Annotated in this window: 42 protein-coding genes (1 of these 42 cut by a window edge); 29 read left to right on the forward strand and 13 right to left on the reverse strand. The window is 38.8% G+C overall.

Features of this window, described 5'->3' with window-relative positions; all coding sequences use genetic code 11:
- From Q4534_RS04485 to Q4534_RS04535, 11 genes are all read left to right on the forward strand, one after another.
- On the forward strand, positions 1–1,997 hold the 3' portion of the coding sequence (locus Q4534_RS04485; RefSeq protein WP_303611972.1) for a helix-turn-helix domain-containing protein. It extends 19 nt beyond the left edge of the window; the window shows 1,997 of its 2,016 coding nt (coding positions 20–2,016); its start codon lies off the left edge, out of view; its stop codon occupies positions 1,995–1,997.
- Between the two features lie 406 nt (positions 1,998–2,403).
- Complete coding sequence (locus tag Q4534_RS04490) at positions 2,404–2,781, forward strand: hypothetical protein (RefSeq protein ID WP_303611973.1); 378 nt, start codon at positions 2,404–2,406, stop codon at positions 2,779–2,781.
- 257 nt (positions 2,782–3,038) lie between these two features.
- Positions 3,039–3,899, forward strand: a complete 861-nt coding sequence (locus Q4534_RS04495; protein WP_303611974.1) for a helix-turn-helix domain-containing protein — start codon at positions 3,039–3,041, stop codon at positions 3,897–3,899.
- Positions 3,900–3,995: 96 nt separating this feature from the next.
- A complete protein-coding gene (locus Q4534_RS04500; RefSeq protein ID WP_303611975.1) occupies positions 3,996–5,360 on the forward strand; it encodes an FAD-binding oxidoreductase in 1,365 nt (454 codons plus the stop codon).
- A 305-nt stretch (positions 5,361–5,665) separates the two neighbouring features.
- The gene (locus tag Q4534_RS04505; RefSeq protein ID WP_303611976.1) at positions 5,666–8,083 is read left to right on the forward strand and encodes a TonB-dependent receptor; all 2,418 of its coding nucleotides are present in this window, start codon (positions 5,666–5,668) and stop codon (positions 8,081–8,083) included.
- Positions 8,084–8,118: 35 nt separating this feature from the next.
- Positions 8,119–8,922, forward strand: a complete 804-nt coding sequence (locus tag Q4534_RS04510; RefSeq protein WP_303611977.1) for a trans-aconitate 2-methyltransferase — start codon at positions 8,119–8,121, stop codon at positions 8,920–8,922.
- A gap of 138 nt (positions 8,923–9,060) precedes the next feature.
- Positions 9,061–9,702 (forward strand): hexitol phosphatase HxpB, encoded by a 642-nt coding sequence (gene hxpB / locus Q4534_RS04515; RefSeq protein ID WP_303611978.1) that lies wholly within the window; start codon positions 9,061–9,063, stop codon positions 9,700–9,702.
- A gap of 443 nt (positions 9,703–10,145) precedes the next feature.
- The gene (locus Q4534_RS04520) at positions 10,146–11,147 is read left to right on the forward strand and encodes an alpha/beta fold hydrolase (protein ID WP_303611979.1); all 1,002 of its coding nucleotides are present in this window, start codon (positions 10,146–10,148) and stop codon (positions 11,145–11,147) included.
- 395 nt (positions 11,148–11,542) lie between these two features.
- Positions 11,543–12,025 (forward strand): hemerythrin domain-containing protein, encoded by a 483-nt coding sequence (locus Q4534_RS04525; RefSeq protein WP_303611980.1) that lies wholly within the window; start codon positions 11,543–11,545, stop codon positions 12,023–12,025.
- A 9-nt stretch (positions 12,026–12,034) separates the two neighbouring features.
- Positions 12,035–12,475: an Rrf2 family transcriptional regulator gene (locus Q4534_RS04530; protein ID WP_303611981.1), complete on the forward strand. Its 441-nt coding sequence runs from the start codon at positions 12,035–12,037 to the stop codon at positions 12,473–12,475.
- Between the two features lie 19 nt (positions 12,476–12,494).
- Positions 12,495–12,893: a group III truncated hemoglobin gene (locus tag Q4534_RS04535; RefSeq protein ID WP_303611982.1), complete on the forward strand. Its 399-nt coding sequence runs from the start codon at positions 12,495–12,497 to the stop codon at positions 12,891–12,893.
- A 102-nt stretch (positions 12,894–12,995) separates the two neighbouring features.
- On the opposite strand, the gene Q4534_RS04540 is transcribed toward Q4534_RS04535, so the two are convergent.
- The 5 genes from Q4534_RS04540 to Q4534_RS04560 all read right to left on the reverse strand — a co-directional run bounded on the left by Q4534_RS04540 (position 12,996) and on the right by Q4534_RS04560 (position 18,205).
- Positions 12,996–13,595: an SCO family protein gene (locus tag Q4534_RS04540; protein ID WP_303611983.1), complete on the reverse strand. Its 600-nt coding sequence runs from the start codon at positions 13,593–13,595 to the stop codon at positions 12,996–12,998.
- A gap of 42 nt (positions 13,596–13,637) precedes the next feature.
- Positions 13,638–14,399, reverse strand: a complete 762-nt coding sequence (locus tag Q4534_RS04545) for an SUMF1/EgtB/PvdO family nonheme iron enzyme (RefSeq protein ID WP_303611984.1) — start codon at positions 14,397–14,399, stop codon at positions 13,638–13,640.
- Positions 14,396–15,871: a copper-containing nitrite reductase gene (nirK, locus tag Q4534_RS04550; protein ID WP_303611985.1), complete on the reverse strand. Its 1,476-nt coding sequence runs from the start codon at positions 15,869–15,871 to the stop codon at positions 14,396–14,398. The genes Q4534_RS04545 and nirK overlap by 4 nt, the downstream gene beginning before the upstream one ends.
- 424 nt (positions 15,872–16,295) lie before the next feature.
- A complete protein-coding gene (locus tag Q4534_RS04555) occupies positions 16,296–17,834 on the reverse strand; it encodes a M56 family metallopeptidase (protein WP_303611986.1) in 1,539 nt (512 codons plus the stop codon).
- Positions 17,834–18,205, reverse strand: a complete 372-nt coding sequence (locus Q4534_RS04560) for a BlaI/MecI/CopY family transcriptional regulator (protein WP_303611987.1) — start codon at positions 18,203–18,205, stop codon at positions 17,834–17,836. Before Q4534_RS04560 ends, Q4534_RS04555 begins: the two co-directional genes overlap by 1 nt.
- A 312-nt stretch (positions 18,206–18,517) precedes the next feature.
- On the opposite strand from Q4534_RS04560, the gene Q4534_RS04565 reads away from it, so the two are divergent.
- Positions 18,518–19,732, forward strand: coding sequence for a hypothetical protein (locus Q4534_RS04565; protein WP_303611988.1), 1,215 nt, complete (start codon positions 18,518–18,520; stop codon positions 19,730–19,732).
- A gap of 43 nt (positions 19,733–19,775) precedes the next feature.
- Here Q4534_RS04565 and chrA read toward each other — a convergent pair whose 3' ends face one another.
- Together chrA and Q4534_RS04575 are read right to left on the reverse strand one after the other, a co-directional pair.
- On the reverse strand, positions 19,776–20,984 hold the full coding sequence (chrA, locus tag Q4534_RS04570; RefSeq protein ID WP_303611989.1) for a chromate efflux transporter: 1,209 nt from the start codon (positions 20,982–20,984) through the stop codon (positions 19,776–19,778).
- A gap of 9 nt (positions 20,985–20,993) precedes the next feature.
- Positions 20,994–21,974, reverse strand: a complete 981-nt coding sequence (locus Q4534_RS04575) for an isopenicillin N synthase family oxygenase (protein ID WP_303611990.1) — start codon at positions 21,972–21,974, stop codon at positions 20,994–20,996.
- A 227-nt stretch (positions 21,975–22,201) separates the two neighbouring features.
- Between Q4534_RS04575 and Q4534_RS04580 the strand changes: the two genes are divergently transcribed.
- Complete coding sequence (locus Q4534_RS04580; RefSeq protein WP_303611991.1) at positions 22,202–22,969, forward strand: hypothetical protein; 768 nt, start codon at positions 22,202–22,204, stop codon at positions 22,967–22,969.
- A 19-nt stretch (positions 22,970–22,988) separates the two neighbouring features.
- Here the strand turns inward: Q4534_RS04580 and recO are convergent, their stop codons facing one another.
- Together recO and Q4534_RS04590 are read right to left on the reverse strand one after the other, a co-directional pair.
- Entirely contained in the window at positions 22,989–23,675 is a 687-nt protein-coding gene (gene recO / locus Q4534_RS04585) for a DNA repair protein RecO (RefSeq protein WP_303611992.1), read from the reverse strand.
- 11 nt (positions 23,676–23,686) lie between these two features.
- Positions 23,687–24,265 (reverse strand): thymidine kinase, encoded by a 579-nt coding sequence (locus Q4534_RS04590; RefSeq protein ID WP_303611993.1) that lies wholly within the window; start codon positions 24,263–24,265, stop codon positions 23,687–23,689.
- A 446-nt stretch (positions 24,266–24,711) separates the two neighbouring features.
- On the opposite strand from Q4534_RS04590, the gene Q4534_RS04595 reads away from it, so the two are divergent.
- Positions 24,712–25,770, forward strand: coding sequence for a hypothetical protein (locus tag Q4534_RS04595; protein WP_303611994.1), 1,059 nt, complete (start codon positions 24,712–24,714; stop codon positions 25,768–25,770).
- Positions 25,770–26,453 (forward strand): 2'-5' RNA ligase family protein, encoded by a 684-nt coding sequence (locus Q4534_RS04600; RefSeq protein ID WP_303611995.1) that lies wholly within the window; start codon positions 25,770–25,772, stop codon positions 26,451–26,453. Before Q4534_RS04595 ends, Q4534_RS04600 begins: the two co-directional genes overlap by 1 nt.
- Positions 26,454–26,486: 33 nt before the next feature.
- Here the strand turns inward: Q4534_RS04600 and Q4534_RS04605 are convergent, their stop codons facing one another.
- Both Q4534_RS04605 and Q4534_RS04610 read right to left on the reverse strand, forming a co-directional pair.
- Positions 26,487–28,352 carry a hypothetical protein gene (locus tag Q4534_RS04605; RefSeq protein ID WP_303611996.1) on the reverse strand — a complete coding sequence of 622 codons (1,866 nt, stop codon included), beginning with the start codon at positions 28,350–28,352 and terminating at the stop codon, positions 26,487–26,489.
- A gap of 4 nt (positions 28,353–28,356) precedes the next feature.
- Entirely contained in the window at positions 28,357–29,454 is a 1,098-nt protein-coding gene (locus Q4534_RS04610; RefSeq protein WP_303611997.1) for an acyltransferase family protein, read from the reverse strand.
- A gap of 76 nt (positions 29,455–29,530) precedes the next feature.
- On the opposite strand from Q4534_RS04610, the gene Q4534_RS04615 reads away from it, so the two are divergent.
- The 9 genes from Q4534_RS04615 (at position 29,531) to Q4534_RS04655 (ending at position 45,349) form a co-directional block, all read left to right on the forward strand.
- Complete coding sequence (locus Q4534_RS04615; RefSeq protein WP_303611998.1) at positions 29,531–32,143, forward strand: family 20 glycosylhydrolase; 2,613 nt, start codon at positions 29,531–29,533, stop codon at positions 32,141–32,143.
- 470 nt (positions 32,144–32,613) lie between these two features.
- Positions 32,614–33,141: an RNA polymerase sigma factor gene (locus Q4534_RS04620; RefSeq protein ID WP_303611999.1), complete on the forward strand. Its 528-nt coding sequence runs from the start codon at positions 32,614–32,616 to the stop codon at positions 33,139–33,141.
- Positions 33,142–33,569: 428 nt separating this feature from the next.
- Positions 33,570–34,991, forward strand: a complete 1,422-nt coding sequence (locus tag Q4534_RS04625; RefSeq protein WP_303612000.1) for a hypothetical protein — start codon at positions 33,570–33,572, stop codon at positions 34,989–34,991.
- A 1-nt stretch (position 34,992) separates the two neighbouring features.
- Positions 34,993–36,435: a hypothetical protein gene (locus Q4534_RS04630; protein WP_303612001.1), complete on the forward strand. Its 1,443-nt coding sequence runs from the start codon at positions 34,993–34,995 to the stop codon at positions 36,433–36,435.
- 325 nt (positions 36,436–36,760) lie between these two features.
- Entirely contained in the window at positions 36,761–39,955 is a 3,195-nt protein-coding gene (locus Q4534_RS04635) for a TonB-dependent receptor (protein WP_303612002.1), read from the forward strand.
- 17 nt (positions 39,956–39,972) lie between these two features.
- On the forward strand, positions 39,973–41,454 hold the full coding sequence (locus Q4534_RS04640; protein ID WP_303612003.1) for a RagB/SusD family nutrient uptake outer membrane protein: 1,482 nt from the start codon (positions 39,973–39,975) through the stop codon (positions 41,452–41,454).
- A gap of 96 nt (positions 41,455–41,550) precedes the next feature.
- Positions 41,551–43,053: a sulfatase gene (locus Q4534_RS04645; protein WP_303612004.1), complete on the forward strand. Its 1,503-nt coding sequence runs from the start codon at positions 41,551–41,553 to the stop codon at positions 43,051–43,053.
- A gap of 53 nt (positions 43,054–43,106) precedes the next feature.
- Positions 43,107–44,117, forward strand: a complete 1,011-nt coding sequence (locus Q4534_RS04650) for a hypothetical protein (protein WP_303612005.1) — start codon at positions 43,107–43,109, stop codon at positions 44,115–44,117.
- A 44-nt stretch (positions 44,118–44,161) separates the two neighbouring features.
- A complete protein-coding gene (locus Q4534_RS04655; RefSeq protein WP_303612006.1) occupies positions 44,162–45,349 on the forward strand; it encodes a sialidase family protein in 1,188 nt (395 codons plus the stop codon).
- A 308-nt stretch (positions 45,350–45,657) separates the two neighbouring features.
- On the opposite strand, the gene Q4534_RS04660 is transcribed toward Q4534_RS04655, so the two are convergent.
- Complete coding sequence (locus tag Q4534_RS04660) at positions 45,658–46,533, reverse strand: AraC family transcriptional regulator (RefSeq protein ID WP_303612007.1); 876 nt, start codon at positions 46,531–46,533, stop codon at positions 45,658–45,660.
- 106 nt (positions 46,534–46,639) lie between these two features.
- Entirely contained in the window at positions 46,640–47,080 is a 441-nt protein-coding gene (locus Q4534_RS04665) for a c-type cytochrome (RefSeq protein ID WP_303612008.1), read from the reverse strand.
- A gap of 99 nt (positions 47,081–47,179) precedes the next feature.
- On the opposite strand from Q4534_RS04665, the gene Q4534_RS04670 reads away from it, so the two are divergent.
- The 5 genes from Q4534_RS04670 to Q4534_RS04690 all read left to right on the forward strand — a co-directional run bounded on the left by Q4534_RS04670 (position 47,180) and on the right by Q4534_RS04690 (position 55,057).
- A complete protein-coding gene (locus Q4534_RS04670) occupies positions 47,180–48,496 on the forward strand; it encodes an amidohydrolase (RefSeq protein ID WP_407933567.1) in 1,317 nt (438 codons plus the stop codon).
- A 476-nt stretch (positions 48,497–48,972) separates the two neighbouring features.
- Positions 48,973–50,472 carry a hypothetical protein gene (locus tag Q4534_RS04675; RefSeq protein WP_303612009.1) on the forward strand — a complete coding sequence of 500 codons (1,500 nt, stop codon included), beginning with the start codon at positions 48,973–48,975 and terminating at the stop codon, positions 50,470–50,472.
- A 56-nt stretch (positions 50,473–50,528) separates the two neighbouring features.
- Positions 50,529–52,070 (forward strand): N,N-dimethylformamidase beta subunit family domain-containing protein, encoded by a 1,542-nt coding sequence (locus Q4534_RS04680; RefSeq protein ID WP_303612010.1) that lies wholly within the window; start codon positions 50,529–50,531, stop codon positions 52,068–52,070.
- Positions 52,067–53,557: a neutral/alkaline non-lysosomal ceramidase N-terminal domain-containing protein gene (locus tag Q4534_RS04685; protein ID WP_303612011.1), complete on the forward strand. Its 1,491-nt coding sequence runs from the start codon at positions 52,067–52,069 to the stop codon at positions 53,555–53,557. The genes Q4534_RS04680 and Q4534_RS04685 overlap by 4 nt, the downstream gene beginning before the upstream one ends.
- 39 nt (positions 53,558–53,596) lie before the next feature.
- A complete protein-coding gene (locus tag Q4534_RS04690) occupies positions 53,597–55,057 on the forward strand; it encodes a neutral/alkaline non-lysosomal ceramidase N-terminal domain-containing protein (protein ID WP_303612012.1) in 1,461 nt (486 codons plus the stop codon).
- The last annotated feature ends 419 nt before the right edge of the window (positions 55,058–55,476 follow it).

The raw sequence follows: 55,476 nt of genomic DNA on the forward strand, positions 1-55,476 counted from the left end.
AAGAGCCATGGAAAAAATCACCAGGTGACGGTCTTGTCAATAGGTTGATCGCGGAAATTGAAACCAATATTACCAATGATCAATTCGGTGTTGATAGTCTTGCCCATGCTGTGGGAATGAGCCGGTCAAGTCTACATCGTAAACTGCATAAATTAAGAGGCGTTTCAACCAGTCAGTTTATAAGAGAATACCGATTGGGTAGGGCAATGGAAATGTTGAAAGAAGAGGACCTTTCTGTTTCTGAGGTTGCTTACCTTGTTGGCTTCAGTAGCGCCACTTATTTTAATACTTGTTTTAACAAATTATATGGATTTCCTCCCGGTGAGGTTAAATCTGGAAAGGTAATGGCTGGACCTAAGGAGGGTGAATCGAAAAATTCTTCCTCAGCGGATCTTTTCCTGAGTTCAGGAAATACAATTGGGAAAAAAGTATTGTTTAAAAAAAACTTATTGGGGATGGTTTTTTTTATACTTATGCTCCTATCCGTACTTTTTTTTTATTTAGGCTTTTCAAATAAAAAAAGGAATGCTACAGCTATTGAAGACACAATAAATTTAAAATCGATAGCTGTATTGCCCCTAAAGAATTGGACAGGTGATGAAGATTTGGAGTATGTAAGTTACGGCATGACAGATGCTGTTATTTCTGGTCTTTCAAAAATTAGTGAATTTGACAAGGTGACGCCTTTTTCATCCACGATTAAATACCAGAGAACTGAAAAATCCACTGATGAAATTAGTGAGGAATTAGCAGTGGCGAATTTATTGACAGGAAGTGTGCAGATTTCAGGGGATCAAATAAAAATTAACCTGCAATTATTGGATTCGGGCTCAGATAAGCTTTTGTGGTCTGAAGAATTTACCAGGATTTGGAACATTGATGAAATTTTTAAAATTCAATCCGAGGTTGTAGAAGGAGTTGCTGCCAAATTGAATGTTTTTATCTCAGAAAGTGAGTTGGAGGACATTCAAAAAATACCCACCAAAAATAAGGAGGCCTACACCTATTTTTTACAAGGGGAATTTCAAAGGAACAAGGCCAATAAATTAACCTATTCAAATGCCATATCCCATTATGAAAATGCCATCGGTCTTGACTCAAATTTCGTGGAGGCCTATGTTGGCTTGGCCAATATTTGGTGTTTTGGCGGCTTGGTATGGGGTATTTATGATCAACAATATGCTTGGGAAAATGCAAAAAAATTATTGCTAAAAGCCCTTACAATTGATCCTACGCATGAGGGAGTGGAGGAAGAATTATATACAGGTTTTTATTATTATGATTGGGACTTTAAATTAGTGGAAGAGTACTACCAGCTAAAATTGAAGAACTTGTTTTTTGACAAAACTCCTGCAGTTATGGTTGATTATCCCATAAAAACAGGAAGATACAAGGAGGCCATCTTGGCGGCAGATAAACATATCTCCATTGATCCAACTGTGGGTATTTATTTTTTGTTTAAAGCAGAAGCATTAATGTTGTTAAACAAACGAACCGATGCTAAAAATTTAATAGGCTATGCCGATTCATTGTTCAGTGACAATTGGTTCTATTTAAGGGAATCTACAAAATTGCATTACTATCTGGAGGGGTATGAAAGCTCAAAAATACAATTGCATAAATTATTGACCCAATTTCCTGACTATCCCCCTATATTGGTTTGGTTCAATGCCATTTATGCTCAGATGGATGGGGAAGACCAAGAGGCAGAGCAATTTTTAAGCGAGTTGCTAAAACGTTATAATGACGGTTCCTCAGGAAGTCCTGCCTGGTTTATCGCCTTGTACTACTGTGTAATGGAGGATAATAAACAGGCTTTGGACTGGCTTGAGAAGTCATTTAATAGGCATGAAGTAGAATTGACCTGGCTTAGGGAAGAGCCACTTCTGTCTCCGTTAAGAAATGAACCACGCTACATGGATTTGTACGATAAAGTTGGATTTTCAGGTATTGGCTTGCCCATTAAAGAGGCTTCTAAAATAAATAATAAAAAGTAATTTTTTTCATCTACTTTAAGCTATTCTGCACCATGATTTAAAGTCTGGTTAAAAATTTAACAACCCTGCAACATACCTGTTAGTTAGTTTTTTCTTCGCTTTATATCTTTGATGATATGAAATTTATGGCTGGTTACAAAAGACCAATATTCATAACCTGATTTTAACCCAATATCATAAAAAGATGGTTGTTTTGAGGCTTAGGGTAGACTTTGAGTTAAGAAAGTCGTGACAACCTGCAAATTGGGGAGACTGCCGCATCCTTTTCTATTTCAGTAATCCTCCCCCCGAAAAATAAGGGCTCGCAGTGACGTTTTAGATGTCTTTTAGGGTGAATTACATTGAGCTCAGGTTGTATAGTGTAATAAACTTAAATATTAAACGCGAACCAATAAACCAAATCAATATGAAAATCAATAAGAAGGATATTCCTACAACCATGCAAACTCCGGACTCAACACTACGAGCACAAGCCAATTATGGGGGCATGACTGTATGTTTTAATGAGCTTCCAAAAGGTACAGATTTCACTCCACTGCTTAATGGCCTAAGCAATGACAGTTGCCATTGTCCGCATTGGGGTTATGTATTAGAAGGCCAAATGCTAGTTAAGTACGATGACGGAACTGAAGAAATATTAGAAGGAGGTGATGTGTTTTACATGCCTGAAGGCCATACGGTCATTGTACAAAGAGACATTAAAATGATCGATTTTAACCCAACCAAGGCGTTCAATGAGGTAATTACTCATGTAGGTAAAAAAATGTCGGAAATGGGGGGCTGATACAAGAAATAATTAAGGAAAAACCTTTCACCGAGATTTTACAATAGGATTGGTGATAGCCTATCCTGACTTATTCAGGAAGCTATTTCAGCAAGGAGAGTATGTCTATTATCTATTTCGGGTTTAAGAGAAGGTCAGAATTGATTTTTTCTGGCCACTAGGGGTGGTCGGTTTTAAAACCATTTCATCAGGTAACTGAATGACTTGGGTTCTTGCTTGGATAAAGTAAATTATTTGTATGCCTTAATTTATAAACCATGGATCTATACGAAGTACAAAAAGCAAATCCAGAAATCTTTCAGCAATTTTCAATGAAAGACACCCTGTTTTTATATTACAGTTGTCCGCAACGGGACAGAATCCTGCAACTATATGCCAAACATTCCCAGTTCACCTTCACACTAAGCGGAGAGCGATTATTTAGTCATGGCAATCAGACTTTGGTTTCTGATTCCAGAAAGGGAATGTTAATAAAGCGTACTGCCTTTTTACAAGAATTGCCGCCAGACTATGAAGGTTGGGATGTTTTGGTTTTCTATTTAAAGGACGACTACCTGCGGTCCATTTTTGATGAGTTTAGACCACATTTAAAATTGAATGATTTACCCGAGGCAGATCCTTCTATGATGTGCACTTTTGTCATAAATGATCAAACTCGAAACTGTTACAACAGTATCATTCCTTACTTTGGTAAAGATAAAAAAATGCCCGATAGTATTTTGGAGGGTAAATTCAAAGAATTGCTTTTTAATATATTTTCGCATCCAAAAAATAAACAAATTCTATCCTATATCATGCAAATTATAGATGGCTATCCAACACCTATCTGGGAGGTAATGGAAGCGAACTATATGTATGACCTTAGAATACAAGACTTCGCAAATATTTCAAATAGAAGCTTGTCTGCTTTTAAGCGCGATTTTAAGCAGTATTATAAAATGCCACCGGGGAAGTGGATAACTGAAAGACGATTGAAAAGGGCTAAATCCCTTCTGGAAACAACTTCCAAAAGCATAAGCGAAGTTGTGTTTGAATCAGGCTTTAATAATGCTTCCCATTTCAGCAGGGTTTTTAGGGAAAGGTTTCATATCTCACCCTCAGTGGCTCAAAAGGTTTGAACCAAATAGAAAAGAATTTGGACTTTTGAGAAAAGTCATAATGAGAAGTAAATCATAGCTTTAGCTTATAAAATTAACCCTCTAAATTATAAGACCATGAACTATGAAAACCTAAGTGACTCATCCGTATTTGAGGTACTAACACCTAAAAGTAAAGGGTATGACGATGCCCGGGCTGTTTATAATGCAATGATCGATAAACGACCTGCTGCAATTGCCATTTGTCAATCAGAAACAGATGTTGTTAAAGCTGTCAACTTTGCCAGAGAAAATGATATAGAAATTGCCATTCGCGGGGGTGGACACAACGGTGCCGGCTTGGCATTGGTGGACGATGGTTTGGTTATAGATTTATCGAAAATGAAAGGAATAGCAATTGATGTTGCTGCGAAAACTGCGCAAATACAATCCGGATGTCTCTTAAAGGAGGTAGATGCGGCAACACATGAGCATGGCCTGGCCTTGCCTAGTGGAATTATTGGTAGCACCGGAATTGGAGGGTTGACCCTTGGTGGGGGGATGGGTTATTTGAGCCGGAAAGGTGGACTGACCATAGACAATTTATTGGAATGCAAGGTGGTATTGGCATCCGGCGAATTGGTTACCGCCAATAAAGATTCTCATCCTGATTTGTTTTGGGCATTACGTGGAGGAGGTGGGAATTTTGGTGTTGTTACCTCCTTTAAATTTAAATTATTGTCTATTAAAAATGTATATGCAGGGCCTATGTTTTGGCCTATTGAAAAAGCCAAGGAAGCAATGCGATTTTACGATACGCTAACCAAAAATTCTTCAAATGACCTCTATGGATTTTTCGCTTTTTTAATGGTGCCTCCTGCAGCACCTTTTCCGGAGCATTTATGGAATCAAAAAGTATGTGGTGTGGTATGGAATTATACCGGGCCAATAGAAGAAGCAGAAAAAATTTTTAAGCCCATAAGAGAATTCGGTCCGCCGATTTTAGATTTTGTTGGAGAGATACCAATGCCTGCCCTAAACAGTATGTTCGATGGACTTTATCCACCGGGATTGCAGTGGTATTGGAGAGGACATTATTTTAAAGAGCTGACGGATGAAGCGATTGATATCAATATCGAATTCGGGAATGAAATCCCTAATTTTCATACGACCTCTCATCTGTACCCCATAGATGGTGCTGTGCATGATGTCTCGAACCGAGATACTGCCTGGGCAAATAGGGATGCACGATGGGCGCAAGTAATTGTAGGCGTAGCTCCGGAACCTGAGGGTGCAGAAGAAATCACCAACTGGTGTAAAAATTTTTATAATGCGTTAACTCCACATGCCATGGGCGGAGCTTATGTGAATTTTATGATGGAGGAAGGAGACGCAAAAGTAAAAGCCTCCTATAAGGGTAATTATGAAAGATTATCGTCAATAAAATCGAAATATGACCCGGATAATTTTTTCCACATCAATCAGAATATTAGACCGAAATAGCCCTTGATTAATCAGAATTCGAGGACATGGAAATGAAGTCTAAATGAAGGGCGTATTGTCGGTATAGTTGCATTCAATAAAGTAATATTACCGACAATACCCGATTGTGTGCATAGTTTTCAGCCCTTTTGGCTTTGTAGGGTTTATTAAAACCCAGTGTCAACATCAATCAGAAAATTAAGGTTTAGCCAAAAAGTATTAAATGGAATTATTCCATTGGTCCGGCTGTCATTTTTCTAGCTGGAAATATTGTTGGAAGAAAAATGTACTAGCGCTTTACCTGATCCATCTTAAAAACAGAACAAGTGAGACAGTTTTGGGTAAAATACCTATTCGTATTGGTAATGTTTGGTAGCTTCTGTGCTTATGCACAGGAGAATACCCTTTCAGGCCATGTTTACGGAGCCAATGGTGAAGCCGCTGCTTTCGCCCATGTTCTCTTGTTGCAAAATGAGGACTCTGTTATGGTCATGGGAGTACCTACGGATTCAATAGGTCTTTTCGTGATGAAAAGTATTCCTGATGGCAATTACCTACTCAATGTTTCACAATTAGGATACGAACCTTATTTCAGGTCTTTATCCTTTTCAGGTACCAATGACCTTACATTAGAAAGGATCGAATTGACCATGATGAGCCAGCAATTAGAAGCCGTTCAGGTAGTGGGACGTAAACAGCTCTTTCAGCAGAAGAGTGATAGACTGATTATTAATATTTCTTCCTTACCGACTTTTAGCGGTAACAATGCTTTGCAACTGCTTCAAAAAGCCCCTGGAGTTACTGTTCAAGAAAATGAAAGTAGCATTAGTTTAAACAATAAGGGTGAGGTGTTGATAATGATAAATGATAGAATATCTCGTGTACCCATGCACAACTTAATATTGCAGTTAAAGGGCATGCGTGCAGAAAATATCGACCGAATAGAGCTTATCCATCAACCAGGAGCAAGATACGATGCTGATAATGCTGCAGGAATCATTCATATAGTGATGAAAGAAAACAATGCCTATGGTTTAAATGGCAGCGCAAGCCTTACTGCTGGTATGGGGCAAAGAGAAAAGCTCAATGGCAGTGTTGATCTTAACTATCGCAATAATGGCTTAAATGTTTATGGAAATGCTACTGGATTCAATAGCAGGTCGCCCATAGCATTGATAAATCATTTCAGAGAATACGATTATCAAGGGGATCAGTTTTATTACGAGAACAATTTTAAGTTTGATAATCCAATAAATAGAACATTGGGATTTAACCTGGGAGTAGATTTTGAAATCAACAAATTCAGCACTATTGGAGGGCTTTTCGGGTATTCAAAAAACACAGACCTGGGCAGTGATTATACCAGTCGGTCTAAAGGTACTGTAAATGCTGTACCGAATACCAATTCACAATATCTACTTAATATTGACAATCCAAGTCGCAACACATTTATAAACCTTAACTATTTCCGGAAAATTGGAGACAAAGGATCTTTAAATATCGATGTAGATAGAGTAAATCTTGATGTACAGAATTCTTCCGAACTTACTTACCTGGACATACAAGCAACAAAGGATAAAACGGCTGCTAATAGAGAGTCAAAGTTTGAAATAAATACCGTAAAGGCTGATTTTGAATGGGGAACCAATGCGGGAGTTAAAGTGGAAACAGGTGTTAAAGGCACATTCAACAATTCTAACACACGATCACGCATGCAAAATAATATAGCAGGTATGTGGGAGCAGGATGAAGCATTCACTGCGAATGATAATATTTCAGAAAAAATCCTGGCAGCCTATGCTTCCCATTCAAAGAAATGGGATGGAAAATGGGAAACCAATTTAGGTCTTCGGCTAGAGCATTATAATTATGCATTAGATGATGGCCGTGGCGAAAATGATTTTAACCTCACCTACAATAATCTCTTCCCAGTATTAAGAACAAGCTATGTGATTGATTCAACCAGATCACTGAATTTAGCGTTTAATCGACGGATTGAGCGCCCTTCTTATTATAATTTAGCTGGGTTCTACGTATTAATAGACCCTACTTTGTTTGCAAGTTCAAATACACGGATCAGGCCATCATTTACCAATGCATATAGGCTTACCTACAATTACGGATACTTCTTGATAGCCGTGGAAATTAATAGAACGGTTGGGGCCATTGCTTTTTATAATACAGTAGATAAGGAAAGGAACCTACAAATAAGTATCCCTACAAATTTTGATCAGATGGATGGTTATTTGATAAATATCAGTTTTCCCATAAAAATAGATGATTTTTGGGACATGAATTGGAATTTAGATGGGGCCTACAAAAAAGTAATAGATGCATCTAATCGGCCCCTTCCATTTGAAAAAGGTCTCTTTACCTTTACAGCCCAGCTATCAAATAGCTTTGATTTGGGTAATTCATGGACGGCTAATATCGATGGCCGGTACATGAGTCCTTTTATTGATGGTGACCAGGTAAAATACCTTCACCATTATATCAATTTTGGGTTGAGTAAGAAATTTAAGAATGAGCGTTTGCTTACCTTTAGTGTGCAAGATGTCACAGCAACCAGTGGTTTTATGGAATGGGAATACAATCAAACCGAACTCGGTATTAGAACCTTTGGGAATAATGATTTTTCCGAAAGGGTTTTTCAATTGACTTTTTTCATACCTTTTGGCAATCAAAAAGTGAAAGTGAAAAGAAACAGAGAAACGGGGTCTCAGGAAGAAAGAAACAGGATGTGATCATTGACCGTTAATGGTGAAAGAATTACAAGCAAATGGAAAGGAATAAACCCATTGAAAGGGAAGCAAAGGCAAGCACCAAAATATTTGATGACCGTAGTCTAAAAACTGACTATCGAACACTTGAGCCTATTCTTAAAAAAGGGATGGCAGTTTTGGATGTTGGCTGTGGGACAGGGGCAATTACTAAGGACATTGCAAAGAATGTCGGTAATGCTGGAAAAGTTATAGGAATAGACAATACGGAAAAGTTTATCCAAAGCGGTAGAGAAAGCGATAAGGATATAGAAAATGTAAATCTTGTACATTGTGATTTGTTTGACTTTGAAACCAAAGAAAAATTTGACTTGATTGTTTCGGCCAGGACGCTGCAGTGGTTAAATAACCCGAAAGAGGCTTTGTCGAAAATGAAATCAATGTTAAAGCCTAATGGTATGATTTCAATCCTGGATTACAACCACAACAATTTAGAATGGAAGCCTGAACCTCCGGAAAGTATGAAAGCATTTTATGTGATTTTCTTGAAATGGAGAAAAGATGCAGGAATGAATAATGAAATTGCGGATGATTTACCTGACCTCATGAAAGAGATAGGAATGGTGGAAATTGAGAAAATTAATTCCGATGAGCATTATGATAAAAGCAGGCCTGATTTTAAAGCTAAAGTTGGAATTTGGGCGAAGGTAGCCGGTTTAAAACAGATGGTTGATGAAGGATATTTAGAGGAAAATTTGAGGCTTAAAGCCATTGAAGAATACAATGAATGGATTGAAATAGAAGCCATTTCAATGACAATGAAGCTGAATGAAGTAAGAGGGAAAATACCAGCCTCTGAATAAAATAGGGGTGGACCTAAAGCCCAAGCCCCTTATCGGGCCAGGAAGATAAAAAAAGGAATAACCTGACATCAATATACAGGAGCTATGGTAGGGAAGAAATGGAACTGGTTGCCAACGGAAAATTAAAATTATATACAAGTGAAGAATAACAAAGCCTTTATATTCGATATGGATGGCGTTTTAGTTGACTCAGAAGGATATTGGAAGCAAGCAGAATTTGAAGTGTTCACCTCTTTGGGAGTTAAGGTAACAGAGGATCAGGCTAAGTTGACCAAATCCATGACCACTTTTGAAGTTACGCAGTTTTGGTATGAAAAATTTCCATGGGATAATGTTGATTTAGAGGTAGTCGAACAGTTGGTTGTGTCAAGGGTTATTGCGTTAATAGAAACCGAAGACTGCCTGATTAAAGGTGTGAAAACCTTTATCGAAAAGCTAAAAGTGAAAGAGTATAAAATCGGATTGGCTACTAATTCTCCAAAAAGAATAATCCCTATTGTTTTAAAGAAATTAGATGTCTTGCATTTATTTGATGCTACTTTATCAGCGGAATCAGAATTAAAAGGAAAGCCTGACCCTGCTATTTATTTCAGTGCTGCTGAAAAGTTAGGTGCTGCCCCAGCAGAATGCATCGTAATTGAAGATTCCTATTCAGGAATGTTGGCCGCAAAAAATGCGGGGATGAAGGTCATTGCTTTTACCAATGGAGGTAAAGTCAGAAATTTTGAAATTTCAGACCATCAAATAGACAGCTTTGAAAGTGATGAGATACCTTTTTAACTGGTAAATAGCAACGTTAATTATTGAGCCAAAATTTACTACTTGGATTTTCTGAGCAATCAAATTCACAGTTAATCTCAAAAAATTCGAATTAATCCCTGCTCTAATAATTCATTTTTCTCAAGATTGAGCTCTTGACCAAATAAGGTTCTGTCGAGTGGAATGAGTTTAATTGTCAATTCCTGTAGGTGTATTGATAACATTAGAGAGGAGATGTCTTATGATCTTGGACGGAAATTTGTGGGGAATAAATACACATTTAATTCTTAATGCAATTCTAATTTCTGTCCGGTAGGATGCTATTTATAAAAATTGCAAATGGGTTGCGAATGATTTTACGGTAAAAACCGAATGATTAAACCCTTATGTGAGGAAAGCGTAAGGGTTTATAGTAAGTGCCCAAATAACATATATGATCAGAGAGACACTATAATGAATGTAAAATGACAAAAAGAATATTAATCATAATCCTATTTTTGAGTAGCTATCAGTACTCTTCAGCTCAGGATGATAATTTGCAATGGTTAGATATTGAGCTTTCAAATTACCAATATCCCTATGCGGTTTCCTACTTGCCATTGAATATTCAAGAACAAGATTTGAAAATGGCCTACATGGATGTGAAACCAGATCATTATAACGGGAAAAGTATCGTTTTATTCCACGGTAAAAACTTCAATGGGGCCTATTGGGAAACCACCATCGAAGCATTGACAAGGGAAGGGTTTCGTGTGATCGTTCCGGATCAAATCGGGTTTGGGAAGTCTTCTAAGCCGGCTAATTTTCATTATACCTTTCAACAACTTGCACTCAATACCAAGGCATTATTGGATTCATTACAAATTAAGGAATCGGCCATTTTAGGCCACTCCATGGGAGGGATGTTAGCGGCCCGATTCGCATTGATGTATCCCGATTTCACTGAGAAGCTTATTCTAGAGAATCCCATAGGCCTTGAAGACTGGAAACTCAAAGTTCCCTATAAGCCAGTTGAATGGTGGTACCAGAATGAATTGAAAAAGAATTATGAAGGCATAAAAAAATACCAGCTAACAAATTATTATGACAATAATTGGAAATCTGAATACGATCAGTGGGTTAAGCTTTTGGCAGGGTGGACGCTTAATTCATCCTATGAAACCATTGCCTGGAATGCAGCCCTGACCTACGATATGATTTTTACTCAGCCCGTGGTATATGAATTTAAAAATATCTCTGCGCCTACTTTGTTAATTATAGGTACCAGAGATAGAACTGCATTGGGAAAAAATTTGGTTTCGGAGGAAGTGAGGAAGACCATGGGCTTATATGATCAATTAGGGAGAATCACAAAAGATCGGATTCCAAATGCTGAGTTGGTTGAACTTTCAGATATTGGTCATTTGCCTCATATTGAACGCTTCGAAGGTTTTATCACTCCTTTGATTGATTTTTTGAAAAATTAACTTGTTCCTTTTGTTATGGAGGTTTAAAAGAAAGAAATTGATTCTTCCCTTTATAATCTATGCTTTAGAGGGCTTTACTGACTTATTTTTAATGGACTTTAATTGTACTATTCTGGATTAACTGGAACTTATTGAGGTCAATTTAGGGTTGATTTATTAAGCTTGCATGCCCTATTTGTTCTTAGAATCTGATTTGTTGGTGACATCAATCACCGGCTATTGAGATTCTAGGTAATTTTAATCAGTAAATAGTAATTTGAGAAGGTTAAAGTAGAAATAGGAAAAGCGATGAAATTAAAGACTGTTTTATCCTTTATTTTGTTTTAAACTGCTTACCTTTGATTTGTTTCATTAAAAACGGGCTTTTCAGGCCCTATTTGTTAAGTTAACCTTTTATGGGAAAACCATTAAAGAGACATCCCGCTTTTGTTCCGGTATCTAGAGATCATCATTTTGGACTATTATTGGTATGGAAAATACGGCAAGGTCGAGAAATAGGAATTGCACCGGATCGACTTTTCAATTATGTGAAGTATTTTTACTCCACACATATGGAGCCCCACTTTTCTTTGGAAGAATCTGTTATTTTTTCTTACATGGGTAAGAACGATTTACTTAGGAAAGAAGTAGAAAGCCAACATCGGGATTTACGGGATGCATACAAGGAATTAAGGGAGTTTAAAAAAGATGATTTGTTGAACAAATTGAATGAGTTTTGTCAAATGGTAGAAGCTCATATCCGTTTTGAAGAAAGAAAGCTTTTTCAGTACATGCAAGTAGAATTGTTAAATAAAGAATTAGAAGAAATGGAGGAAAAGGTAGCTGCTATTCACAAGCCTGTTACTGAAGATTGGGAGGATAAATTTTGGGTTAAATAAGCAAATATTATGTTTTCAAAAGCTTGTGAATATGGCATCAGGGCAGTGATTTACATTTGGTCTAAAAGTACTCATGGGGTTAAATTAGGTGTCAAAGACATCTGTAAGGGGATTGATGCTCCAGAATTCTTTACAGCGAAGATTTTACAATCCCTGGCAAAGCAAGATTTAGTAAGTTCCACCAAAGGACCAAATGGAGGGTTTTATATAAGCAAGGAGCAGGAGAACATGAGGTTGCTTGCGCTGGTTGAAGCGATCGATGGGGATAAACTTTTTAGAGGCTGCGGGTTAGGGCTAAAACATTGTTCTGAAAAACATCCTTGTCCGATTCATGATGACTATAAAAATATTAGAGAAAATTTAGCTAAATTGCTCTCAGAGAAAACGATAAAAGAACTGGCAAAGGAAGTGACCTCAGGAAAAGCTACTTTGACCACTATCGGGGTATAAATTTTAATAGCACTGCAAATTGGAGAATGAAAAAGGGGATTTAAAATCCTTGGCCCAAATAAAAGAATTGGTGGACTTATTTTATGGAAAAGTTAGAATAGACCCATTGATCGGGCCTATTTTTGAAGGGAAACTAAAAGGCAATTGGGACAAGCATTTAGAAAAAATGTATCAATTTTGGCAGACGGTTTTACTCAGTGAACATACCTATTATGGAAGTCCTTTTCCTCCCCATGCCAATCTTCCTATAGATCAGAACCATTTTGAGCGTTGGTTGATGTTGTTTCAGGAGACGCTTCGAGAGAATTTTTTCGGTGACAAGGCCAATGAAGCAATGTGGAGAGCTTCTAAAATGGCGGAAATGTTTCAATTAAAAATAGCCTATTACCAGAATAAAAATATTAGCCCTTTAGGTTAACCATATTTTATTTAGCTTTTGATAATAGGCCAATTTCACTAAAAGGTTGCAAACCCACCTTGTGGCTTTTTCACTGTCGGAAACTTCTGTTAACTATTGGATTTAGATTTTACTTATTTTAAGGATTTGGTTGATAATTTCATCATTTTCCAATCCTAGACCTTCTTTCTGGTATTGTAAAACGCCCTCCTTGTCAAAAACACTAATGATATTTGAATGGGAGAAATCCATGGGATTTATTTTTTTATATTTAACAGATAAAATATTGGCAAAATCTCTAACACCATCTTCAGTTCCTTGTAAAAATAACCATTGATCTCCTTCCATGTTGTTTTCTTTAGCAAAATCCTTCAGCTTTTCAGGGCTGTCATTTAAGGGATCAATACTTACAAGTATATATTTGGGTTTGTTTTTAGGTTTAGAAGCTACTTTTTCAGCGATAAAACGCATGTCGGCCACCAACCGGGGACAAGCTGTTTGACATGAAGTGTAGATCATTACCACTACCAAAGGATGGCCTTTTAAGTCCTTGAACGAAATTTGTTCACCGTCCTGCGTGTTCCAGTTGCTAGGCAAATGGTAAATGGACATTTCATTTAATTCTTTCACTTCTTCTTGCGTGAGTTTTGAGTTACCGGATGGTTCTTGGCATCCTAGAAGCAAAACAAATAAGGATATGAATAGTGTGTTGTATTTTATCATTTTTATACCATTTTTAGTAAATGAAAATTTTTGCAAGACTAGTTATTTAAGGTCCTTAGCACATCTAAAGCCTAAATTTGTCATGCTGTACCTGGCTTTTAGGCTTGAGCGCATGGCATAGCGCATAAAAGCTGCATAGTTCATTAAATCATTTGCCCCTAGAGCACCACTTGCACAAAACAAACCTTTATCTGTGTTGCCATTGTTTCTGGATTCACCTGTAATGATGATCGAATTGAAGTCTAATGTCCATTCCCAAACCAGCCCATGTAAATCGTGAACCCCGTAGACATTGCTTGGTTTGCTACCTACACTGAGTAAATAAGTTTTAGGCGTTTCATAGCTTCTAAGAATTGCCAAATTGTATAAACTATCTCCTCGTGCATCTTCTTTTACTTCATTGGCCATGGCTACAAATTCCCATTCATCTACTGTTGGAAGTCTTTTTCCTTGGCATGAGCAATAGGCTTTAGCTGCAAACCAAGAGACTTGATTTACAGGGCTGTTTTTTAGGGCCCCAGGATAGGTCAAATCACTGTTCCAGATTTCCAGGTATCTTTTGTCAGCGAATAAGCCCTTGACCTGAGATTTCCTCCATTCAGGAAATTGTTTGACAAATTGAAGGTAGTCTTCATGGGTGACCGGTAAGGCATCTATGTAAAAGGCCTCAACTTGTACCTTTTCATTAGGATTGCCATAAAGGGGGATGTAGTTACCCCCCTTTATCTTTACCATGCCATTATCCTGACTTATAGCGTTAAGAGCTAACAGTAAAAATACTCCTGTTATTGCCCAATTTTTCATTGTCTTTTAGCTTTTACCATTTGAGGTGTGATCACTTTTCCATTATTTCCCCAGCTATTGTAAACATAGGTTAAAACACTGGCTATTTCAGTGTCATTCATTTGCTGTGCCGGCATGATACTATTGTAAGGTTTACCATTTACGACCAGCTCCCCGGAGAGACCATGAAGTAAAATATCTATGGCACGATCAGTATCAGCATTCAAATAATCGGATTTTGCAAGGGGAGGAAAGGCATTTGGTACCCCTTCACCATTTGGTTGGTGACAGGCAAAGCAGGCTTGCATGTACAAGTTTTTTCCCGCAATGATTTGTTCCTCCTTGCTTAAATTAACCGGTGCTTCTATATCCAATTCAGATTTAGGCATGTTTTGAATCACACTGCCTTCTGGTTGGTATATTCCTTCCATTATTTCCCCGGCAAAAATGGCCTTATTTTCCTCCCCTGAAACAGATAAAATGCCTAAAGCACCTTTGTTAAATGCCCTGAAAATGCTGTGATCTACCAATACCAAATTAGAAGGTACATCAGCTACGAACTCGACAATAGCTGCCCCGCCTGCCGGCACAAGGGTAGTTTGAACATTGTGGTTGAATTGTTCTCCTCCTTCCAGGTATACTTTGTCAAAAATTTCTCCAATAACATGAAAAGAGGACACCAGATTTGGTCCCCCATTCCCAAAGAAAATTCTTATGTTTTCGCCCACATTAGCAGTTATGCTATTGTCTCCTGAAAGTCCATTGACATTTCCGTTAAAAACAACATAATCCGGGTTTTCATCAATGGCCTTTTGCATACTGAATGGCTGCAAACCTTGTTGACCAAATTTCCCCTCTGTGTAAAAATCACCCTGCATAACATAAAACTCCCGGTCTACCGGTGGCAATCCTCCTTCCGGCTCCACTAGGATTAAACCATACATGCCATTTGCAATGTGCATGCCTACCGGAGCTGTAGCACAGTGGTAGACAAATAAACCCGGATTTATGACTTTAAAGGAGAATACCTTCTCTTGACCCGGAGCAACAAAAGATGCTTCAGCTCCACCTCCTTGTCCTGTTACGGCATGTAAGTCTATATTGTGTGGGAGTTTGTTGTCAGGGTGGTTTTTGATCGTGAACTGTACCAAGTCTCCAACTCTTGTTCTGATGAAAGAACCTGGTACCGAACCTCCAAATGTCCAATACATATAAGTAACCCCATCTGCCATTTCTCCTTCCTTTTCAATAATTTCCATTTCCACAAATAGCTTCTTTGCAGGTCTATTTCCTACGGGGGGAGGAACATTCGGTGGTGAAGTAAGTGAGGCATGCTCTTCCCCAAATACTTTTGTTTTAGCGTAATCAGTAACACTTTTTGGGATGTATCTTTTTTCTGAATCTTGGCCTCCACAGCCAATTATTATTACCGGAATAAAGAAGATAAAAAGATAAAAATATCCTCTAAATTTTGATACTTTTTTTATTTCCATGATAAATCATTGTTTATTTTGGTTGTGATTTTTGAAAGCTTATTCTGATGCGATTGAGTAGGTTAAAGGTAGTAAGACATGGATTTGTCCTATAAAATAAAAATTAGGAGTAATCATGATTTTTATCATGTATTTTGTTGAAAACCCAGTTTAATAAATTGTAAATAGTTTTGTTTATAAAGGTGATGATAGGGTTAAATTTTGAAAATAGGTGTATAACCCTTGTAAAATGGTGATTAAAATTTAAAATTCAAAATTATAAAATTGTTGTTTTCCTTTTAAATTGGTCTTCAATAAAAAAGGTTTCATGTAAATACACATGAAACCTTTATAGAGTGACTTTAATTTTTAATTGTTTGCATTATCCTGTCAGTTGTATTTTTATGGCTGACTTTAGTTTTGGTTTTTATCTAGGGTTTGTTGTTCAATCCCTTCTAAGCTTTACGTTATTATACCCTGAATAACTAACGACAAGCACTGTTGATGAAGCAGCTTTTATAGAAAATTGACCATCTGTATTAGTTACGGTGCCGACTGGTGTAATTTTATCTACCTCTGATGAAGAACGGTATTCTTCAATAACTGCCCCGGAAAGTGTGGCGCCTTTAGGATCTCTTACAGTACCTGTCCATAATCCATTGGAATAGTGGGCATCAACTTTTAAACCGTCTTTATTTGGAAGTATTTCTCCAAAGCTTATTTCACCTTTGGGTAGTTGGTCAGTATCGGATTTAACATTGCTTAGTTTAAAAAATATAGGCAATGTCACTTGTACACGGACCGGATGTCCATTTTGTATTCCGGGGTTGAAATCAGGTGCGTTTTTTATTATCCTTTCAGCCAAAAACTCAAAACCAGTTTCAATACCCGAGTTAACATATACATTCGTTAATGAACCATCTTTCTCTACCACAAACTGGAGCAAAACCTGCCCCTCTTTACCTTTTTTTCTTGCATGTAGTGGGTACTTCGCTTCATTATTGGCGTATTTTGTGAAAGCCGCCATTCCGCCCTTGAATTCAGGCAGTCTATCTAATGGGGCATTTTGGTGTTTCTCTAATTGTGTTGGTCTATCATAAGAATCAAGTTTAGGCTGGTGGGCATGGATTTTCAATGAAAAACCTGTAACGATCATTAATGTTGATAAACTGAAATAGACGATTCGAAGACGCAAGGTCTTCTCTTTTAATGGTTTGTTTAACATGGTTAATCGGTGTTTTAAGGTGGAAGAAGAGATTGCACTTGTCCATAACAAAGGGTTGTTTGGGACAGTAAGGCTTAACAGTAGTTTTTTGTATTTAATAGGATGCACCGCATCTTTTACGCCTTGATCGGCTAGGTATTCATGATTTAGGACCATGGCTTTCTTTACCATAAATACAATAGGGTTGAACCAGCATATCACCGATATAAATTCCATTAATGCCAAGTCTATATGGTGTTTTTGAGCGATATGGATGAGTTCGTGCTTTATGATCATTTCCGTTCTTCCGGAATCTTCTTTATAGGTTGAAGGATGCATAAATACATACTTTCCGAAACTGAAAGGTGAAATGACTTTTTCTGAGAGGATAAGGTTGGCCTGCTTTAATGGTTTAATCGAGGCTTTTTTTGTCCAATTGATTAGCTTTAACAATGCACTTGTTTTCTTAGCGAATAAGAGGGTTGTAATAGCCAAATGAACTGAAAGGAACCAAAATTCAGTAGGAATGGCCTGAGTTGGTGGCACAGAAGTTACAACCGGAGTAGAATGGTTTTGGACATGGGGAAGATAGTTAATAGCTACAGTGCTTTCTTGTGGTAGCCACAAGGGTAAGCTTATAAAAGGAACAAGCATGGCCGCAGGAATCAACGATAAAAGCAGCCAGCGATTCAATGTGAATGTTTTCTCATCTGCCAGAAAAAGTTGAAAGAACAAAAAGAGAATGGCCGAACAGCCGATAAATTTAACCAAAACCACCATCAATTTTTTCTCCTTTCAATTTCGGTTTCTACAAGTCTTTTTAATTCTTCTAACTCATCTGTAGTTAAATCTGCCTTCTTGGTGAAAAAGGATGCAAATTGAAGGGGTGAATTAGAGAAAAAATCTTTTATGATGGTTTTTACTTGTCCTGAAAAATATTCCGGCTTTTCTACAAGGGCATAATACTGTCTAGAATTACCAAACAACTTGAACCCAACGTATCCTTTTTGTTGCATACGTTTCAATAGCGTTGCCACTGTGCTTGGAGCAGGTTTAGGTGCCGGGATAATCTCCAATAGCTCCTTCATGAATATGGGTTGGTTGGACCAGATCAGCTCCATTAACTTTTCTTCGGACTTAGATAACTTCATTCTACATATTTGAAATTTGTTCTACAAATGTAAACATATAAAATTTGTTTTCAATACTTTTAAGAATGATTATTTAGTATTTAGGTCAGTTTTTCTAAGATGAAATTTTTTTTAACCGAATGTAAATAAGCGATTTTTGTATGGTGTTAGGTGTTTAAATGTCTCTTGTCTAGTATCAATGCTGCATTTTCAATCTAATAAAAGATAAAATTATCTTAAAATATGGGTAGCTTTGTTTTAGAGAATAGCTTGGGAATTAGGGAGGGAATACAAACATTTTTCCCAAACTCATAAAATAAAATCAAGAGGTAAATGAGAAAATCTTGGCTACTAATTTCATTGATTAACTTTTTTATTGCTGCCTTAATGGGTTTATTGCTCCGGGCTGCATTTGTATGGGATTTATATTGGATGGAATATAAAAACATGCTGCATGGACATTCCCATTTGGCACTATTGGGTTGGCTATATCTGGGTTTATTTGTTTTAATTCATGGACGCCTTTTGGATAAAGAGAAAGCTTCAAAAGCTATTTATACCCGGCTATTTTGGTTGACACAATTTTCAGTGGTTGGAATGATGCTCTCTTTTCCCCTGCAGGGCTATGCAGGATTTTCAATATTTTTTTCCTCAATTCACATAGTTTTGAGTTATGTATTTGTATACCGGGTATGGAACGACCATCGAAAGGAAAGCTTTCAAATTACCCTTTTGTTAAGAACAGCATTGCTCTTCCTTTTGATTTCTACTTGTGGAGTTTGGGCTGTAGCTGTGATCATGGCTAATGGAGGAGGGGGAGGAGTTCTCTATCAGGTAGCCATACAGTTTTACCTCCACTTTCAATTCAATGGTTGGCTTTTGTTCGGAGTTTTGGCCTTGATAATAAATGATTTTAAGCCTAAATTTTCACCATTTGGTTTTCAACGCTTTTATTTCTTAATGTGCCTCAGTCAAGTCCTTAGCTTTGCCTTGATTTTATTTTGGGCTTACCGATGGAATTGGGCTTTTGGTATTAATTTTATAGGAGTTGTGTTACAGTTATTGGCTTTGGGGGCAATTCTTTTATTAAAAAAGGATTTTAGGTTTAACCTAACTAGGCTCCCTGCGGCCCATTCATTTTTATTGCTGGCCTTTATTGTAGGGATGGTTAGGGTAGTTGCTCAAGCTTTGCTAATATTTCCGGATATGGCTGATCTTGCTGTTTCCTTACGCACAACAATTATTGGTTTTATCCACCTCAATATGTTGGGCTTATTTTCTGCTTATTTATTGTATTCTTTTTTCAAAAATCAAACCTCAGTCGCCTTTAATCAGCAATTTAAATGGGCAGTTATTCCTTTTTTTATTGGCTTTATAGGTTCCGAGTTGATCTTGTTTTCCCAAGGAATTTCCACATGGCATTCCTGGCATGTTTTACCTTATTACCATGAAAGTTTGTTAGCCTTGAGTGGGTTTATTCCCCTTGGTATTGCGGTTTATATTTTCTTATTCCTAAAGCATTATTCACATCGGTCAGCAATAGCGTGAAATTATTGAATGTTTATTGGTAGCAATGGTTTTTTTGCGCTGTCTAGAAGCTATTTAAGATCCACTGATAAATTAGGCCTATGCCTACACCTAGGACGATGATTAGCGGAGAAGGAATTTTACTATATCTCAAAAGAATATAGGTGCCGATAATGATTATTATATTGATGAAATTGTTTTCCATGGGTTCGAACAAAAGGTAGGCAGCAGCGATCAACATGCCACAACTCACCGCATTGATGCCTTCTAAGGCAGCCCTTACTGGCCTGTATTTTTTTAATCCATCCCAAAATCGAATCACAAAGAAGATAAGAAAAGTTCCGGGGAGAAAGATTCCTGCAGCAGCAACCAGTCCCCCTGTGATCATTCCTGCTGCTCCCCATTCACGCATGGACAATGCACCGATGTAGGAGCTAATACTAAATGTTGGTCCCGGGATACTTTGGGATATTGCATAGCCGGTAAGGAATTCTTCGGAGCTCAAGTAGTTTTTAAACTCAACAAACTCAGTGTATAAATAGGGGACCAAAACCTGCCCTCCTCCAAATATCAGGGAACCGTTTCTATAAAAATTTTCAAACAGCCTTATGGGTAAAATTCTTGTATAATGTCCCAACACAGCTGCTACAATTAACACTGTTGCCCAGACAATAAAATTGTCCCAAGAGATCTTTATCTCAGATTTTTCTTCAATGATCGGTTGTTTATTATAATTATGGGTAGTGATTAGGCCTCCGATAACCAGCATGACCGGAAAAATAAAGGGGGAATTATAAAAGAAAGCGATGAAGGCTGAAATCATCATTAAAATAGCTGCCTCCACAGAGTGGATCATTTTTTTAATGGTGATTTGAGAGGCATAAATGATATAACCTATGGCCATGGGTTGAATGAATTTTGCAAAACTTAATTCACCTTCTGTATGGGACTGCAGGTATTCTATTAAAAAGGCCGTACTGATCATCAGCAGGGTGGCTGGAAGTATCCATACCAATAAGGAAAGGTAGGCAAGATTGGGTCCACCTACCCTAAAGCCGATGGCTGAGATAGTCTGGGTGGAAGTGGGACCGGGCAAGACAAGGCAGAGAGCATTCAGTTCCAGCAAGTCCTTTTCGGTGATATACCTCCTTTTATTAACCATTATATCGATGACCATGGCCAAAAATACCTGCGGCCCCCCAAAGGCTGTCAGAGAAAGTATGAGCACATCTTTTAGATATATATAATACCTTACCTTCCTGATAGTGGTCATAAATAAGTTTTATTTTTTCAGGCCTAATTCTTTTAGTCTTTCGTCCAAAAACTCACCGGCGGTACAGTCTTCAAATGCTTTTGGGTGGTCTTGATCCACACAAGAATCTAGGCAACTAAGATCCATTTCTGATCTGGGATGTAGAAAAAACGGAATGGAATACCTACTAGTATTCATCAGTTCACGTGGTGGGTTCACCACCCTATGAATGGTTGACTTAAGTTTTTTATTGGTCAGCCTTTCCAACATGTCTCCAACATTTACTACCAATTGATCCGGTAAAGCAGTTATTGGAATCCATTTCCCATCTTTTCTTAGGACTTGCAGTCCATCTGCACTGGCTCCCATCAGCAGGGTGATTAGGTTGATGTCTCCATGTTCTGCTGCTCTTACAGCATCATCCGGTACTGCATCGGGGTCTGTGATTGGGAAATAATGGATTGAGCGAAGGATAGAATTGCCGTTTTCTATTTTACTATCAAAATAATTTTCCTTAAGTCCTAAATTCAATGCGATGGCTTGAAGCATAATCCTTCCTGCGGCTTCAAGGGTTTGAAAGACCTTTATTGAAATGTCCTTGTAACCGGGGATTTCTTTTGGCCATATATTAGCGACATACTCTTCTTTTACATGGTCATCATTGGATATTTGGTCAAGAGGTTGGCCTACATGATAAAATTCTTTTAAATCACCTGTATTTCTGCCTTTGGCATGCTCTTTTCCTTTGCCGGTATATCCCCTTTGAAAGCCTATTTCTGGCTTTTCATACTTGGATTTTTTTTCATCAGGTAGTGAGAAAAAGTTTTGGATGGCCGCATACAACTCATCTTGCATGGCTTGGTCAAGCCCATGGTTTTTTATTGAAACAAAACCAATGTTTTCATAGGCTTCTCCCAATTTGCTAACAAATGCAGCTTTTTTACTCTTATTACCGGAGATAAAATCGGCCAAGTCTAGGCAGGGAACTTCTTCAAATAAAATATCGCTCATTTGATTTTTAAGTTTAATGCAAGGTAATTTTTTTATTGTTAAAAATAAATACCTTTGATTTTTGATTCTTTAATAGAAACTCAAATGGGACTTTATTTGTAAAATAACCATGGTTTCTGCTTTCGAGACAAAGCCCGGGATCAAAAGTAAGGTTTCTTCATAGTAATTTCCAATAAATTAAAATAGAAAAGGTGACAAACTCGTTTGCCTTTTATAAACAATCAAGTATGAATTATTGGTTTAAGTTTTTAGGTGCAGCTTTTGGATTGGTTTTGATGATATCTTGTGATTCTTCAACCAACAAGACCGAAAGCTCAACTGTTCAGCAAAATGAAGGGCAATTGTCAGCAGAAGAACAAATGGTGGAACCTCCGGTTTTTGAGAAGTTTCAGCCCAATATGAACCCGGATGCAATGCTTGATATATACAATCCTTTTGGGAATGAAGATTTTGAAATTGGTAAGGTGGCCTTTTCTTTTAACATTAGAAATCACGGTTTGGGCCAGAAGAATCCTTTGATGCTTTCTCTAAATGGAGGGACCTCTAAACCTTATTCCCAACCAAATTTTCAGTTGGACCTGAACAAAGGAACTTACCGTGCAGTAGCTTATTTACTTAATGAGGAGGGTTTTGCTTTGAAGGAATACGGGAATTATTCAGCCCGTGATTTCACTGTTGGAGGTTCTAAGCCATTTCCGGAGGAGGATGCACCTTATTTAATTCTTCACCTTCCCAATGAGGCCCAGGTTTATCCTTCTGATGTACCGGTGGTGGTAGACTTCCTATACTTGGGAGGAGGACTGGAAAGTGATGGGGTGGAAGTTCATGTTGAAGTAGATGATGCTGTTTATACCCTAAATGAGATTGCAAGTGTGAAAATAGAAAATCTCTCAAAGGGAGTACATCGTTTAAAGGTTAGTTTAATAGATGCCAATAGCGGGAAAGAGCTAGATGGGGTGTTTTCAAGTTATACGCGTAACATCCAAATTCAATAAGCTTTTAAAACCCATTGATTTAGGAGAGAAGAGTCCTCAAAACGGGGAGCGATTTTATTTCCCCAAACCCGTCAATATGAATTTTATAAAACAAGATCCAGTCATCTAACAATTGCCTTTTGATGATTCCCGGGACCATTGGGAAGGTATGAGGTTCTTCATCTAACAGTTGATTTAAGCATTGTATTTTACTATTATAATTACTTCCTGTTTGATCAACAGGCAATTGTAAAAAAAAGTCTTTGGCATCTTCCGGTTCAAAACCCAAATAACGGGAAGTGCTTATCAGAAAGTAAAGTGCAAAAAGTCCGGGTTGGTATTGCTCTGCATCAAGGGATAAAATTTTTACTTTTAAATGATCAAAAAGCAACTCATTTTGGTAGTTGTCAAAGACAACTTTACCAAGTACCTCGGCCATAAACATACTGATGCCTGATCGAATAAAATCAAAAGGAATGCGTTGGAAACTTAAGTCTGATTTTATTTCCGATATTCTGTGAATGTTTGCATTTTCTTTGTCATAAACCACCAAATCAACCAGTGATAATGGTTGAAAAAGGGCGACTTTAGAAGAGGATTTGCTTGATCTAACACCATTCACTACATAGGATTTCAGCCCCAATTCACGAGTGAAAATCTTAGTAATAATCGAAGTTTCTCTGTATTTGGTGTACCCGATTACAATTCCTGTAGTTTTTTTTAGCATCAGCCGGCTATTTACAGGTTATAAAAACACTTTCGGCAGCGGGCTTCATAGCTTTCCTTTTCTCCCAACATAACTTTGGACTTTTCTCCCGAAAGTCGGTAACTATAAGAAGCAAGGTCTCCACATTTCATGCAGATCGCATGTACCTTTGTAACATATTCTGCTATGGCCAATAATTGAGGCATGGGTTCAAACGGTTTGCCTTCAAAATCCATATCCAAGCCGGCAACAATTACCCTTATGCCGTTCTTTGCCAATTGCTCTACCACCGGTATTATTTGGGCATCAAAAAACTGGACCTCATCAATGCCTACTACATCACAATTTCCCGCAAGAAGTAAAATGTCATCGGCAAATTGGACAGGGGTGGAACGTATTATGTTTTCATTGTGGGAAACCACATTGTTCTCATCATACCTTTTATCAATGGCCGGTTTGAAAATCTCCACCCTTTGTTTGGCAATTAACGCCCTGTTTAGCCTTCTGATCAACTCCTCGGTTTTGCCGGAAAACATTGAGCCACAGATTACTTCTAGCTGTCCTTTTGGTCCGGATTTGCCGGTTTTTCCTAGCGATGGCTCAATAAACATAATTTCTGGATAAGGTAAAAAGTCAATACTTCAAAAGGTGCCTTCAGTATAGATTGAATAAGGCCTCCTTAAATTTAAGCATACGAAATTAATGGATTTATATTTATTAATAAAATTATGCCAAGTAAATGCCTTTTCAATTAAATCGACCTTGCTTGATGGTGGGATTAACCAAATTGAGCTAATGGTAGATTAAATGCTGTTCTAAAATAGGCTGATTAATGCTAAAGATCATTGAGATTGCACTTAGAGAAAAAAATCAAATGATCTATTAAACTATTGGGTATGAGTAGGCTATAGGAAGAGCTCGACTGCTGCAGATTTATTGAAATTTGTAGCACTTAATTTTGAGCTTTACATTTTACCCTGCGACTTTATTTAAAGAATAAATTACATAACTTTACCCTAGTGAAATAGGTGGGGAAACAAGTAACATGGCAAAACAAATGACATTAGATCAGGATTATATTGACAGTTATTCCAAAGATTTTTCAAAAAAAATCTGTGAAAATCATTTTAACCATCAAAAAAGAATCAGTGGGCAAGAAATTATAGAATTAAGCGCTTCTACCCAACTTAATTTAATGATAATTAGGGAGCTTTTTGTGGATTGGCAAAAACAAGTTGACTCGTTTTCCCAAAACCCTTATTTTGATTACAGTGACAGTAAGGTACAAGAAGCTTTGGCTACTTTTATGAATGTGCTATCAAGGGCTATAAGTATTGAAAAATCAGATTTTGAGCCTTTGTTGACCAAGGCTGTTACCAAGACCCTTCGATTGGCTATAGAGCCTGTTTCATTTATGGAACAAACATTAGATGATGTGACCAAAGATCATGCTTCTCAGATAAAGGAATTAAAGAAGTATATCAAATGGCATCGGGTAGCTTGGGAGCCCGCAGCAGATGACTTGGCTGCTGATCCGGGTAATCTTTTTTGGAAGCAAAAACTGTATGAGGGTTTCGAAAAAGAAGCAGATGAGTCCATGCAACCTGTGGCTTTGCTTGAACCTTTCCAAGAAATACTGCCACTGGATTTTAATCGTTTGGTTACAGAGGCACCGGAGACCATTGAAGCCCAAGTGGAACCCGAAGTCATTGAAGAAGAAAAAGTAGTTTCTACGCATTATATCATCGAAGATAAAGAAACTGAAGGAGAACAACAGGCAGGGGATGCTACTGAAAAGGAATCCATGGAGACCATAGACCCGGCTATTGTTTGGGCCAAATTTGATGCGGAGGAAAACCCCTATATGAAAGGAAGTATTGCGCAACTGAAAGAGGGAATGGGGATCAATCAGCGTATCATGTTTACGAAAAGGTTATTCCAAGGCAACCCAGACTTGATGGAACAAGCCATCATTGAACTGGATGCGACTGAAAGCTTTTATGAGGCCATTGATTTGCTGAACCATAGTTTTGTGAAAAGCCTAAACTGGGACATCCATTCCGAGGAGGTGATGGAATTGCTGCAATTGATCTTTAGAAAATACGATTCAGAATAATGGGGCTTAAAAACCATTACGCCACCCTGCATAATTCAACTCTTTCCACTGTTAGGAAGGAAGGTTTTTCTTTAGATGTTGAACTGAACAATCCAAATGACCGTAGAAGAGGGTTAACCCTATTGCTAAGGCCTAATCCGACGATTTTGAAGGCTTTAAATGGATTTATTTCCGAAGGTAGAACTGTGCTTTCAGGTCAATATTTTTATCCGCCTTCTGATCTCCACCTCACCATAATGCCCATTATTTCCTGTTATGAAGGCTTCTCTTTGGAAAAGCTGGACTTGAGTGTCTATGATCAACTGATAAAAAATTCACTGAAAGGCATCCGGAAGATTGAAATTAAATTTGAAGGAGTTTTTGCGTCTCCTTCTTGCTTGATGGTCAAGGGTTTTCCCCTGAATGAATACTTAAAGAATTTTAGGCAAAATTTGAGGGAATCCTTTGCCACCTCAAATGTTGAGCAATCCTTGGACAAGCGATACAAATTGGTTGCGGCCCACAGTACCCTGGTCAGGTTTACAAAACCAATTGAAGATATAGACAAGGTGTTTTCTTTGATCGATGCCTATAAAAATTTTAATTTTGGGACACAGTATTTTGATCAAGTAACCTTGGTTTACAATGATTGGTACCAAAGGGAATCAATTGTCAAAACTTTAAATTCTTACCCTCTTCATTGATATAGCTGAAGGGATCGACTTCCCCATTAACTTTTACCTTTTTGGCAGAGCAAAAACATTGTCTACATAAAATTTGCCCAAAGGCACTTTAGAATCTGATCCCGGTAATGGCGGCTCAGGGTCTTCATTGGGTGTTTTTCTATTGGGGAGATCCCTGTAGGGGCCGGTCCTGAATGAAATCCTTTCTACTGATTTCACAGCCACAGTTAGCGGTATCTTTTTTGCAATCAACGCATCGTTCCAATACAAGTCATAATGCCCATTAATACCTGCATGCAGGTCCAATTTTAGGCTATGCCATTTGTTATGATCGATGGGTCCGAGATTTACTTCTTGATGTCCTTCATGGTATATTAAATCTCCGGATGCTGTTAATTTTAAGCGGATAGGCCGGTTGCCAAATTGATCTGTAATGTCCATCTCCATCATGCCTTTATTGGTGTCCGGCACCATAAAATCCCAACCTATTTCAATGTTTTGGCTGGTTTCAAATACCCTGATGGCCCTTGCGTAATCATAAGGGTCTTCGTCAGAAAGTGCTAAGGCCATGCCTGAGTTTATAGGTGAGGTGACAATATTTACCGGTGCCCATCGAGGGGAATAGATATTCCAATTGGGAATGGCTCCATTGTCAGTAAGTTGGTCGAAGTCATCTTTTACCGGACCATGTACCGCATACCTGATAGGAGTTGGCACTTTACTTACCCACATGTCTTCTTTATTCATGCTGTAAGTAAGCCACATGTCATCACCCGGAGGGTTCCCATTTCCTTCAACAATACCTCTGACATAACAAGGACCAAAATCTTTCCATCTACCGTAAAATCTTCGTGGAGGGACTTCCCCTTGCACCAAAACCATGTCATCAAAAATAATTCCGTCATCAGAGCTGACGACTATAAGCGGGTACCTGTATTCATCAATTTTTATGGGATTATAGATTAAGGCATAGCGATTGTCTTCGGTTTGCTGTGCCCATATTTTACCACCGGCCATGGTAAGCGTTTCTGCCTTGACAGGGTTAGAAAAGTGTTTTCCTCCATCTGTTGACAAGGCGGTGGCGGATCTTTTCCAAAAACCTACGATGGCACCATCCTTTCTAGAATAATAAGAAAATGCTTCCCCTCCACGTTTGCCTGTATAGAAGCCATCAAGGCCATTATCTTCATCCCTCCATTGTAGGGTAATCAGGGTATTGGCCAATAACTCTTCACAGGCGGCAACAAAAGCTTCGTCCGTGGATGTTTTATAAAATGGATAAGAGGTGTTGGTCTCATCCCATTGGGTATGGCTATTGTACCGAATAAAATAGATTGGCCCATAACTACCATCTTCTTTTACCTCTCTCACTACTCTTCCGATACCACCCATTTCAAATGGATCTTCTGTATGTCCATAAAAAGCAAGGGTGAGTAATTTGCCATTTTTACTGACATAGAAACCCATCCGTTGATGCATCATATAGCCATCATACCCTTCAGGGATTTGGACACCGGCAGGTGGAGCATAAGGAGGGAAAATTACTTCCGGTTTGGACCATTTTCTGCCATCTTTAGAAGTGATCATTAAGGTTTGTCCGGGGGCAATGTGTTCATCAACAGGATTGCTTAAGTATTGTTGATAAAATGTCCCCTTCCAATAAGCCAAATTAGAAGCGTGGTTGTAAGTCCAGCCATGGTTATCTGCCAGTCCGGGCTTGGTTCTATTAACCCGTAACGTTTGTCTGCTGTCCACACCAATAGCATACCTTAATCTTCCTTCATGAAGGTCAGGATCAATGCTCTCTCCTCCAATATACCGCACCGGCTCATGAATGCTGCCTGTTTGGCTAAAAACAGTTAGCGGCAAACAAAAGAAGAACAATAGTCGACAATAAAAACAAAGGTTACGGGTTATCATTGAATTATAATTTAATAAAGATTTTTTTCTTGTACAGGATGTAAGCCGGTATAAAATTGATCATTACAAACAAAATTGCATACAGCATGCTCACCAGATTAACGGGCAACCCAATTCCTGTGAACAGGTCTAAAAAGTGTGCGTTAAGTGATTGACCTCCAATTTCAAATCCATAAAATACCAAGGACAATACATCTGCTAATACATATACAGAAATAGCATTGGCACCGAAAATGATCCCAACAGAGGTGCCTTTCTTTTTACCAAGAATATCTACCAAGAAATAGCTTGCTCCTAAACCAATAAAACCTGCTCCCCCCGTTATCAGTGTGAAGGAACTGGTCCAAAGATGCTTGTTGATAGGGAAAACTTGAGCCCAAAGTAAACCGATCAGAACAAGCACAAGTCCAATTGACATAAGGTAATTTGATTTCAAATTTTCATTGAAATTGGACAATAGAATCCTTCCGGCCAAAAGCCCTAAAATACCCGTTACTATGGCAGGGAGAGTAGAGAAAAAACCTTCAGGATCCCAACTTCCTTCCCACATTTTACCCGGTAAAAACATGCGGTCAATCCAAGCAGCAAGGTTTCTTCCGGGTTCTAACATAACAACTCCCTCGTCCGGTGTTGGAATCAAGGTCATGCAGAGCCAGTAAAACACAAGGATACCACCACCTAGGTAAGCTTGCTTTTTCCAACCTACATTTAAAAAAAGAAACGAACTTGCCAAAAAGACAATTGAAATCCTTTGTAAAACCCCTGCGATGCGCATATGGGAAAAATCAAAATCCGGAATGAGGTTTAGAAAAATTCCTAAAACAAAAAGCTTTATGGCACGAATGATAATTTTTTTATACATGCCGGCTTTTGGCACCCCTTCATCCAATCTCTTAGAATATGCGAAAGCCACAGAAACACCTACCATAAAAATGAAGAATGGAAAAATAAAATCTGTCATTGTCATTCCATGCCATTCTGCATGCAGTAAGGGTGGATATACATGGCTCCATGATCCGGGGTAATTCACTAGAATCATGGCGGCAATGGTAAATCCCCGGAGCGCATCCAGAGATATCAATCTTGTAATTGTAGGCTTCATACAATATATTTTTTTTATTTAATAGTCAATTTAATACCATAAGGTGTAATAATAAGGCTACTTAAACATTTTAATTATGAATAAAATCACTCAGATCTTTACCTTTTTAATTATTATAAATGGGTTTTTTGCCTGCCAAACATCTCCCAATTGGAATGAAGCAGTTGAAAATATTTATATCGATTGGGAATTAAAAACCAACTTCACAGCCGAGGAGGGACAGTTCGAGGCTGTTTTTGGAATTGAAAATCAAAGCAATTATTCGCTAGGTGAAAAAGACTGGGCATTATTTTTTAGTATGTCACCCAGAGGGATTGTCTCAACTGAAAATGCAGACATTACCCATATCAATGGAGATTGGTATAAAATAAGTCCTATCGAAGGTTTCTCTTTGGCCCCCGGCGAGCGGATAGAAATTCCTTACGTAGGGATAGAAGGTGTGATCAAAGAAGCAGATGCTCCTATGGGGATGTATTTTGTCTTTTATGAAGAAAATGGGTTGTCTGAAGAAATAGTTGCAGTAAATAATGTAGAGGTCAAACCGTTTTTGGAGGATCAGCAACGTTTGAGAGGGGCCATGGATAAGGAAGCACCTTATTCTGCCGCGAGTCAATATGAAAGCAATTCCCAATTGGAGAAATTGGAAAATGAAGATTTGTTACCTATTATCCCTACTCCCTTTCAAGTAAATAAAAGAGAGGGCATTTATACAATCGATAAAGCCCTATCAATTGGTTTTGAAAAGGGATTATCCAATGAGGCCGAATACCTTGGTAATAAATTAAGTGAACTTACAGGAGAAAAGTTTTCAATTGAAGAGGTAAGTGGGGATCATTCCGAGATTGTATTGAAGCTTGCAGATATAGAGGTGAATGGAAAAGAAGAAGAAGCCTATCAATTGGCAATTGACCAAAGTGGCGTTTCTATTTCAGGAAGTGATCCTGCAGGGGTGTTTTATGGATTACAAAGTTTATTGGCCCTTTTAGGCAATGAAGCCTATCTAACTCAAAAATTGCCATTGACTTTACCTTATATAAGTATTGCTGATGCGCCAAGGTTTGGTTTCAGAAGTTTACACATGGATGTGGCCAGAAATTTTCAATCCAAAGAGACCATTAAAAAGACATTGGACATCATGTCCCACTATAAGTTAAATCATTTCCTATTTTATACTACGGAGGATGAAGGATGGAGAGTGGAAATCCCCGGCTTGCCGGAATTGACAGAAGTGGGTGGACAAAGAGAACATACCCAAAGCATGGATGATCCTGTAGTTCATCCGGGCTATGGATCAGGGCCATTTGCTTATGAAGAAGGAAAGAATGGAAGTGGATTTTATAGTAGAGAAGAATTTGTAGATATTCTAGAATATGCAAAAGCGCGCCATATAACGGTGATTCCTGTGCTTAACTTTCCAGGTCATGCTCGTGCAGCCATCAAATCCATGGAAAGAAGGTATTTGAGGTTGATGGAAGAGGGAAAGAAAGAAGAGGCGGAAGCATACCGCTTAGTAGATCCGGAAGATCAATCTGAATACATGTCTGCACAGTCATTCAAAGACAATGTGGTCAATGTGGCTAGCGCCTCAACCTACGATTTTTACCTTAAAGTAGTGGATGAGTTGGCAAAGATGTATGAAGATGCCGGCTTGGAACTCAAAAAAATGCATTCAGGAGGAGATGAAGTGGCGGAAGGTGCATGGACAGCCTCACCTCAAGCCAAGAAGCTTTTAGAAAGCTTGCCTGAAATCAATGATCCAAAGAACCTTCAAACTTACTTTTTTAGCACCTTATTGGATAAGCTGGCAGATAGGGGATTGGAAATGCATGTATGGGAAGAGATGGTACTGTTGAAAGACGAATCAGGCGTCTATATACCCAATCCGGAATTTGCGGGTAAAAATGTGGTGCCTTATATATGGAACAATATGTTTGATTATCCTGATCTTGGGTACCAACTGGCCAATATGGGCTATGAAGTAGTGTTATGTAATGTGTCAAACTTTTACTTTGACCTGGCCTATAGCAATGACCCCGAAGAGCCGGGCCTGTATTGGGCAGGCTTTGTCAATACCAAGAATGCTTGGGCTTTTGCTCCTTATGATTGGTTCAAGACTACTTATAAAACCAGCATGGGGGAAATTATTGATAGAGAGAAGGATTTCAAAGATATGGTTAGGATTGACCCTGCCGCGAAAAATAATATTATAGGGCTGGAGGCACAGCTTTGGACAGAAACAGTAAAAGGCCCTGAAATGGCAGAATATTATATGTTTCCTAAGATGCTTGGTTTTGCAGAGAGTGCTTGGGCAGCTGAACGAGAATGGGAAAAAGAACCTGACTTGGAAAAAATGGACCAAAAAATTACTAAAGGCTGGAATGAATTCGCCAATAAAGTAGGTCAAACGGCTTTTCCAAAACTGAAATGGTGGAATGGAGGATTAAACTATCGTGTGGCTCCTCCGGGGGCGAAAGTTTTGGATGGTAAACTACATGCCAATGTAAATTTCCCCGGATTGGAAATACGATATACCACTGATGGAACAGAACCGACCATGGCTTCAACTGTCTATACAGGACCTATAGAAATTAATGAGGAAATAATATTAAAGGTATTTGATAATACAGGTAAAGGTAGTAGATCCGTTTCGGTGTCTCCAAAAGTATGGGAGTTGCGAGAATCGAAATAAAAAATAAATTTTATTTTGATTTTCTAAGGTTAAGCGTATGATTTGTATGGTTCGGCTAGTTTGAGATAGTTAGAAAAGAATTTTATTCTAAATATTTGTTGGTTTTCAGAATATTTGCTTTTTTTAATGCTTTTGAAAAGTGTTAATTCTTCGATCTAATAATTCTGTAGTACATAAAAAATATAGAATAAAAACTTAATGTATGATAATATAACACAATTTTAATTTTGGGGTAATATTTAGACAAATTTTGTAATCAATTCATTAAATTTTTATAAAAAAAATCATAATCCATTCATTTACAATTATTAGCGAATTCTCATTTTTCGCAAAATGAAGATTTAAATACGTGATTTGCGCAGAAATTACCAATTTATTCCTTGATATTCATAAATAATTAGAAGGCCAAATAGGATTTACATATTCTATTTGGTCTCTAAATACTTTATCAAAACATAAATACTTGGAATATGGAGCAGCCTGACAAAAAAGTAATGGATGGTTTTCGAAATGGCGATAGAAAAGCCTTTGAAAAAATTTACCAATATTACAGAGTACCTGTAATTCGCTTCAGTGTTTCCATAATTAAGGATGAACAGGAAGCTGAGAATATCTACCATGAGGTATTCATGAAAATTCTTAAAAGGAGGAAAAACATTAAACCGGAATTAAATTTTAATTCTTATGTTTTTACTTCGGTGAAAAATGAAATCTTTGACTACCTCAAGGCCTTAAACAAAAACAAAACTTTGAAAGAGCAGTTTTGGGAAAGAGTTCATCAGCAAGAAGATGATTGTGCCCAGGTAAAGGAGGAACAATTGACCAAGATGGAACAAATTATTCGAAACCTGTCTCCCAAGAGAAGACAGATTTTGGAAATGAACTATTTTGAGAAAAAGTCCTACAATGAAATTGCCGACCTTTTGATGATTTCAAAAAATACCGTGAAAAATCAGCTGGTAAAGGCAAAGTTTATCCTAAGAAAGGAAATGGAGTAACTTTATGAATTAAATGCTTACGTTAGAATAAATGAAGTTGGGTTTGATAGAGCAACTTCGTTTGTAAGGGATTTTTATTGCCAAAATTTATTTTTTTTTTTCACCACCCAATGCGATAAGAAATTGGGGCTGTATCCGGTAAAACCTCTGACATTTTTTTACATAGCTGGATCTTGTTTTTTATAAGGCATACTATTGTTGGATTTCAATGTAAAAGTATCCTAGAACTCTTCCCCGTATGTGATCTTGATTGGTCATTTTTATGTTATAGTTTATTCTTCGGTTTGGCCAATGAACCGTTCACAGATAATTCTTCTGCAAAATTGTATTGAAATAATATATAAAAGTAGGAGGAATTGCCTATCCCATAGTATAACTTTAGTGTTCGCCTTTAATACATTGTTTTAATTCTTAAAATTTATTGTCTCATGGCTAAAGTTAATTGGTTTATATTGTTGTTGCTTATTCCAATTAGTTATCAGGGTTTTTCCCAGCACGCGTTCATTGGGAGCAATAGGGAGTTATTTGTAGATGATTTTTTGATTGATCAACTAGATGGGGCAAGCTTGAAAATGCATGCGCCAATAGATGAGGGAGTTGCCTTTTATTTAGATAAACCTTGGGAAGGGAAATTTTCGACCTACACAACAATTATCCATGATCAAGGAGTTTTTAGAGCTTATTATCGTGGTTTGCCTGATGTGGTAGAGGGAAATAATCAAAGGTTGACCTGTTATGCAGAATCCAAAGATGGCATTGATTGGTACAAACCAAATTTGGGCATTCATGAAATTAAAGGATCGAAAGACAACAACGTGATTTTGGTTGATGAAGAGTTAACCCCGAATTTCACTCCTTTTCTGGATACAAACCCTAATGCAAAGGCTGAAGAGAAGTTCAAAGCATTAGCCGGAAAACAAGCTACCGGTTTATATGCCCTTTCATCAGCAGATGGGATACATTGGGTTAAAATCCAAGATAAGCCAGTTTTGCAGGAGGGTAATCTTGACTCTCAAAATGTAAGTTTTTGGTCCACTACTGAGAATAAATACTTGGTATTCTTCAGATCTACTGACTCAGGATTTAGGTCGGTAAGCAGGGCTACTTCTACTGATTTTAAATCGTGGGATAAAGGGATTGCCATGACCTTTGGTTCTGCTCCTTTGGAACATATATATACACAACAGACAAGCCCTTATTTTAGGGCTCCTCAATTATATTTAGCCGTTGGAGCTAGGTTTATGCCGGACAAACAGGTTTTGACTGATGGACAAGCTACTGAAATGGGGATTGACCCTAATTATTATAAGGCCTGTTCAGATGCTTTTTTGATGACTTCCAGAGGAGGGAATCTTTACAATCGTTATTTTATGGAGTCCTTTATCAGGCCTGGTATAGGTTTAAACAATTGGGTTTCACGGACCAATTATCCGGCTTTAAACGTGGTTCAAACCAGTCCCCATGAAATGTCTATATATGTAAATCAGGATTATGCACAGTCTACCGCTCATTTAAGAAGATACAGTATAAGATTGGATGGCTTTGCCTCCCTGTCTTCCGGATATGCCGGTGGGGAAATGATTACCAAGCCTTTTGTTTTTGAAGGCAATGCCTTGGAGTTAAATTATTCCACTTCTGCTGCAGGTGAGATATATGTGGAATTGCTTGATGAAAATGGTAATATAATCCCGGGCTTTTCCAAAGAAGAATGTCAGCCAATTATAGGAAACGAGCTATCGAGGATGGTATATTGGAATAAATCTACCAATGTTTCCAAGCTTTCCGGCATGGCTGTCAGAATGAAAATATATTTGAAAGACGCAGAAATTTACTCATTTAGATTTTATTAAAATGTTGGTATTAAAGAAAAACACACTATTTGCCTTATTCCTTTTTGTTCAAAGTTTGGCATTGGCTCAAATCCCTAATATTGGCACAAACCGGGAGTTGTTTGTAGATGATTACCTGATAGAAAAGTTAGAGGGGGCTGAATTGACTTTGCATGAACCAATTGATCAAGGAGAAGTGATAAGGTTTGAAAAGCCTTGGGAAGGTGCATTTTCAGCTTATTTCACAGTCATTAAGGATGGGGATACCTATAGGGCCTATTATAGAGGGGTGCCCGAAGCAGGCAGTGATGGGAATGATGCAGAGGTAACCTGTTATGCTGAATCCAAAGATGGTATTAATTGGGTCAAGCCGGATCTAAAACTATTCACGGTGAAAGGAACCAAAAAAAACAATGTAATATTGGCGAATGCTGCACCGGTTACCCATAATTTCAGCCCATTTGTGGATAGCAACCCCTTGGCCAAAAGCTCCCAAAAATACAAGGCCTTAGGCGGTACTAAAAAAAGTGGCTTGGTGGCCTATGTTTCTGCAGATGGAAAAGAATGGAAGAAGTTGCAGGAGGAGCCTGTTTTTAGCGAGGGGGTATTTGATTCTCAAAATGTAGTTTTTTGGTCTGCTAGTGAAGCGCAATACGTATGTTATTTCCGGACTTGGACAGGGGATGGTTACACGGGCTTTCGCTCGGTTGGAAGAACGACCTCAAAGGATTTTATCAATTGGACAAGCCCTGTTCAAATGAGTTTTGGAAACACTCCTTATGAGCATTTGTATACCCAACAAACTAGTCCTTACTTTCGTGCACCTCATATTTATTTGGCCATAGGTGCTCGATTTATGCCCAACAGGAAAGTAGTTAACGACGAGGAAGCCAAGCAATTGGGAGTAAACCCCAAGTATTATAATGATTGCTCTGATGCGATATTGATGTCCTCAAGAGGTGGAGGAGCTTATCAAAGGCAGTTTATGGAATCTTTTATTAAACCCGGTATTGGTTTGCAAAACTGGGTTTCCAGGTCCAATTATCCTGCTTTAAACATTGTGCAAACCGGTCCTACGGAAATGTCTGTCTATGTAAATCAAGATTATGCCCAGCCTACTGCACACCTTAGAAGATACTCCATGAGATTGGATGGTTTTGCCTCTTTGTCTACCGGATTTAATGGTGGAGAATTGATTACCAAGCCGTTTATATTTGAAGGTGGTACCTTGGAATTGAATTATTCAACCTCTGCTGCCGGAGAAATACTAATTGAATTATTGGACGAAGGTGGCAATAAGTTGCCCGGATACTCAATGGAGGAATGTCAGCCTATCATAGGCAATGAAATTTCCAGAACAGTTTATTGGAACAAATCCAAAGATCTAACCAAGTTAGCTGGAAAACCTGTTAAGATGAGGATCTATTTAAAAGATGCGGACATTTATTCTTTTAAATTTGATTGATAATGCTTGGAAATGATAACGGTAGATTTTTGTAATTCTTCAGCTAGAGAAAACAGTGACATTTACTTTCTGATTAAAAACAATTTGACAATTTCGAACCAGATTGTGTTGGGTGAATCCTAGGAAGCCTTCAAATAATTCTAAGGCCTAAAGCCCTTAAATTGAAAATTAAATTAATCTTAAAATTCAACTAAAATCTTACTTAGTCCCATGGTTGATACATTGAAATATTGTATTAATAATGTAAAATAAAGTATAAGAAAACAGTTAATTCATATAATATCTTTGGTATGTACATTAATGTGCCTTATTAAATTATTATTATATGAAAAAATATATACAAGAATTACGTCTCTTTGGGCTGATGATCCTGTTATTGATCATGGCTGGATCGGAAGGTTATTCACAAGGTGCCAGAGAGGTTACCGGGACCATCACCGATGAGTCTGGGGAGTCTCTTCCCGGGGTGAATATTTTGGTAAAAGGTACCGCTGCAGGTACAGTTTCAGACATTGATGGAATGTTTAAGATAGCTGTTCCTACAGACAAGGATATTCTATTGTTTTCATTTATTGGATACAGCAATCAAGAGGTAAGTATAGGGAACAAAAGCTCAATAAATGTAATCCTTTCCTCTTCGCTATCCGACATGGATGAAGTTGTTGTGATTGGTTTTGGAGAGCAGTCCCGGGAATTATTAACCACCTCTGTGTCTAAAATGGATGAGCGTGTTCTAGAAAATGTTCCCTATTCGAACGCTGCCTCTGCTATGCAGGGAACGTTGGCCGGAGTTAGGGTTCAGACCACTTCCGGACAACCTGGAGCTGCTCCTACAGTAATTGTAAGGGGAGGAACTTCCATCAATAATCCAAATGGAGCTAACCCATTGTATGTAGTGGATGGGGTTATCAGGCCTGATATAAACAATCTCGCACCAGGAGATATAGAAACGTTTCAGGTTTTAAAAGATGCTGCCTCTACCTCAATATACGGTGCAAGAGGATCAAACGGTGTAGTAGTAATCACTACCAAATCTGCAAAGGCTGGTTATGTGTCTGTCAATTATTCGGGGAGTTATTCAATGTCTCAGCCGAGCAGCTTGTATGACCTGGCTTCTGCACGGGATTATTTGACATTCGCCAGACGGGCCATGATTGTGCAAGACATCTTCCCTGACGCATCCTTCAGGCTAACCAATCCGGTTGGTTTTGGCACAGGAAATGATCTTAGCAATAGCACAGCTTATACCACTCAATACTTAACTTCTGAAAATGAGTACAAATTAAATGAAGGTTGGGAAAGCATGCCGGACCCTATTGACCCTTCCAAAACTTTGATCTTTAAGGATACCGATTGGCAGGATGTTTTATTCAGAACTGCTGCAATCCAGAATCACCATGTATCGGTTTCTGGTGGAACAGAAAAGGCAAAAGTAAGTGCGAGCTTAGGTTACTTGGACAATCAGGGGATAGCCATTACTACAGGTTATAAGCGTTATACCATGAATGTAAATGGAGATTTTAAAGTAAGCGATAAGTTCAGCTTTTATGGCATTGTTAATTATGCCAATTCAAAAGACAATCAAGTAAACAGTATTACCAATATTTTTGCCAGAGCCATTACATTACCTCCTACAACCAAATACATGTTTGAGGATGGAACTCTTGCTCCTGGACAGGCTTTAAGTGAAGGAAACCCTGAATATGTTTTAAGAAACAGAGTAGCAGAAAATAGCGTAGAGAACCTTACTTTTTCTGTGGGTTCAAGATGGCAGATAACGCCGGAATTAAGTTTTGACCCGCAACTCTCTATTTATAATAGAACCAGTGATTCCTACAATTTCCAGCCGGCAGTATTAAATGGGCCAAATAATTTGGTGGACAACAGGGCTGCAAGTGCTTCCATTTCAAAATGGAGGCAGACACAGGTTGATGCAGTTTTTCATTATAGCAAAACATTTGGAGATGATCATAATATTAATGCGACCGCAGGTTATGCTTATTTTGGAAGAAATACCTCTTCCCTTTATGCGGCGGGACAAGGCGCTTCCACTGACCTTATACCAACCTTAAATGCTTCTGCTGAAGCAACCAGTGTTAGCAGTTCTATCTCAGATCAGGTTATACATGGCTATTTTGGTAGGGTAAATTATGATTTCAATTACAAATACTTGGTTTCATTAAATGCGAGGTATGATGGTGCATCAAATCTTGGAGCCAATTACCAATGGGGATTTTTTCCTGGTGTGGCATTGGGCTGGAACATGCACAATGAAGATTTCTGGGAAGCATTGCCCGAGAATGTATTCAGTAAGCTTAAGATCAGAACAAGTTACGGAATCAATGGGAACATAGGCAATTTAGGAGATTTTGCTGCGCAGGGTGCTTATGGTGTAGGTTTAAGGTATGGAGGTTATGCCGGTATCCAGAATACATTAATCCCCAATCCGGAATTGAAATGGGAGCGATCCAAAACCCTAAATTTCGGTGCTGACCTTACCTTATTTGATCGCTTAGGGATTGTCCTTGATGTATACAGAAGAGTGACGGATAATTTGATTACTGATCTTGCCTTAGCCCCATCCACAGGTTTTGGCAGTACTCTTACCAACTTGGGTAGTTTAGAAAACAAGGGGGTTGAGGTAGAAGTTAATTACAATATTTTACCTGCGACTTCAGCCTTCCAATGGAATCTTGCAGCCAATGTGGCAACCCTACAAAATAAAATTTTAAAACTGCCTGAAAATGGAGTTGAGAATAATAGAGTGGGCGGATATTATGTATGGGATACTGCACTTGGTGATTATGCCTGGAAAGGGGGCCTTCAGGAAGGTGGAAGTTTAGGTGAGTATTACTCCCATAGACAATTAGGAGTTTATGCTACCGATCAGGATGCAGAAAGCGCACCTAGTGATATTTATAAAAGATACCCTGATGTTTCCTTTGGTGGAGATTTTATCTGGGATGATTTGGATAATAATGGTGTCATAGATGAAAAAGATATGGTAAATGTTGGAACTGAATTCCCAACCTTAACCGGAGGTTTTACCAATACTTTTTCGTACAAAAACCTAATGCTTAGCCTGCGAATGGATTATACGATGGGGCATACCATTTTTAATTATGCTCGTGCATTTATGGAAGGGCAATGGAAACTAAACATGAACCTCACCCAGAATTTGGTTGACAATGGCTGGCAAGAACAAGGTGATATCGCAGCGTTACCAAGGTACGATTGGGAAAGTACCAGAGCACAGTACAATGTTTTCCCAACCCGTACAGGGCAAGGCTATTATGAGTCAGGAGACTACTTGGCCATAAGAGAACTAAGTATCAGTTATAACTTGCCACAAAGCTTGTTAACACCTGTGCATTTACAAAATGTCAGGCTAAGTATTACGGGGAATAATCTATACTATTTCACAAAATACCAGGGGCTAAACCCGGAATTTGGTGGACGAGATTATGGTCGTTATCCCATTCCGAGAAACTTTATTTTCGGTCTAAATATTACCTTCTAATTTAAAATTAAGGAATCATGAAAAACTTTAGTATAGCTTTTATATTAAGCATATTTCTACTCGGCTCCTGTTCCGACCTTCTGGATGTATCACCTACCAGTGTGATCACTACAGGTTCTTTCTGGAATACAGAAGGGGATGCAGAGGGTGCCTTGATAGGAATGTATGTTAATCTCAGGAGTATTTCCAGTTCTACCTTGTATTATTTGGGTGAAGCACGAGCGGATGTAGTGGCGCTAGGAACCGTTGGAGACGGTGGATGGTCTAAATATTACTTGAACCGTCTGCACCCCGATGATGCCGGCCCTAGTTGGCAAAGTTTATATACCTTAGTGAATAGTGCTAACTTAATTATTAAGTATGTGCCTGAAATTGAGTTTGCCTCAGAAAACAGGAAAAACACCATTCTGGCTGAAGCTTATGCCATGCGTGCATTTGCTTACTTTGTAATGACAAAAACTTGGGGAGATTTACCCTTGCGTGAGTTACCGACAGAGAGTGAAAATCCTGAGTTGACACAAATTGAAAGAACAGCACAAACTGAGATTTTTCAATTTATCAAGGCTGATATCGACCGGTCATTGCAGCTGTTTCCCGACAATGACTATGCGGAAAACAAAATGTTTTGGTCCAAGCCTGCAACGAATGCGTTAAAAGGAGAGGTTTACCTTTGGACAGCCAAACAAATGGGTGGCGGAAGTTCAGATCTTCAAACTGCATTAAGTGCATTGGAAGAAATAAAAACTACCAATGTTGCCCTCTTGGATAATTTTGAAGATGTTTTTGATTATGAAAACAAAGGGAATGATGAAATATTGATGGCAGTTAGGTTTGCTGAACTTGAATCAGCAGGTAATAATTATTTCAACTCCATGTATTTAATTGGTAGTGCAATCCCGACAAATATTTCTGACGAAGCGAAGGAAACCATAGGTGCCATTGGCGGAGGAAGTAATAATATTGTAGTTCCTACAGATTATGTAAAATCTTTGTATTCGGATGATGACCAGAGAAAGAATGCCTCCTTCTATGAAATTTATACAATCGGTGAAGATGAAGCAATGACTTACTACACAACGATTGTGACAAAAGGAAACGGTACTGTCATTGGTGGAAGTAGAAATTTTATTGATGATATCGTTTTATTCAGATATGCGGATGTTTTATTGATGATCGCAGAAGCAAAAAATGCTTTGGGAGAAGATCCATCTATGGAAATAAATCAAGTAAGGATGCGTGCCTATGGGGATAAATATGATGCGTATGCCTTTACCTCCGGAACGATTGAAGAAAATGATGAAATCATCCTTGAAGAAAGGTTAAGGGAAATGGCCTTTGAAGGCAAAAGATGGTGGGACCTGGTTCGATTTGACAAGGCTCTTGAAATGCTACCAACTTTGAGTGAAAATGAAAATGCTGCTCAAAAAATACTTTGGCCAATTTCAACAAGTGTCTTGAGTTTGGAGAATAAAATCATTCAAAATCCAGGATACCAATAAAATTAATAGCAGAAAATTATAATAATCAGGCTTATAATTGATGGAGCCTGATTATTATTTTCTAACCTTGGGAAAGCTTTAAAATTCAGAAAGTAGATGGTCGATAAACAGGTGAAATATTGGGTGATCTTGATAGCATTTTTTGGTGCAATTGTGATTGGATGTAGCCCCAAAGAAAATCAAAAGCTAAGACCCAATATTTTGCTAATCGTTTCTGAAGACAATAGTTCGGATTTGGGTTGTTATGGGAATGACCTGGTTTATACCCCAAATCTGGACAGGCTTTCCCAAAATGGAGTTAAATTCCTTAATGCCTATACGACTTATGCCGTTTGTAGCCCTTCTAGAAGTAGTATTTTTACAGGTTTGTACCCTCATCAGAATGGGCAGCTGGGCTGGGCTACCCATTACTATGGGCTATATTCCGGAGTAAAAGTTTTGCCAAACTACCTTAAGCAGTCAGGATATAGAACAGGTATTTTAGGCAAAATTCATGTTAATCCGGCAGAAAGATTTGACTTTGATTTCGAGGCATTGCCGGGTTCGAATTTTCAAAAGGAAAGCCTTAAAGATTATGCCCTCAAGGCAAAAGAATTTGTTAATCAATCAGAAGATCCCTATTTTTTGATGGTAAATTTTCCTGATGCACATCTCCCATTTCAAAATGAAGTGGAAGGTTTGCCCACCCAAAAGGTGGACAGGGATAAAATTAAAAATACGCTTCCCTTTGTAGGGGTTAATAATGAGCGATTGTTGGATGAAACGGAAGCCTATTACAACTGTATGAACCGGCTGGATGAATCCATAGGGATGTTGTTGGATAGTTTAGGTGATTTATCCAATACCTGCATCATTTATTTAAGTGATCATGGAGCTCAATTCAGTAGAGGAAAGCTTACCAATTATGAGGGTGGTTTAAAGGTGCCTTTTATAATATCCTACCCTGAGGTAATTAAAGAGAGTGGCTCAAGCAGAGATGAACTGATATCAGTAATTGATATTTTACCTACAGTGCTGGATTTGACAGAAACCAAAGGAGACTTTAATCTTCCGGGAAGGTCCCTTATGGATTTATTTTCAAACAATGTAGAGAAGGACAGCTGGAGGAGCTACTTAGGGGCAGATGGGGAAGGTGCATCACCCGTATTTTATTATCCCAGAAGAAGTATAAGGGGGCAACGCTATAAACTCATCCAAAATATTGATGTGGGAAGAGGCGATTTTCCTGCTTATACTGCCTATGCAAATCCTGCTTTTGGTTCAGGGGCGACGGTTGAAGAAATTGCCGCTTCTGGTGAAAAAGTTCGCAAAGCTTATGACACTTGGAGAAATCCTCCGGAATACGAATTATATGATTTACAGAATGATCCCTGGGAATTTGAAAATTTGGCCGATCAACCGGAATTGGCTGAGGTTATGGATTCCATGAAAGAAGCGCTTAACAATTGGAGAGTGGAAACCCAAGATCCGTTTTTATCAGAAGATAAATTGATAAGATTTACCATGGAAATGGATTCTGTAAATACACTTTATCCGGACCACAGTTATAGAAAAGTAGAAGGGTTTGAATGGGATTACTTAGAATACCTGAAGGATTGAGGTTGATGAAATTTACAAATGGAAAACGATTAATAATTAACCCTTGATATATTATGAAAACTAGCTTTTTATTTTTATTAATGATTTTTCTTCAGTTGACACAGGGATTTGCTGATGAGGTCATGAAAGATTCTTTGAAGGTGGAAAAAATATGGGACAGGGCGCCCCACAATGCCTTCCCTGATATGATTAGGTTTAAAGGGGATTTTTATGTGGCACTTAGAGAAGGAAACAATCATATGCCGGATAAAAGTGGTGCAGTCAGGATTCTCAAATCAAAAGACGGGAAGAAATGGCAGAGTGTAGGCCTTTTGGAAGAAGCAGACAGAGATGTCAGAGAAGGTAGGCTTTCCATTACTCCGGAAGGAAAAATTATGGTCATCACGGCAGTCGGGGTGTATGATGATGGTTATAAAATCCTGTATCCCATGGTTTCCTTTTCTGATGTTAATGGGGAGGATTTCACGCCACTTCAACGGATTGAAATGGATATAGAGCCAAACCTGGATTGGATGTGGAGGGTTACTTGGCACAATAAAGTTGGATATGGCATTGTTTACCGAAATTACAATGCTGCGCGAGAGGTTCATTTGCTTAAAACAACTGACGGCATAAATTTTAATCATGTAGCTCAACTGCCCATAGATGGCGGGCCAAATGAATCTACAATCCGGTTTGATGAAAATGGTGAAATGTATGTGTTGGTAAGAAGGGAAGATGATGATAAAATGGGGGTTTTGGCCAAAAGTGATTATCCCTACACCAAATGGACAACAAAAAAATTAACCAAACGATTGGGAGGGCCTAACTTTTTGTTTTTGGACAAGAATACGCTTTTAATGGGAACTAGGGATTACCGTAAAGAGGGAGCTAAAACTGTTATTCATACCACAGACCTTGATGGCAATATTAAAAAGACGATGGAGCTGCCCAGTGGTGGAGATACAAGTTACCCGGGCATGGTCCTTTATAAGAAGAAGCTTTGGTTTGTTTATTATTCAAGTCATGAAGAAAAAACCAGTGTTTACCTAACTAAAATTCCGCTTAAAGAACTAAGCCAATAATATTTTTTGGCTAGATAGAATATTACAACAAATTAATAAAACTCATGAAAAAACAATTGCTAATAATTGCTGTACTGATTTTAAACAGCTTGTCAGTTCATGCTTTTGATCCGGCGGATAGTACCAAAGCAGTGGCACCAGCCACTAAAGTCAAAGATTTTATTATTTATCAGGATCAAAGCTATTATGCGACTTTTCCTTCTGTAGTAAAAAAGAGCAATGGGGAATACCTGGTGGCTTTTAGAAGGGCCCCGGACAGAAAGGTGGTTTACAAAGAAGAAGGGAATAGTCATGTAGATCCAAACAGTTATTTGGTAGGAGTGACCTCAAAAGATGGTGTCAATTGGACCGAAGAGCCTGAGTTGATTTATTCTCACGCATTTGGAGGTTCTCAGGATCCTTGCTTATTGCAATTGAAAGACGGCACCCTTTTATGTGCCAGTTATGGATGGGCATTTTTGGAAAAAGATGGCTTGGAAAATATAAAAAAACCTCATTTCGAAAACCGATATGGGACGGTGTTTTTGGGTGGATACCTTGTCAAATCCGTTGATGGTGGAGATTCTTGGAAGGGACCTATTTATCCACCATCTATTGAGCCTGAGGTAAACTATACCCCAATGGGTAATAAAGTGCCGGCCTATAATAGGGGAGCTTTGTATGAAGGAAAGAGTGGAAGGATATTTTGGATTGTTGCAGCAAGTGATACTGAGAAAAGAGGAAAAACCTCTAATTACCTTTTGGTTTCAGATGACAAAGGTGAGACTTGGGAGCACCTTAGTACTGTGGCAGTGGATGATGAGGTGGTTTTTAACGAAGCTTCAGCATATGAAACACCAAAGGGAGATATTATCGCTTTTATTCGTACAGCCAAATATGATGACCAAGCTGTGATTGCAAGATCCAAAGATGGAGGCAAAACCTTTGAAAAGTGGGAATCTATGGGTTTTCAGGGGCATCCTCTACAGGCATTGAGATTACCCGATGACAGGGTGTTTTTGGTTTATGGCTATCGACACAAGCCTTATGGTATAAGGGCGAGAATTTTAAATCCAGAATGTACTGATTTTGCCACTGCCGAAGAGATTATTATTAGAGAAGATGGAGGAAGCACAGATATTGGTTACCCATGGGCTGTGAATATGGGAGATGATAAAGTTTTGGTTACTTATTACTTCAATACAGACAATACAAATAGACACATTGCAGGATCTATCCTAAAGATAAATTAAGGCAATAAGATTTATTCCGGCGGCTGAGCGGAGCCGAAGCCATAGGGAGATGTACGTGTCATACCTATTCCTTCGACTCCGTTCAGGAACCGGTTATTTGTTTACCTCTTGAATAATAGATGCTGTATGGGAATCTGCTGAAAGAGCTAACCCCTTTTACCTTATTTTACGAATAGGTTAATCTTGAAAAAAATAAATCTGTAATTCCGGTGGCTGAGCGGAGCCGAAGCCATAGGATGATGTATGCGTCATACCTTTTCTTTCGACTCTGTTCAGGATCCGGTTATTGGTTTTATATTTCGTTTCATTTAAGCGACTTCTTGAATATTTACTGTTTTCCTGAAATCTGAAGGAGTCATTTTTTTTAGTTTTTTAAATTGGCGATTAAAGTTGGCCAGGTTATTAAACCCACAAGCATAGGCCACCTCTACAATATTCATGTCTTCTTTCGCGAGTAGTTTACATGCATGGCCAATTCTAACAGTGTTTAGGTATTCAATAAATGTGATTCGGTATTGCTCCTTAAAGAAATTACAAAAAGTTGTTACCCCCATATTAGCCATGGCAGCTATTTCTGAAAGTGTGATCTCCTGATCAAAATTGTTCAATATATGGTTTTTTATTTTGGTCAGTCGGTCAGAACCTTCAGGTTCACTATCAATAAAACCGGGACTTGCCAAAAGTTGGTATTCTTTATTTTGCGATAGGATATCAAATATTGACAATAGACTTGAAAGACGCTGGATACCATTCATATGGATCATTTCTTTCATTAATTCAGTAATCTTTTCTTTGGTCTTCCCGGTAAATGCCATGCCTCTACTGGCAAGGCCAAGGATATTTCTGATATTTTCCATTTCAGGAATTTGTAAAAAATCCGCACCCAAGAAATCAGCTTGAAACTGAATGACTATTGCCTCAGCTTCATGGTCTGCCTCCCCATTGGTATAAATGGGATCATTGACCCATACATGGGGTAAATAGGGACCCATGCAGACCAAGTCACCGGGTTCAAAATAGCCTATGTGATCTCCTACCATTCTCCTGCCCGTACTCTTTAACACCAGTACCAACTCATATTCGGGATGATAGTGCCAAGGGCAAGGGAAATAAGTCCCTTTTTCTTTAAATACTATAAATGATTTATCAAATTCTTGCGGTAGCCTTACTTCGATGGTTTTCATAGTCTAATTATTAACCCTATTAATTTAGAGAATTTAGAGGCAAAAGAAAACTACAGAATGGCAAAAGGCAAAATACCTGTATAAATCAAAATATAAGGGTAGGAATTTAATCCTCATATTCTAAAGAAAGGATGTAATACACCATTGTTTGTGCATTTTCCATGCTGATGTGGGGATGAGGGGCCATTACAGGATTACCCCAAGAGCCAAAACCACCAGAAATTATTTTCCTAGCCAACAAATCCCTATAAACAGGCTGTATTGGATACCGTTTGGCAATGTCTTTAAAGGCAGGACCTTTGGATTTTTTGTCAATTTTGTGGCAATCATAGCATCCGGCATAGGCGATAAGCACCTCACCTTTGGCCAATACTTCTTCAGGTACATGCTCATCTTTTCCGGGTATTTTTCTTATATAATCCCGATGACGCTTTTCTCCTTCAGAAAGTAGGTCTCCATTTTTTTCTTTTTGATCACAAGCATTCATCAAAAGACCGAAGACCAATAGCCTGACAATTAGTTTTCTGGCTGCCAAAAATAGGATCATCACCAAATCTAATATAAAAAGATAAAATTGTCTTTAAATTTTTACTTATTTTTTTTTGTAACATGTCAATCTACTGCTTGTTTATTTTTAAATTTGGGTATGAGGAGAATATTTAGATTAGATTTTATCATGGCAGGGATTGCCTTTCTCTGTACGGCAAGTTCTTTAATTGCCCAGAGTAAATTAGAAAAACAAGTTAATGAAAGCGCCAAAGAAATTGAGGGGAAGGTGATTGAGTGGAGGAGAGATTTTCATGAGCATCCGGAACTGGGGAACGCAGAAGTAAGAACAGCAGGGAAAATTGCGGCCCACCTGAAAGCTTTGGGCATGGAAGTTACCGAAGGGGTAGCTGTTACCGGTGTAGTTGGTGTCTTAAAAGGAGGGAAGCCGGGACCAACAGTTGCATTGAGAGCCGACATGGATGCGCTGCCAGTGACTGAACGGGTGGATGTTCCATTTAAATCTCAAGTCAGGACCACATACAATGGGCAGGAAAGCGGTGTCATGCATGCCTGTGGTCATGATTCCCATATGGCCATTTTAATGGGGGTGGCAGAAGTATTGACAGGTATGCAAAAAGACCTCAAAGGTACTGTTAAATTTATTTTTCAACCTTCAGAGGAGGGTTTGGAAGACAAATCCATTGATACCTGGGGAGCCAAGCAGATGGTAGAAGAAGGTGTGATGGAAGATGTTGATGTAATTTTTGGATTGCATATCAATTCTCAAACGCCGGCTGGGGTAATTAAATACAAGCCAGGACCGGCCATGGCTGCAGTTGATGAGCTGGAAATTACTGTAAAAGGACAACAGGCCCATGGGGCGTATCCCTGGTCTTCCATAGATCCTATTGTTACATCTTCTCAGATTGTAATGGGATTGCAGACTATAGTAAGTAGAAACGTTAAAATTATAGAAATACCTGCCATCGTAACCATAGGAGCAATACATGGTGGAGTTAGACACAATATTATACCCGAACAAGTGGATATGATTGGTACAATTCGTACTTATAGCCAGCCGCAACAAGAGCTTATCCATCGTAGGATAAGGGAAATTGGTGAAAATATTGCCAAAAGTGCAGGTGCAGTGGCAGATATAAGCATTAAAAAAATGTATCCGGTGACCTATAATGATGAGGCTTTGACTGCCAAGATGCAACCCACCTTAGAAAAAGTAGCAGGTAAAGACAATTTGTGGGTGCATGACCCGGTCACTGGTGCGGAAGATTTTAGCTTTTTTCAGCTTGAAAAACCCGGTTTGTTTTTCTTCTTAGGAGCAATGCCTGTTGATGGTGATTCTGAGAAAGCTCCCTCTCATCATACACCTGATTTTTACCTGGATGAAAGCGGATTTGTCGTAGGTGTACGGGCATTGTCACAATTGACAGTTGATTATATGGCCATGTCAAAATAATGGAAAGGTTGCGAAAACATTGATGATAAAGTGAATAATATAAAAAAAAGGGGAATAGGTCAGCTATTCCCCTTTTTTTATCTCTATTTTCCTATTAAACCTCGGTTTTGCAATTTGAACCTTGAGGAATGAAGTCATCCTAATAATCAAGCTTTTGAGTGACTGTAGCATTTGTTATTAGGAATTAACCTGTGATTGAGTCCGCTAAGGGGTTGAAAATTAAAAGGAACTTGAGTTTTTATGTGAATTAAGCAGGTAAATGAGCGTCTATTGCCTGTTTTATTTTAATAATATAAGGAAAACTCAATCAATAGCCATTCAATTCTACTGACTATCCCCTAAACCTTGCATTAAAATAATATTAAAGCCAAAAAAATAAAAGGTTTCTTTTTTTTGCGTTAATCTGATTATTTTAGGTAAATAATCCTTTATCCTTTAACATTATAAATTGCACGAAACCACAAACATCCAAAAACATGATTACAAAAAACCTCACCTATTGGGATTTGAAGTCAAAGTCTGAAACTTACCTGTACTTACTGATCACTTTAGTTCTCTTCATTGCAGGGGCAGGGAACCTTACCGCTCAGGACCAAAACTCAGAAAAGATTTTTAAGGCAGGTGCAGCACTAAGTGTTATTACACCTAAAATCGGCACTTCGATTAATGGAAATTTTCAAGAAGGTTTTACCCAGCATATTCATGACGATACCCATGCGAGGGGTTTGGTTTTAGATGATGGAAAAACGAAAATAGCGATGGTTACCTTGGACCTTTGTATGGTTTATAGAGAAACCGTAGACAATGCCAAAAAAAGAGCAGAAGAATACACCGGCATTCCAGTGGAAAACATGATGATTTCGGCCATTCATACCCATTCCGGAGGAACAGCTTGTGCAGTGTTTGGCAGTACACCCGATCCCGACTATTTGGCCTTTTTGGAAGAACGGGCTGCTGATGCTATCATAAGGGCCAATAATAATCTGGAACCGGCCAAAATTGGTTGGGGTGTAGGGAGCGAACCGACTGAGGTGTTTAACCGACGATGGAAATTAAAAGAAGGCAAAACCTTTACCAACCCTTTTGGGGGAGAAGATAAAGTAAGAATGAATCCTGGTTTTGAAAATCCGGATCTTTCAGGACCTGCAGGTCCAATTGACCCTGAGGTGCCTATTATTGCTGTTCAATCATTAAGTGGTGAGCCCATTGCCCTACTTGCTAACTATTCCTTGCACTATGTTGGTGGCACAAAAAGTGGAGATATTTCTGCTGATTATTTTGGGATGTTTGCCAATCGAATTGGAGAAATGATAGGTGCAGATCGCCAAAACCCTGAATTTGTTGGGATTATGACCAATGGAACCAGTGGAGACATCAATAATATAAACTTTGGGGGCCCAGTACCGAAGCCCATGGAAAAATATGAGAAAATGGAAATCGTCGCAAATAAAGTAGCGGCAGAGGCTTTCAAAGTATACCAAAGCATAACATATCATGATTGGGTGCCATTGGCCAGTGCACAGACAGAAGTCACACTAGGTGTAAGGAAACCGGATGCAGCTGAACTAGAAAGGGCGAAAAAAATCGTAGCTGAAGCAGAAGGACCTCTCCTTCTTAAAAGAGATGAGCTTTATGCTAGAGAAACCATTTTTCTTAATGACTTTCCGGATCAGAAGCAACTAATCCTTCAGGCACTTCAAATTGGAGATTTGGCGATTACTGCTGTTCCATGCGAGGTTTTTGTGGAAATAGGTTTGGAAATAAAAGCCAAAAGTCCATTTAAACAAACCTTTAGTGTTTCCCTGGCCAATGGATACAATGGTTATTTGCCTACCCCTCAACACCATGAATGGGGAGGATATGAGACTTGGAGGGCCCGGTCCAGTTATTTGGAGGTAAATGCTTCAAATGTAATTACTTCAAATTTATTGGGTCTATTAGACAAGTTAAAATCCTCATCGGTTACTTCCAGGTAAACATCTGAAGTTTTTTATGAAGATTGGTATACAAATTAAACCATCAATTTCTTAAAATGGCGAAGGAAAATAAACTCAGCAGAAGGGAGGCGATAAAATTAAGTGCCGGCAGTGGATTTGCTTTGGCTTTAGGTACAACACCCGCTTTTTCCAAGCCTGCTAATAAAAAGAAAAACCTTATACTGGAAGAAAATAAAAAGGAAGGCACCACTTCCTGGCAGTTGACCAGAGTAAGGCCCGACGAAAAACAATACCGTTCTGCACTTATTGAAGGGTATTGTTCCAGACAAAGTATAATGGCGGGAGAAAGTTTGGACATCATGGTGTCAGTTGATCAGGAAGAGGATTTCCAGATTGACTTTTACCGTACAGGCTATTACAATGGTACCGGAGGCAGATGGTTGAAAAAGACAGGGCCATTAAAGGGAAAACGACAGATTACTCCCGAACCCGGTGAAATGAATATTCATGAATGTAAATGGGAGGTTTCCACTACTTTATCGATTCCAGAGGATTGGCTGAGTGGGGTGTATTTGGGAAAGTTACGCACTTTACCTAAAAGTCCTCGTGAACCTTATTGGGAGAGTTATATTATCTTTATTGTAAAGGATGAGCGAGAGACAGACCTATTGTTTCAATGCTCAGACAATACCTGGCAAGCTTATAACAAATGGCCGAATAATTATTCCATTTATACCCACCCGAAAGGTACACAAGGGCCTTGGGCAAAGGTTAGTTTTGAACGGCCCTATGCTCGGCAAGGGCAATATGAAGCCATAGTAAATGACCCCTTGTCTTTTGGATCCGGAGAATTTATTTCCTTTGAAATGCCATTTTCCTATTTTTTGGAACAGCATGGTTATGATGTGAGTTATTGTTCCAATGTAGATTTATTGACACCTGATAGAGGTTTAAAAGCCAAGGCATTTTTAAGCATTGGCCATGATGAATACTGGGACATCCGGCAATTTAGAAGCGTGGAGAAACTTAAAGAACAAGGGGTGAATCTCTTGTTTTTTTCCGGAAACTCTATTTGTTGGGTGACTCCTTACACGGCAAGCGAAGCAGGTCAGCCTAACCGTAGGATATTTAGAGGAGGACCTTATGGTGCCAATAATGATTATGCAGTTTTGAGAGAAAGATTACATGGTCCATTTCCTGAAAGAGGACCTGATGAAGGAATGTTGATGGGCGTAAGAAATACAGAACCTATCAATGGTGGAGGAGACTGGACTGTAAAAAAGCCGGAACATTGGATCTTCAAAGGTACTGGCATGAAAAAAGGAGACAGCATACCCGGACTTGTTGGTTGGGAGTATCAGGGGGATGCGGCTGATATTGAGGGGCTAGAGATAGTTGCTGAAGGAACTGCCTGGCAAGGAGGTGATAACCCTTGCCCTTTCCAGTCGGTCATTTATCCGGGGCCAAAAGGTAATTTTATTTTCAGTGCAGCAACCATCTTCTGGGCCATGGGATTGAGTAGCCCCCCGGGACATACCTTGCCCTGGTCTCATTACAGCAGGCCCCACGGACCGGATCCAAGGGTGCAGAAAATCACCCATAATCTCTTAGAAAAAGCCATAACCCCTCAATCATGACAGCAAAGCTAGGCGATAAAAATTATATTCGGATTAATCCTCTTGTAAGGTTTGGCATATTTGCCGGAATAATTCTTTTAGGATTAACACGTACACAAGAAGTAATTGCCCGCCAATCCGCTTTGAAAGTAGGGATGGTGCAAATTGAAATCACACCAGATGAAGAGGGGTATCCCCATTACCGCGGGCCAAGTACAGGTACTCACGACCCCTTATTTGCGAAAGCAGTCGTTTTTCAGCAAGGCAATGAAAAGGTAGCGCTAGTAGTAGGGGATTTGTTGTGGGTTGAAAGGGACTTATCCGTAAATGCCAGAGTAAGAATAGAAGAACAAACAGGAATACCCTTTCAAAATATCATTATTGCAGGGACGCATTCACATACCTCTCCGGCATACCATCCCAATATTAGGGAATTAACCGGAACATTGAGGCCTCCATTCGATCAGAAAGTAAACACTGGCGAAGATGACAGCTATCCGCAGCAACTTGAAGACGGCATCGTTAATGCTGTGGCAAAAGCTTTCAATCTAAGGGAGGAGGTATCGATCGATATCCTAAGTGAAGAAGTGGATAATTTGGCCTTCAACAGACGTTTTATCATGAAAGATGGAAAGGTAATTACCAATGCAGGAATAGGTAATCCATTGATTAGGGAAGCAGAAGGTCCAACAGATAAGGAATTGGCTGTGCTGATGATTAAAAGGAAGAAGGACAAATACCCAATTGGAAGTGTGTCAAATTTTTCCTTGCATGCAGATACCTTCGGCGGAACCGCATTTAGTGCAGATTATCCGGGCTTTTTAGCCGGTAATTTGCAAGGGCATTTTCACAAAGATTTTGTTTCGCTTTTTGCCGCAGGTGCCTGTGGCAATATCAACCATATAGACGTCACCGGAACCAGAGAAACGATAAAAAGTTCCTCAGAAATTGGTGAAATCCTTTCATCAACCATTGTACAAAGTGCGAACAACTTTGAAAAAGTTAATGGAACTGACCTAAAGGCCATGTCTAGGGTAATTTATGCTCCCATACAAAATTACTCCAAGGAGGAACTGGAATGGGCCATTCAAGATACTGGTACCCCGCCTTTGTATGTGGAAAAAGCATTTTTAGAAAGAAGAAGAAAACTAAAAATCAGGTCGCTTGAAAGAATGAGACGAACAGAAGCCGTGTCACCGACAATTGGAGATCAAGGTTGGAAGATCCCATTAGAAATACAGGTATTTCAAATGAGTAAGGATATTGCTATCGTAGGGCTTCCCGGAGAGGTATTTGTAGATTTAGGCTTGGCAATCAAAGAGTATTCCCCATATAAACACACTATAGTGGTGGAATTGACCCATAGTCATATTGCTTATGTGCCTACAGAGGAGGCATTTTTCCGGGGAGGGTACGAGACCATTAATTCAAGATTGGCTCCGGGCGGAGGAGAGCTGCTGGCAGATACTGCTATTGCATTGTTGCAGGAAATTCACCGGCAACAATAATACTTGTCATGCTAAAGGACCAAATGAAAGGCGTTTTCTATGCAAAATAAAAGCAAATTAATACCCGACAGGCGAAAGTTTATTGGAAGAATAGCGACAGGGACTTTGGGTTTATTGTCATCACCTGTCTTGTCAATGCATAGAGAAGCATTACTTGAACAGGAGGCTGACAATGGCCTGCCTAAAGTTGGTGAGTACCAATGGCAAATTGGCATAGCCAAGGCACTAATAACACCTCAAAATGAGGTCTGGCTTGCGGGTTATGGTAGAAAAAGGATGGCCTACGGAAAGATCCATGATTTGTGGGCTAAGGTAATTGCTCTGAAAGATGCTTCCGGCAAAAAAGTGGTGATGGTTACCACTGATCATATGGGCATGTCTAAGACCGTTTATGAACGGATATTTAATAAAATTGCGGAACAATTTCAATTGGAACGCTCTCAGTTTATGTTGACCTTTTCACACAATCATTGTGCCCCCTGCTTAGAGGATGATTTGGTGGATTATTACCCAAGTGATGAACAACAGAAGAAAGCGGTAATAGAATATACTTTATGGATGGAAGAGGCGCTAATTGCTGCCATTGATGAAGCACTTCATAACTGGCAGGATTGTGAGCTATTTGCTGGGGGAGGAAAATGCACTTTTGCCGTTAACAGACGAGACAATAAAGAGCCCGAAGTACCAGGCTTATTGGCCAAAGGAATACCTTTAAAAGGAGCGGTGGATCATGAGGTGCCTGTTTTGGCTGCCAAAGGTGCCGGAGGTCATTATTTAGCCCTGCTTTTCGGTTATGCCTGTCACCCTACCACATTGGATTTTAATACCTGGTGTGGAGACTATCCCGGATTTGCACAAATTGACTTGGAAAGTAAATTTCCGGGCACCGCAGCCATGTTTTTCAATGCCTGTGGAGGAGATCAGAATCCTTTGCCAAGAAGAGAATTGGCACTGTGTGAAAAATATGGGAAGATGCTTTCCACTTCCGTGGAGGAAGCATTAAATAAACCAATGGAAATAATTTCTTCTAACCTGAAAACATCCTTCAATTTTGTGGACCTGGCTTTTGAGGAACTGGTTACCTTAGAAAAATTAGAGCCAATAGCCAATGGAAGGAGCCCACTTCATGCCAGGTGGGCAAAACGAATGATAGCAAAGATTGAGAATGGAGAAATATTCGATACTAGCTACCCTTATCCAACCCAAGCTTGGCAGATGGGTGATGAACTTTTATTGATTGGTATTGGAGGTGAAGCAGTGGTAGATTATTCTCTCAGGTTTAAAAAGGAATTTCCTCAGAAAACCTGGGTTTGTGGCTATGCCAATTATATGGCAGCGTATATACCTTCCCGACGTGTTTGGGAAGAGGGTGGATATGAAGGAGGATCACATTTGGATGAGTATGGTCATCCTGCTTGGAGATGGAGAGGAGATGTAGAAGACAAGATTGCAGCAAGTGTGCATAAGGTGGTAAATGATACCAAAGCAGGGTATTCGTAAAGCTTTCGCATAAAATCAAGCGTATATGCAGTTAATTCATACGCATCCAACTTCCCTTTACAACAAAGGGTCTATGCGGCCATGAGGATTTTACAAGCATAGTCAATTTAAGACAAATCGATTAAGGCTGTTACTTCAGTAATGCTTTCCAGTGCCGGAACGAAGTCCAAAATCCGGTGGCTGAGCGGAGCCGAAGCCATAGGGCGACGTACGCGTAATACCTACTCCTTCCGCTCAGGAACCTGTTGCTGGGTAGATAAATTAATAGTTATAATTTGTAGTTGCAAAAGTACAGGCTAATTTCTAGTGATAGAAAGGTTTGGGTGAGTCCTCGAAACGGTATGTTCAACACCTTCAGTGTTGAGAGTAGGGTAGTTTCATCTTCCCGTGGGTTGTCACCCACGGCTATTATTGTTCAG

Source organism: Cyclobacterium sp. 1_MG-2023, from assembly GCF_030546805.1.
GTDB lineage: Bacteria > Bacteroidota > Bacteroidia > Cytophagales > Cyclobacteriaceae > Cyclobacterium.

Bases quoted from the DNA above. Each gene is read 5' to 3' on its own strand.
- Q4534_RS04490 (WP_303611973.1), top strand. From the start codon at position 2,404: ATGAAAATCAATAAGAAGGATATTCCTACAACCATGCAAACTCCGGAC.
- Q4534_RS04495 (WP_303611974.1), top strand. From the start codon at position 3,039: ATGGATCTATACGAAGTACAAAAAGCAAATCCAGAAATCTTTCAGCAA.
- Q4534_RS04500 (WP_303611975.1), top strand. From the start codon at position 3,996: ATGAACTATGAAAACCTAAGTGACTCATCCGTATTTGAGGTACTAACA.
- Q4534_RS04510 (WP_303611977.1), top strand. From the start codon at position 8,119: ATGGAAAGGAATAAACCCATTGAAAGGGAAGCAAAGGCAAGCACCAAA.
- Q4534_RS04520 (WP_303611979.1), top strand. From the start codon at position 10,146: ATGACAAAAAGAATATTAATCATAATCCTATTTTTGAGTAGCTATCAG.
- Q4534_RS04525 (WP_303611980.1), top strand. From the start codon at position 11,543: ATGGGAAAACCATTAAAGAGACATCCCGCTTTTGTTCCGGTATCTAGA.
- Q4534_RS04530 (WP_303611981.1), top strand. From the start codon at position 12,035: ATGTTTTCAAAAGCTTGTGAATATGGCATCAGGGCAGTGATTTACATT.
- Q4534_RS04540 (WP_303611983.1), bottom strand. From the start codon at position 13,595: ATGATAAAATACAACACACTATTCATATCCTTATTTGTTTTGCTTCTA.
- Q4534_RS04545 (WP_303611984.1), bottom strand. From the start codon at position 14,399: ATGAAAAATTGGGCAATAACAGGAGTATTTTTACTGTTAGCTCTTAAC.
- nirK (WP_303611985.1), bottom strand. From the start codon at position 15,871: ATGGAAATAAAAAAAGTATCAAAATTTAGAGGATATTTTTATCTTTTT.
- Q4534_RS04555 (WP_303611986.1), bottom strand. From the start codon at position 17,834: ATGGTGGTTTTGGTTAAATTTATCGGCTGTTCGGCCATTCTCTTTTTG.
- Q4534_RS04560 (WP_303611987.1), bottom strand. From the start codon at position 18,205: ATGAAGTTATCTAAGTCCGAAGAAAAGTTAATGGAGCTGATCTGGTCC.
- Q4534_RS04565 (WP_303611988.1), top strand. From the start codon at position 18,518: ATGAGAAAATCTTGGCTACTAATTTCATTGATTAACTTTTTTATTGCT.
- chrA (WP_303611989.1), bottom strand. From the start codon at position 20,984: ATGACCACTATCAGGAAGGTAAGGTATTATATATATCTAAAAGATGTG.
- Q4534_RS04575 (WP_303611990.1), bottom strand. From the start codon at position 21,974: ATGAGCGATATTTTATTTGAAGAAGTTCCCTGCCTAGACTTGGCCGAT.
- Q4534_RS04580 (WP_303611991.1), top strand. From the start codon at position 22,202: ATGAATTATTGGTTTAAGTTTTTAGGTGCAGCTTTTGGATTGGTTTTG.
- recO (WP_303611992.1), bottom strand. From the start codon at position 23,675: ATGCTAAAAAAAACTACAGGAATTGTAATCGGGTACACCAAATACAGA.
- Q4534_RS04590 (WP_303611993.1), bottom strand. From the start codon at position 24,265: ATGTTTATTGAGCCATCGCTAGGAAAAACCGGCAAATCCGGACCAAAA.
- Q4534_RS04595 (WP_303611994.1), top strand. From the start codon at position 24,712: ATGACATTAGATCAGGATTATATTGACAGTTATTCCAAAGATTTTTCA.
- Q4534_RS04600 (WP_303611995.1), top strand. From the start codon at position 25,770: ATGGGGCTTAAAAACCATTACGCCACCCTGCATAATTCAACTCTTTCC.
- Q4534_RS04605 (WP_303611996.1), bottom strand. From the start codon at position 28,352: ATGATAACCCGTAACCTTTGTTTTTATTGTCGACTATTGTTCTTCTTT.
- Q4534_RS04610 (WP_303611997.1), bottom strand. From the start codon at position 29,454: ATGAAGCCTACAATTACAAGATTGATATCTCTGGATGCGCTCCGGGGA.
- Q4534_RS04615 (WP_303611998.1), top strand. From the start codon at position 29,531: ATGAATAAAATCACTCAGATCTTTACCTTTTTAATTATTATAAATGGG.
- Q4534_RS04620 (WP_303611999.1), top strand. From the start codon at position 32,614: ATGGAGCAGCCTGACAAAAAAGTAATGGATGGTTTTCGAAATGGCGAT.
- Q4534_RS04625 (WP_303612000.1), top strand. From the start codon at position 33,570: ATGGCTAAAGTTAATTGGTTTATATTGTTGTTGCTTATTCCAATTAGT.
- Q4534_RS04630 (WP_303612001.1), top strand. From the start codon at position 34,993: ATGTTGGTATTAAAGAAAAACACACTATTTGCCTTATTCCTTTTTGTT.
- Q4534_RS04635 (WP_303612002.1), top strand. From the start codon at position 36,761: ATGAAAAAATATATACAAGAATTACGTCTCTTTGGGCTGATGATCCTG.
- Q4534_RS04640 (WP_303612003.1), top strand. From the start codon at position 39,973: ATGAAAAACTTTAGTATAGCTTTTATATTAAGCATATTTCTACTCGGC.
- Q4534_RS04645 (WP_303612004.1), top strand. From the start codon at position 41,551: ATGGTCGATAAACAGGTGAAATATTGGGTGATCTTGATAGCATTTTTT.
- Q4534_RS04650 (WP_303612005.1), top strand. From the start codon at position 43,107: ATGAAAACTAGCTTTTTATTTTTATTAATGATTTTTCTTCAGTTGACA.
- Q4534_RS04655 (WP_303612006.1), top strand. From the start codon at position 44,162: ATGAAAAAACAATTGCTAATAATTGCTGTACTGATTTTAAACAGCTTG.
- Q4534_RS04660 (WP_303612007.1), bottom strand. From the start codon at position 46,533: ATGAAAACCATCGAAGTAAGGCTACCGCAAGAATTTGATAAATCATTT.
- Q4534_RS04665 (WP_303612008.1), bottom strand. From the start codon at position 47,080: ATGATCCTATTTTTGGCAGCCAGAAAACTAATTGTCAGGCTATTGGTC.
- Q4534_RS04670 (WP_407933567.1), top strand. From the start codon at position 47,180: ATGAGGAGAATATTTAGATTAGATTTTATCATGGCAGGGATTGCCTTT.
- Q4534_RS04675 (WP_303612009.1), top strand. From the start codon at position 48,973: ATGATTACAAAAAACCTCACCTATTGGGATTTGAAGTCAAAGTCTGAA.
- Q4534_RS04680 (WP_303612010.1), top strand. From the start codon at position 50,529: ATGGCGAAGGAAAATAAACTCAGCAGAAGGGAGGCGATAAAATTAAGT.
- Q4534_RS04685 (WP_303612011.1), top strand. From the start codon at position 52,067: ATGACAGCAAAGCTAGGCGATAAAAATTATATTCGGATTAATCCTCTT.
- Q4534_RS04690 (WP_303612012.1), top strand. From the start codon at position 53,597: ATGCAAAATAAAAGCAAATTAATACCCGACAGGCGAAAGTTTATTGGA.